This window comes from Pseudomonas frederiksbergensis (assembly GCF_000802155.2).
GTDB lineage: Bacteria > Pseudomonadota > Gammaproteobacteria > Pseudomonadales > Pseudomonadaceae > Aquipseudomonas > Aquipseudomonas frederiksbergensis_A.
Map to the genome: position 1 here is coordinate 1 of NZ_JQGJ02000027.1, position 47,329 is coordinate 47,329.

At 53.9% G+C, this 47,329-nt stretch carries 44 protein-coding genes and 4 pseudogenes; 17 read left to right on the plus strand and 31 right to left on the minus strand.

The annotated features are described in order from the left end of the window. The 3 genes from JZ00_RS27235 to doeB form a co-directional block, all read right to left on the minus strand. On the minus strand, window positions 1-1,342 hold a 1,342-nt coding region (locus tag JZ00_RS27235; RefSeq protein ID WP_039594328.1), incomplete at its 3' end, for an aspartate aminotransferase family protein. 21 nt (window positions 1,343-1,363) lie between these two features. Next, complete coding sequence (locus JZ00_RS27240) at window positions 1,364-2,836, minus strand: NAD-dependent succinate-semialdehyde dehydrogenase (RefSeq protein WP_039594329.1); 1,473 nt, start codon at window positions 2,834-2,836, stop codon at window positions 1,364-1,366. 259 nt (window positions 2,837-3,095) lie between these two features. Next, window positions 3,096-4,091, minus strand: coding sequence for a N(2)-acetyl-L-2,4-diaminobutanoate deacetylase DoeB (doeB, locus tag JZ00_RS27245; protein WP_039594330.1), 996 nt, complete (start codon window positions 4,089-4,091; stop codon window positions 3,096-3,098). Window positions 4,092-4,293: 202 nt separating this feature from the next. Here doeB and JZ00_RS27250 point away from each other — a divergent pair, with 202 nt between their 5' ends. From JZ00_RS27250 to JZ00_RS27265, 4 genes and pseudogenes are all read left to right on the plus strand, one after another. Next, on the plus strand, window positions 4,294-4,494 hold the full coding sequence (locus JZ00_RS27250) for an Lrp/AsnC family transcriptional regulator (protein ID WP_235433120.1): 201 nt from the start codon (window positions 4,294-4,296) through the stop codon (window positions 4,492-4,494). Between the two features lie 40 nt (window positions 4,495-4,534). Next, window positions 4,535-5,056: pseudogene (locus JZ00_RS27255) on the plus strand (IS5 family transposase); the annotation flags it as partial. Window positions 5,057-5,660: 604 nt separating this feature from the next. Further along, complete coding sequence (gene ltrA, locus JZ00_RS27260) at window positions 5,661-7,166, plus strand: group II intron reverse transcriptase/maturase (protein ID WP_017246414.1); 1,506 nt, start codon at window positions 5,661-5,663, stop codon at window positions 7,164-7,166. 72 nt (window positions 7,167-7,238) lie between these two features. Continuing rightward, window positions 7,239-7,697 (plus strand): annotated as a pseudogene (locus JZ00_RS27265) (IS5 family transposase); the annotation flags it as partial. Window positions 7,698-8,507: 810 nt separating this feature from the next. Here JZ00_RS27265 and JZ00_RS27275 read toward each other — a convergent pair. The 10 genes from JZ00_RS27275 to JZ00_RS27315 form a co-directional block, all read right to left on the minus strand. Further along, entirely contained in the window at window positions 8,508-9,185 is a 678-nt protein-coding gene (locus JZ00_RS27275; protein WP_039594332.1) for an alkylmercury lyase family protein, read from the minus strand. A 176-nt stretch (window positions 9,186-9,361) separates the two neighbouring features. Continuing rightward, window positions 9,362-9,904, minus strand: a complete 543-nt coding sequence (locus JZ00_RS30570) for a flavin reductase family protein (RefSeq protein ID WP_082112136.1) — start codon at window positions 9,902-9,904, stop codon at window positions 9,362-9,364. Beyond that, window positions 9,897-10,823: a DMT family transporter gene (locus JZ00_RS27280; RefSeq protein WP_039594333.1), complete on the minus strand. Its 927-nt coding sequence runs from the start codon at window positions 10,821-10,823 to the stop codon at window positions 9,897-9,899. The genes JZ00_RS30570 and JZ00_RS27280 overlap by 8 nt, the downstream gene beginning before the upstream one ends. 24 nt (window positions 10,824-10,847) lie before the next feature. Beyond that, a complete protein-coding gene (locus tag JZ00_RS27285; RefSeq protein ID WP_046510196.1) occupies window positions 10,848-11,264 on the minus strand; it encodes a RidA family protein in 417 nt (138 codons plus the stop codon). A 40-nt stretch (window positions 11,265-11,304) separates the two neighbouring features. Continuing rightward, window positions 11,305-12,597 (minus strand): LLM class flavin-dependent oxidoreductase, encoded by a 1,293-nt coding sequence (locus JZ00_RS27290; protein WP_039594334.1) that lies wholly within the window; start codon window positions 12,595-12,597, stop codon window positions 11,305-11,307. Between the two features lie 872 nt (window positions 12,598-13,469). Further along, window positions 13,470-14,192, minus strand: coding sequence for an ABC transporter ATP-binding protein (locus JZ00_RS32125; protein ID WP_039594335.1), 723 nt, complete (start codon window positions 14,190-14,192; stop codon window positions 13,470-13,472). After that, window positions 14,185-14,943, minus strand: coding sequence for an ABC transporter ATP-binding protein (locus JZ00_RS27300; protein WP_039594336.1), 759 nt, complete (start codon window positions 14,941-14,943; stop codon window positions 14,185-14,187). The genes JZ00_RS32125 and JZ00_RS27300 overlap by 8 nt, the downstream gene beginning before the upstream one ends. Further along, window positions 14,936-15,829: a branched-chain amino acid ABC transporter permease gene (locus JZ00_RS27305; RefSeq protein ID WP_039594337.1), complete on the minus strand. Its 894-nt coding sequence runs from the start codon at window positions 15,827-15,829 to the stop codon at window positions 14,936-14,938. Before JZ00_RS27305 ends, JZ00_RS27300 begins: the two co-directional genes overlap by 8 nt. Then, window positions 15,822-16,715, minus strand: coding sequence for a branched-chain amino acid ABC transporter permease (locus JZ00_RS27310; protein WP_039594338.1), 894 nt, complete (start codon window positions 16,713-16,715; stop codon window positions 15,822-15,824). The genes JZ00_RS27305 and JZ00_RS27310 overlap by 8 nt, the downstream gene beginning before the upstream one ends. Before the next feature lie 86 nt (window positions 16,716-16,801). Then, the gene (locus tag JZ00_RS27315) at window positions 16,802-17,893 is read right to left on the minus strand and encodes an ABC transporter substrate-binding protein (protein WP_039594339.1); all 1,092 of its coding nucleotides are present in this window, start codon (window positions 17,891-17,893) and stop codon (window positions 16,802-16,804) included. A 640-nt stretch (window positions 17,894-18,533) separates the two neighbouring features. Between JZ00_RS27315 and JZ00_RS27320 the strand changes: the two genes are divergently transcribed. The 3 genes and pseudogenes from JZ00_RS27320 to panB all read left to right on the plus strand — a co-directional run bounded on the left by JZ00_RS27320 (window position 18,534) and on the right by panB (window position 19,677). Continuing rightward, on the plus strand, window positions 18,534-18,731 hold the full coding sequence (locus JZ00_RS27320) for a hypothetical protein (protein ID WP_039594340.1): 198 nt from the start codon (window positions 18,534-18,536) through the stop codon (window positions 18,729-18,731). Then, window positions 18,665-18,829, plus strand: a pseudogene (locus JZ00_RS31670) (LysE family translocator); the annotation flags it as partial. The gene JZ00_RS27320 and the pseudogene JZ00_RS31670, both read left to right, overlap by 67 nt. Window positions 18,830-18,843: 14 nt before the next feature. Next, window positions 18,844-19,677 carry a 3-methyl-2-oxobutanoate hydroxymethyltransferase gene (gene panB, locus JZ00_RS27325; RefSeq protein WP_039594341.1) on the plus strand — a complete coding sequence of 278 codons (834 nt, stop codon included), beginning with the start codon at window positions 18,844-18,846 and terminating at the stop codon, window positions 19,675-19,677. Window positions 19,678-20,171: 494 nt separating this feature from the next. Here panB and JZ00_RS27330 read toward each other — a convergent pair whose 3' ends face one another. The 10 genes from JZ00_RS27330 to JZ00_RS27375 all read right to left on the minus strand — a co-directional run bounded on the left by JZ00_RS27330 (window position 20,172) and on the right by JZ00_RS27375 (window position 32,593). Then, window positions 20,172-21,434 (minus strand): OprD family porin, encoded by a 1,263-nt coding sequence (locus tag JZ00_RS27330; RefSeq protein ID WP_039594342.1) that lies wholly within the window; start codon window positions 21,432-21,434, stop codon window positions 20,172-20,174. 327 nt (window positions 21,435-21,761) lie between these two features. After that, window positions 21,762-23,072, minus strand: coding sequence for an MFS transporter (locus JZ00_RS27335; protein ID WP_046510199.1), 1,311 nt, complete (start codon window positions 23,070-23,072; stop codon window positions 21,762-21,764). Window positions 23,073-23,587: 515 nt separating this feature from the next. Continuing rightward, a complete protein-coding gene (gene accC / locus JZ00_RS27340) occupies window positions 23,588-24,982 on the minus strand; it encodes an acetyl-CoA carboxylase biotin carboxylase subunit (protein WP_082112137.1) in 1,395 nt (464 codons plus the stop codon). A 10-nt stretch (window positions 24,983-24,992) separates the two neighbouring features. Beyond that, the gene (gene accB / locus JZ00_RS27345) at window positions 24,993-25,445 is read right to left on the minus strand and encodes an acetyl-CoA carboxylase biotin carboxyl carrier protein (RefSeq protein WP_039594343.1); all 453 of its coding nucleotides are present in this window, start codon (window positions 25,443-25,445) and stop codon (window positions 24,993-24,995) included. A 33-nt stretch (window positions 25,446-25,478) separates the two neighbouring features. Beyond that, complete coding sequence (locus tag JZ00_RS27350; RefSeq protein ID WP_039594344.1) at window positions 25,479-26,243, minus strand: LamB/YcsF family protein; 765 nt, start codon at window positions 26,241-26,243, stop codon at window positions 25,479-25,481. Next, window positions 26,236-27,159 (minus strand): 5-oxoprolinase subunit C family protein, encoded by a 924-nt coding sequence (locus JZ00_RS27355; protein WP_039594345.1) that lies wholly within the window; start codon window positions 27,157-27,159, stop codon window positions 26,236-26,238. The genes JZ00_RS27350 and JZ00_RS27355 overlap by 8 nt, the downstream gene beginning before the upstream one ends. 9 nt (window positions 27,160-27,168) lie before the next feature. Next, window positions 27,169-28,452 carry a tyrosine-type recombinase/integrase gene (locus JZ00_RS27360; RefSeq protein ID WP_039594346.1) on the minus strand — a complete coding sequence of 428 codons (1,284 nt, stop codon included), beginning with the start codon at window positions 28,450-28,452 and terminating at the stop codon, window positions 27,169-27,171. Next, on the minus strand, window positions 28,449-28,988 hold the full coding sequence (locus JZ00_RS29785; protein WP_052742384.1) for a hypothetical protein: 540 nt from the start codon (window positions 28,986-28,988) through the stop codon (window positions 28,449-28,451). The genes JZ00_RS27360 and JZ00_RS29785 overlap by 4 nt, the downstream gene beginning before the upstream one ends. A gap of 1 nt (window position 28,989) precedes the next feature. Further along, window positions 28,990-30,852 carry a hypothetical protein gene (locus tag JZ00_RS27370; RefSeq protein WP_152668480.1) on the minus strand — a complete coding sequence of 621 codons (1,863 nt, stop codon included), beginning with the start codon at window positions 30,850-30,852 and terminating at the stop codon, window positions 28,990-28,992. Beyond that, on the minus strand, window positions 30,845-32,593 hold the full coding sequence (locus tag JZ00_RS27375) for a hypothetical protein (protein ID WP_039594348.1): 1,749 nt from the start codon (window positions 32,591-32,593) through the stop codon (window positions 30,845-30,847). The genes JZ00_RS27370 and JZ00_RS27375 overlap by 8 nt, the downstream gene beginning before the upstream one ends. A 146-nt stretch (window positions 32,594-32,739) precedes the next feature. Here JZ00_RS27375 and JZ00_RS27380 point away from each other — a divergent pair. Continuing rightward, window positions 32,740-33,300: pseudogene (locus JZ00_RS27380) on the plus strand (recombinase RecA family protein); the annotation flags it as partial. Between the two features lie 8 nt (window positions 33,301-33,308). Continuing rightward, window positions 33,309-33,776, plus strand: coding sequence for a recombination regulator RecX (gene recX, locus JZ00_RS27385; RefSeq protein WP_039594349.1), 468 nt, complete (start codon window positions 33,309-33,311; stop codon window positions 33,774-33,776). 45 nt (window positions 33,777-33,821) lie between these two features. On the opposite strand, the gene JZ00_RS27390 is transcribed toward recX, so the two are convergent. Next, the gene (locus JZ00_RS27390) at window positions 33,822-34,940 is read right to left on the minus strand and encodes an LOG family protein (protein WP_039594350.1); all 1,119 of its coding nucleotides are present in this window, start codon (window positions 34,938-34,940) and stop codon (window positions 33,822-33,824) included. Window positions 34,941-35,444: 504 nt separating this feature from the next. Between JZ00_RS27390 and JZ00_RS27395 the strand changes: the two genes are divergently transcribed. After that, a complete protein-coding gene (locus JZ00_RS27395; protein ID WP_039594351.1) occupies window positions 35,445-35,639 on the plus strand; it encodes a hypothetical protein in 195 nt (64 codons plus the stop codon). Here the strand turns inward: JZ00_RS27395 and JZ00_RS27400 are convergent, their stop codons facing one another. Beyond that, a complete protein-coding gene (locus JZ00_RS27400) occupies window positions 35,640-36,062 on the minus strand; it encodes a quorum-sensing-regulated virulence factor family protein (RefSeq protein ID WP_039594352.1) in 423 nt (140 codons plus the stop codon). 183 nt (window positions 36,063-36,245) lie between these two features. Between JZ00_RS27400 and JZ00_RS27405 the strand changes: the two genes are divergently transcribed. The 3 genes from JZ00_RS27405 to JZ00_RS27415 all read left to right on the plus strand — a co-directional run bounded on the left by JZ00_RS27405 (window position 36,246) and on the right by JZ00_RS27415 (window position 38,292). Next, window positions 36,246-36,989, plus strand: a complete 744-nt coding sequence (locus JZ00_RS27405; RefSeq protein WP_039594353.1) for a tRNA-uridine aminocarboxypropyltransferase — start codon at window positions 36,246-36,248, stop codon at window positions 36,987-36,989. Between the two features lie 215 nt (window positions 36,990-37,204). Next, the gene (erdR, locus tag JZ00_RS27410; RefSeq protein ID WP_039594354.1) at window positions 37,205-37,858 is read left to right on the plus strand and encodes a response regulator transcription factor ErdR; all 654 of its coding nucleotides are present in this window, start codon (window positions 37,205-37,207) and stop codon (window positions 37,856-37,858) included. Between the two features lie 71 nt (window positions 37,859-37,929). Beyond that, window positions 37,930-38,292: a diacylglycerol kinase gene (locus JZ00_RS27415; RefSeq protein WP_039594355.1), complete on the plus strand. Its 363-nt coding sequence runs from the start codon at window positions 37,930-37,932 to the stop codon at window positions 38,290-38,292. A gap of 3 nt (window positions 38,293-38,295) precedes the next feature. On the opposite strand, the gene JZ00_RS27420 is transcribed toward JZ00_RS27415, so the two are convergent. Next, window positions 38,296-39,222 carry a LysR family transcriptional regulator gene (locus JZ00_RS27420; RefSeq protein WP_039594356.1) on the minus strand — a complete coding sequence of 309 codons (927 nt, stop codon included), beginning with the start codon at window positions 39,220-39,222 and terminating at the stop codon, window positions 38,296-38,298. Between the two features lie 122 nt (window positions 39,223-39,344). Between JZ00_RS27420 and fpr the strand changes: the two genes are divergently transcribed. Continuing rightward, a complete protein-coding gene (gene fpr / locus JZ00_RS27425; protein ID WP_003198368.1) occupies window positions 39,345-40,124 on the plus strand; it encodes a ferredoxin-NADP reductase in 780 nt (259 codons plus the stop codon). Window positions 40,125-40,212: 88 nt separating this feature from the next. Here the strand turns inward: fpr and tsaA are convergent, their stop codons facing one another. The 5 genes from tsaA to rimO form a co-directional block, all read right to left on the minus strand. Next, complete coding sequence (gene tsaA / locus JZ00_RS27430; RefSeq protein WP_039594357.1) at window positions 40,213-40,911, minus strand: tRNA (N6-threonylcarbamoyladenosine(37)-N6)-methyltransferase TrmO; 699 nt, start codon at window positions 40,909-40,911, stop codon at window positions 40,213-40,215. Window positions 40,912-41,075: 164 nt separating this feature from the next. Then, the gene (locus JZ00_RS27435) at window positions 41,076-41,537 is read right to left on the minus strand and encodes a YehS family protein (RefSeq protein WP_039594358.1); all 462 of its coding nucleotides are present in this window, start codon (window positions 41,535-41,537) and stop codon (window positions 41,076-41,078) included. A gap of 57 nt (window positions 41,538-41,594) precedes the next feature. Further along, window positions 41,595-42,305, minus strand: a complete 711-nt coding sequence (locus JZ00_RS27440; protein WP_039594359.1) for an rRNA pseudouridine synthase — start codon at window positions 42,303-42,305, stop codon at window positions 41,595-41,597. 81 nt (window positions 42,306-42,386) lie between these two features. Beyond that, window positions 42,387-42,860 carry a GNAT family N-acetyltransferase gene (locus JZ00_RS27445; RefSeq protein WP_039594360.1) on the minus strand — a complete coding sequence of 158 codons (474 nt, stop codon included), beginning with the start codon at window positions 42,858-42,860 and terminating at the stop codon, window positions 42,387-42,389. Window positions 42,861-42,997: 137 nt separating this feature from the next. Continuing rightward, window positions 42,998-44,338 (minus strand): 30S ribosomal protein S12 methylthiotransferase RimO, encoded by a 1,341-nt coding sequence (gene rimO, locus JZ00_RS27450; RefSeq protein WP_039594361.1) that lies wholly within the window; start codon window positions 44,336-44,338, stop codon window positions 42,998-43,000. A 334-nt stretch (window positions 44,339-44,672) separates the two neighbouring features. On the opposite strand from rimO, the gene JZ00_RS27455 reads away from it, so the two are divergent. The 3 genes from JZ00_RS27455 (at window position 44,673) to JZ00_RS27465 (ending at window position 47,282) form a co-directional block, all read left to right on the plus strand. Further along, window positions 44,673-46,514, plus strand: a complete 1,842-nt coding sequence (locus JZ00_RS27455) for a potassium transporter Kup (protein WP_411829984.1) — start codon at window positions 44,673-44,675, stop codon at window positions 46,512-46,514. A gap of 178 nt (window positions 46,515-46,692) precedes the next feature. Next, a complete protein-coding gene (locus JZ00_RS27460) occupies window positions 46,693-46,983 on the plus strand; it encodes a Phd-YefM (protein ID WP_039594363.1) in 291 nt (96 codons plus the stop codon). A gap of 11 nt (window positions 46,984-46,994) precedes the next feature. Continuing rightward, window positions 46,995-47,282, plus strand: coding sequence for a type II toxin-antitoxin system RelE family toxin (locus tag JZ00_RS27465; RefSeq protein WP_039594364.1), 288 nt, complete (start codon window positions 46,995-46,997; stop codon window positions 47,280-47,282). Window positions 47,283-47,329 lie beyond the last annotated feature (47 nt).

Genomic DNA, 47,329 nt, shown 5'->3' on the forward strand with positions numbered 1-47,329 from the left:
CGATGATGCGATCCACTTCCTGTTCGGTCGTGACCAGAGGAGGAGCAAAGCCCAGGATTTCACCGTGAGGCATAGCACGAGCGATCAAGTTGCGATCACGGGCTGCTTTCGAGATCCGTGCACCAACCTTGAGGGCTGGGTCAAAACGCTTCTTGGTGGCCGGATCCGCTACGAACTCAATGGCGGCCATCATGCCCACACCACGCACTTCGCCGACGATTGGCAGCGAGGAGAAGGTCTCCTGCATCGACTTTTGGAAATACTGACCAACCTTGTCGACGTGCGCTGGAATGTTCTCACCCTCGACGATGTCGAGCACAGCGTTTGCTGCCGCGACACCGATAGGGTGGCCCGAGTAGGTGTAGCCGTGGGAGAAGGCACCAACGCGATCAGCGCCTTCCTCCATCACCTTGTACACCTTCTCACCAACAATCGAAGCCGACAGCGGTGCGTAGGCAGAAGTCAGGCCTTTAGCTACGGTGATCAGATCAGGCTCGATACCGTACTTGTCGCAGCCGAACATGGCACCAGTACGGCCAAAGCCGGTGATCACTTCGTCAGCGATCAGCAGGATGTCGTACTTTTTCAATACAGGCTGAACAGCAGCCCAGTAGCCTTCTGGCGGAGGGGTAATACCACCGGTTCCGAGCACAGGCTCAGCAATGAATGCGCCGATGGTGTCTGGGCCTTCACGCAGGATGAGCTCTTCGAGTTCACGTGCACGGCGGGCAGAGAATTCCAGCTCAGTCTCACCTGGCTCGGCGCCCCAGTAGTAGTGAGGAGCACCAGTACGCAGGATGCCTGCAATCGGCAGATCCATGTGGTCATGGTAGAACGACATGCCGGTCATGGAACCAGAAACTACGGAGCAACCGTGGTAGCCGCGCTCACGAGCAATGATCTTCTTCTTGTTCGGCTTACCGCGCAGGTTGTTGTAGTACCAGACCAGTTTGGCTTGGGTCTCGTTGGCATCCGAACCGGACATGCCGTAGAAGACCTTGCTCATTTTGCCCGGAGCCATCTTCACCAGGCGGTCAGACAGGCGAGCGAGCTCTTCCGTGGTGTGCGCAGCATAGGTGTGGTAGTACGCCAGCTTGTGGGCTTGCTTGGAGATCGCCTCGGCGACTTCGGTACGGCCATAGCCGACGTTCATGCAGTACAGGCCAGCGAAGCCATCGATGTACTCACGCCCAGTCGCGTCAGTGATAGTGATCCCTTTCGCGGTTTCGATGATTGTTGGATCACCTGCCTTGCCAGAGGCAAAGTCTTTCAGCTGGGTGAACGGGTGGAGCACTGCACCGCGATCTTGTTGGGAGATCAAATCTTGCTTTTGCTTATCCATTTTTCAATCCTCTTGTGATTTTTACAGGCCGCCGATGCAGACGTATTTCAGTTCCATGTACTCAGCCAAACCGTGCTTCGAGCCTTCACGGCCCAAGCCCGATTGCTTCCAGCCGCCAAACGGGATTGGTGCGCCGGTGAACTTCGGAGTGTTGAGTGCGACCATGCCGTACTCGAGTCGGTCAGATACTCGGCAGGCACGACGAAGGTCGTTGGTGTACACGTAGGCAGCGAGGCCGAACTCGGTGTTGTTGGCCCTGGTCACTACTTCATCTTCGGAATCGAAGGGCAGGATTGCCGCCACGGGGCCGAAGGTCTCTTCGAAAGCGATGTCCATTTTGTCCGTGACGTCAGCCAGAACAGTCGGAAGGACGAAGCTGCTACCCAAGTGATTGTCGATACCGCCGCAGGTGAGTTTTGCACCCAGCGAGAGAGCATTCGAAATCTGCTCTCGGCACTTGTTGGCAACCGTTACCCTAGTCATTGGGCCGATATCGACGCCCTCTTCAAGGCCATGGCCAACGCGTAACTTCTCGGTGGCCTTGGTGAATTCCTCTACGAATTGACCGTAGATGTTGCGATGCACATAGATGCGATTCGCGCCCAGGCAATCTTGACCTGAGGTTGCGAACTTGGCGCCAATGCAGCCTTCGACAGCCTCAGCAATCGAGGCATCATCGAAGACAATGAACGGAGCATGGCCACCCAGTTCAAGGGATACTTTCTTGACCGTATCCGCAGACTGACGCAGCAGAATCCGACCAACCTCTGTGGAACCGGTGAAACTGAACGCACGGACTGCGGAGGCGGCCAAGAGACGAGCCGATATCTTCGGTGCATCCCCGGTCAGCACCTGGAACACACCACCAGGAATACCAGCTTCTTCAGCCAACCGGGCGAGAGCCAGGGCAGACAGCGGAGTTTCAGGCGCCGGCTTGACGATCATCGGGCATCCAGCCGCCAGTGCAGCAGCAGCCTTGCGGGTGATCATGGCGCTGGGGAAGTTCCAGGGCGTGATGGCCACGGTTACACCAATCGGCTGCAGCTTAGTGACCAACTGGCTGTTCGGGAGATGACTTGGAATTGTCTCGCCGTAGCAACGCTCACCTTCTGCCGCAAACCACTCGACAAAGTTCGCGCCGTAATTGATCTCTCCGCGTGATTCGCTGAGCGGCTTACCTTGCTCGCAGGTCATGATGACCGCCAAATCTTCTTGGTTCTCACGCATCAGTGCTGCCCATTTACGAAGGACTGCACCACGCTGTGTCGGCAAGGTGTTCCGCCAACCATCGAAGGCACGCGAAGCGGCTTCGACGGCCAGATCTACCCAGGACTCGTCGCAATGGGCTACCTGCGCGATCACCTGGTCATTAGCTGGATCAGTGACGTCGAGCGAGCCCTCGCCAGTAACCCAGCGCCCATCAATGTAAGCCCGAGTTTCAAGCAGGTCATTTCGACGAAGCTTATTGAGGGCGGAGGGCGCAAGATCTTTCATTTTTATATGCCTCGAAGAGATAAAGCTGATGTTCGATGAGGATCATTCTATGTCTGGCTTGACGCTGGAAATATGAGTAATCCAGCCCGTGTGCGCAGTAATACTGTGATTTTTTCACAGTTGCGCAGCTTTCCTGCGTCATTTATCAGAGATGCGATTTCAGGTCTGTAGGTGCATAAGAAATGATTGGAACAAAACCAATTAGGTGTAGAAAAACAAAAAAGGCTGCACTTGGCAGCCTTGTTGAAGGGGCAGATGTTTAAGAGGTTTTCTCAGCCAGAACTGCGATTGTGTCACCGCACTGCACAAGCCCCGGGAAGTGACGGCAGGCAAGAAGGCCGTCACGTTGGGCCTTGTATTCGGTAGGTGCCACACCTGTTCTTGTGACGTCGTACACTCGAGCAATCACATCGCCTTTGGAGACCTGATCGCCCAGATTGAAGCAGTATTCAATGAGCCCGGCATGCTCGCTTGCAATGAAGCAATTGTCGTCAGGCATATCCAAGAAGATGCTGTCCTGTGCAATATCAAGATCACCCATGACCGCCCCTGCATGAACCAGGAAATTTCGTACCCCGCGCTCTGCAATTTTAATAGTGGTGGAGCTGGCTGTACCCCCACCACCAAGCTCGGTAGTCACAAAGATTTTACCGGCTTCTTCGACAGCCGTATCAAACATGCCCACGCTATCGATTTCCAGCATTTTCATGCTGTAGGGAGCCGCGAAAGCATCCATTGCCCGTTCGCCTTTCTGCTGTTGCAGCTTGTCCGGCAGAATATGAACAGCGGCAAATGGAATGAAGTCCAGAGTCTTGCCGCCAGAGTGGATATCAAGGACGTAATCCGCCAATGGCAACAAGTGTCGCTGGATATAATCAGCAATTTTTTCCGTAACTGTCCCGTCAGCCTTACCTGGGAAGGTACGATTCAGATTCCCGCGATCAATCGGAGAGGTTCTGGAGGCGTTTTTAAAAGCAGGATAGTTCATGAAGGGCAAAATAATGATTCGCCCTCTGACTGTTTCGATGTCCAGTTGATTGGCCAGCTTGGTGAGTGCAATCGGGCCTTCATACTCGTCGCCATGATTGCCGCCAGTGAGGAGCACAGTCGGGCCGATCCCGTTTTTCATGACGGTGATAGGAATCATGATCGCACCCCACGCAGAGTCATCACGTGAGTAAGGCAGCTTCAAGAACCCGTGCGACACCCCTTGTTGGTCGAAATCGATAGTTGGCTTGATGGGACTAGGTTTCATTGCATATTCCTTATTTGTTTGTCGTTCAAGTAGGCTAAGGCTCAGCGCAGCGGCTATGACTCGACCCAACAGGTGTAACCAGTGCGTAGGGGTGGTGCACTACTAGCATTGGCATTTAGCTTTGTTGGCTGACGTATCTGATGTACACTCAGCTAACGCAACTGACACATTTTCATCAAGTATTAGTAGGGGTGAGAAACTCATGGAGCTTGATAGGATTGACTTACGAATTTTAAGTGCCTTGCAAGTCAACAATAGGCTCACCTCTGAAGAGCTTGGTGATTTGGTCGGTTTATCTTCCACGGCCTGCCAGCGCAGGCTTAAGCGCCTGCGCAGTGAAGGGGTCATCGAGAGCGACGTCTCCATCATCAACCCTAAGGAAATCCTGAAAAAGACTTCCTGATTTTGGCAAAATACCCGGACTCCACCCGCCGAGTTTTCCGATGAAGCAAATGACCTTCGCCGACGCCGAGTACGCCGGCAAGCGCAAGCAGACCCGCAAAGAGCTGTTCCTGATCGAGATGGATCAGGTGGTGCCGTGGAAGGGGTTGATTGCCCTGATCGAGCCGCACTACCCGAAGGGTGAAGGCGGTCGTCCGGCGTATCCGTTGATGGCGATGCTGCGCATACATCTGATGCAGAATTGGTTTGGCTACAGCGATCCGGCGATGGAGGAAGCGCTGTACGAGACCACCATCCTGCGCCAGTTCGCCGGGTTGAGCCTGGAACGCATTCCTGATGAAACCACCATCCTCAACTTCCGTCGCCTGCTGGAAAAACATGAGCTGGCGGCCGGCATCTTCGGTGTGATCAACGGTTACCTGGGTGATCGTGGTCTGTCGCTGCGCCAGGGCACCATCGTCGATGCCACACTGATCCATGCGCCGAGTTCGACCAAGAACAAGGACGGCAAGCGCGACCCGGAAATGCACCAGACCAAGAAAGGCCAACAGTTCTACTTCGGCAGTGCGACCTGAAAGTCGCATGGGTTTCTGTTCCGCAGGTTAACGCCCGACGGAACCGACTGTTCCACCACTCGTTCCCTACCCAGACAGGCGTGGCCGGTAACAGCCGGGTCTGAAGCTCTGGGGACAATGTAACCGCCGATATTTCGGTAGGTCGAACCGCGAGGCCAGACTGAATCTGCCAGCATCAAGGCGGAGAGGCGCTAGGGATGAACAGGTACGGCTAACACAAGTGAACCTCATATAAACGTCGTCATAGTAGCCAAGCCAAAGATGCTGACAGGCTTGTACCAAAAGGTGCGCGGCCAGGCAGGGGCTCTTACCGATAGCCCCTCGTGGATGTGGTGCCGCCGGCGAAATCGAGGAGCCCGACCCGTTCGGAAATCCATGCGGAACAGGGTAAGCCCGTAGCGTTGCCGACTTCGGCAGGTGAGCTGTAAAGCAAGCTGTTGATGCTGCGGGTAAAGGAATGTGGAAAAAGCGAAGGTCACCCTGTAATGGGGTGAATACAGATTGAAACATCATCTGGCGCGAAAGCGAGCAGACTTCCACACGGTCTTCCATGGCGAGAAAACCTGATCAATCGTTGCACGGAGGAAAGCAGATGGCAGTGCTCGCACCCAATGCGCAAGCAACGGCGAGCACTGGTGCGCCTTCGAACTTCATATCGGCCTGGCCCCAACACTGGAACCAGATCGAGTCGCAAGTGAAACGACTCCAGGTCCGTATCGCCAAGGCAACACGAGAAGGCAGGTGGGGCAAGGTGCAAGCCTTGCAGCGACTGCTGACTCGCTCGTTCAGCGGCAAAATGTTGGCCGTGAAGCGAGTGACGGAAAACAGAGGCAAGAGAACACCGGGCGTTGATGGCAAGATCTGGTCGACTCCGGTGGCAAAATCGACGGGAGCACAAGCGTTACAGCATCGGGGCTATCGGCCTCAACCGCTGAGACGCATCTACATACCCAAAAGCAATGGCAAGAAGCGTCCGCTGGGGATTCCAACGATGCGGGATCGTGCGATGCAGGCGCTGTGGAAACTGGCACTTGAGCCGGTTGCCGAAACGCGTGCAGATCCCAACTCCTATGGATTTCGGCCGCAGCGATCCACTGCCGATGCAATCGCACACTGCTTCAATGCACTAGCGAAACGTGGTTCGGCGCATTGGGTGCTTGAAGGTGACATTCGAGGCTGCTTCGACAATATCAGTCACGATTGGCTGCTCACCAACGTACCCATGGATAAGGTGGTTCTGCGCAAATGGCTTCGAGCGGGGTATGTCGATCAGGGAGCCTTGTTCGCAACGGAGGCAGGAACCCCGCAAGGGGGGATCATCTCTCCGGTACTTGCGAATTGGACGCTGGATGGCCTGGAAGATGTCGTCTATGCAAGCGTGGCTTCGACAGCGCGCAAGCGTAAGCCATTCAAGATACACGTCGTACGATATGCCGATGACTTCATCATCACAGGGGCCACGAAAGCTGTTTTGCAACATCAGGTTCGTCCTGCAATTGAGGCGTTCCTGAAAGAGCGAGGCTTGGAACTCTCTGATGAAAAGACTCAGATAACGCATATCTCGCAAGGCTTCGATTTTCTGGGCCAGAACGTACGCAAGTACGCCGGCAAGCTACTCATCACTCCGGCTCGCAAGAGTGTGAAGGCATTGCTGGATAAGGTGCGGGAAATCGCGAACGCAAACAAGACGGCGACTCAAGCTAACTTGATCTTGACCCTGAACCCGGTGATCCGAGGATGGGCCATGTATCATCGCCATGTTGTCGCCGCCAAGCGTTTCGCATGGATCGACCATCAGATTTGGCAAGTGTTATGGCGCTGGGCAGTTCGCCGGCACGCCATGAAAAGTGCCCATTGGGTAAAACAACGCTACTTTCGTGTCGTGGGTCAACGGCACTGGGTTTTCGCCACCCAGGAGAAAGCGCGCGGCATGAGTCAACCCGCTTGGCTGTATGCCGCCGCCAGTGTTTCGATCGTGCGGCATATCAAAATATGCAGTGCAGCGAACCCGTTCGATCCGGCATGGACGTTTTACCTTGAGCGCCGAAGAGCGCATCGTCAGGTTACCCAGTCTCACTCAGGCTGCTGGAAGGCTTGAGCCGTATGAGGGGTGACTCTCAAGTACGGTTCTTAGGGGAGGCAGGAGTGGTAACACTCCTGCTTTACCCGACTGAAGGCGCACATCGGCGTGGATGACGAGTCGGGCCTGGTGCACAGCGTGGTGGGTACGGCGGCCAACGTTGCGGACGTTACTCAGGTCGACAAGTTGCTGCATGGCGACGAGAACGTGGTTTGTACGGACGCGGGCTACACCGGCGTTGAGAAACGTCCAGAGCATGTCGATCGTAAGGTTATCTGGCAGGTGGCGGCACGCCGCAGCACCTACAAGAAACTCGATAAGCGCAGCGCGCTGTACAAGGCCAAGCGCAAGATCGAGAAGGCCAAGGCCCAGGTACGCGCCAAGGTCGAGCATCCATTTCGCGTGATCAAGCGGCAGTTTGGCTACACCAAGGTGCGTTTCCGGGGGCTGGTGAAGAACACCGCGCAACTGGTGACGCTGTTCGCCCTGTCGAACCTATGGATGGCACGCCGACATTTACTGACGAATGCAGGAGAGGTGCGCTTGTAATGCAGAAAATGGCGCGGCGAGGTGCTCGCTGGGGCCAGAAACACCGAAATGAGCGGGCGATTTGATCGTTTTTTGATCGGTTTACCGCTTTCAAAATCAGCGTAGGCTGAAGTCAGTCAGAAATACAGGGCTATTTCAGACCATCCCTAAATTGGATGCTCTGAGGCTGACCTCACCTAATCCGAAACGAAACGCAGCCTTCAAAACAGCGTACAGAAGGACTATGCCAGCTAAGGTTCGAGTCTACTGGCTGCCTGCATCAAGTTGCAACAGGCCTATCCAGACCTTCTGTATACAGAATATTTAAATAATGTGTACTATCAGCCTTCCTGAGCTTTAACCCGTGCAGCAACTCTAAGGATGCAAGTTCATCGTTGATATCGTTCGGCGTTCACCGTACTACTGGAGAGAAATCAATACAGAGCAGCCCTTCGCATTCGCGAACGCTGGTTGGCAAACGAAAGGTTCACTTAGCTGGCGGCAGACTGGATTGGCTACCACAATGAGCGCCGCAAATTGTGGCCCAATCTTCTCGCTGGCAAGTTGATACTCAAACAATTGGCATGCATGGTGAGCGGTGGGCAGCACTACTTTAGTTTACATTCACTTGGCCGTATGAGCGAAAGGATGTGGCGCTATGTGGGGAACTTAGGCTTGGCGAAGGACGCTCTCGACTTGGTGATGCCCTGCTATCAGTACGACCACATGATGCGCAGCCACTGTCACTCAAGTTTAATTTAGCCAAGTGCATGGCATGTCACCTGCACCCTTTGCAGAGCGCCCTACATATTCACGCCCCTAGGTTTAAATTTAGAAGCGTGTTGCCTCTTCACTAAGCTTCCAAATGGGGCCTGTCAAATGATGGCGAGCAAATATTTCAATCGCCTGGTGAACAGTCCACTTAGTCCAGTCTGCGTCGGCATGGCGGGCGTACCATTCTGCCGCAAAGTCCCAAACTTGTTTGATTGGGCGAACGTCGCCTTTCTGAATCCCTCTAATGGAGCACCACTCATCCACTTGGTCTTCGTCACGGAACAATAACTGAACAGAGCAGGTGTAGATGACATTATCCCAAGCTTGTTTCATTGGGATTGGGAAATGGACAACGTAATCGGTATCCAGCAGTTCACCGTTCTCAATCTCTATTGTTACCTGATCATCAATTGCACCCAACCTGGTCTCAATGATGGCCGAGCCACCTGCGAGGTGAACTACCCCTAATGAGCACCAAGCGCAGTTCCCCCACCATTTGCGATCACCTGAAGTCACGACGCATGTAGTGGGTGCAGCCGAGAAAGGGTGGGCAATCCAAATTTCATCGGAGTTTGGGTGGAGTACCACACCATGGTTGTCGGCGAGAGTACGTAGAGCGATCCGCGCTTCTTCTTCTTTACAATTAAAGCGTTTGGCGAGTTCCAGAACTTTCGGGGGACGCTGATGCTGAAGAAAACTGGAGATAATGGCTTCGTGTAGATTGGCGTCGTTCATGATGATTTTCCTTTCTGTAACAGGAGTACAAATGTCGAACCTTGAGCTGCGCCCCAGGATTGATTGTAGCTAATCTAGGCGTTGATAGCCTCTGGAGGCCTATGTGCAGAGGTGCACCGCTTCATTGAAGGGGAGAACGCAGTACTCGCGCACCGATGCCTGTTGGGTGACTACACCTAGATCGAACTCAGCGCGACCAGGTTTCGATACGACTTATCGACATAAAGAAGTGGATCAACCTCAGTCACGGCTATATTCACGCTGCATACCTCGGCGATGAAAATCGTGTGAGTGCCATGCGGTATCTTTTTGACAACTTTACAATTGAATGCAGCCAATGCGTCACCTAGAACGGGAGCCCCGGTACTGCCGACAGACCATGTTCCGCGCTTAAATCTGAGGTCGCGTGATTTTGAGCTGCTAAAATGCCCAGCGATCTCTTTGTGAGAAGTAGAGAGCACATTGACGCAAAGAATTTCTGACTCATAGATAGGGTCGTGCGCTGAGGTTGAGGTGTTCGCGCATACCAATAACGTTGGAGGCTCGGCGCAGACCGAAGTAACAGCTGTTGCAATGAACCCATGATCAACTCCTCGCGAGGCCGTTGTAATCAGTGAGACTCCGGCAGCGAGCCGTCCCATACCACCTTTGAATGCGTCAATGATATTTGAGTTACCACATGATGCTTCTGCTGGAAGCTGGATATTTGAATCAAGCATTTTTTTGATCTCCGAGAGAACGCTGAGTGGAGTTTTTTACCAGTGTAAAGGCGACACTCGACAACACAACGACCATGCCGAAAATTGCGATCGCGGGCGGTTGTTCATCCATAAATAGCCAGCCAAGAAAAATACCGACCACCGGGTTTATGTATGCAAAGCAGGAGACTATCGATTTCGAGAAAATCGCTGTTGCTCTAACATATGAAAAGAAAGTCGCAGCTGAGATCACGGTACCAAGGTACAGCAACGACAGCAAAGTGTTGGTTGATGGTGCTGAGGGCCAGGTTTCCTTTGCAAACCATGAGTATAACAATGCCCACCCTCCCCCAAATACCAACTGCAGACCTGTGGCGTAAACAGCATTCAGGGTAAGCATCAGTCTATTCTGCAATTGAGTTGCAACAACCCAAGCAATCGGGGCATAGAATAATGCCAAGGTGGCCGACAGCGAGGCATGTAAGCCATGGGTGTCGGCAGAGAACGCCGGATATAGAATAAGCCCTAAACCTATAAAGCCAAGAAGCAGGCTTATCCCGCTTGTCGAATCAGACTTTCTAAATATGAACTCGTACGCAGCAGACCAAAGCGGTATTGTCCCCATGGCCATAACAACGAAGCTGGACGGATACTCCGCTACTGCAATGAATGCCCCTCCATTCCCAAACACCCAGAACAGTGCACCTGCTACCGCACATATAAATAGGTCGCCTGGACTTACTGGCTTTAAGCACTTACTGAGGAGGGCCACAAATAACAAAATCCCCCCACCCAACAAAAGCCTCAAGGATTGCAGTTGAAAAATGCCGAAAGCCCCGGCCCCTTCAATGCCGGCTTTCATGACTAAATAACTGGTTGCCCAAATTACATAGATCATAAAGAGATGAAAGTAATCTGTCTTTCGGCGAAAATTGTTCATGCCTATGCCTTGAACTTTGCGTAGTTAAACCGCGTTCGCCCGTAGGCGGGAGGATTTCGAAGCGACAATTTCAATCTCAATACGCCCCGCCACCAGCGGTGCGCCGACGGTTGTCCGGCAAGGGTAGGGTTGATTGAAACGCGCCTTGAAGACTTCGTTCCACGCTGGAAAGTCATTAACTGGATCCGCAAGGAAACAGTTGACTTTTACGACGTTATCCAGAGACAAACCCGCTTCTTCAAGAATTAGCTCATATGCATCCAAGGCACTTTTAGCATGCTCCTCAATGTCCCCCCCTTCGAGCAAAACGCCACTTTCAAGATCTACACCAGCCCAACCGCTGAAGTAAACAAGCTCACCTGTATCGATGGCCAGAGAGTTTTTGATGCTCAGCCCGTTAGCAACTTTGTTCAACGCCGGTACGTTGTTGAAGATTTTCATAACTGTTCTTAGTTCCGTAAGGTTGTCGGGTTATTCATTCTCACGCACGCAAGGTTTCCCTAAGCGTGGTGCCTGGGTACTCCTTACGGAAAACTCCTCGTTCCTGCAGAATAGGGACTACTGCCCGAGTGAAGTCTTCAAAAGAGCCTGGCATAGTGGTCGGGGTTAAGATAAAACCGTCGCAGCCTTTACCTTCGAAATAGGCTTGCAGTTGATCAGCAACGCTTTCGGGAGTGCCGACAACTTGAGGGCAAGACTCACTGGTGGCGAAGCGCCGCGCTGCATCACGCAGGCTCAGATTTTCTGATCGTGCGCCTTGTAGAATTACCTCTAGAGAGCCACGGGATCCTTCCTCAACAACAATGTCGTTGACCGGCGCATCTAGGTCAAACTCATTGAGATCGACACCTACGTGACCCGAAGCTAACGCAATTGCAACTTCAGCATCTACCAGGCTATTGATATATTGTTGCTTCTCTCTCGCAATGGCTTCCGTTTCCCCGATGATTGGGTCAACAGATGTTAGAATTGCACACTCGTCAGGAGATCGACCAAACTTGGCCATACGCTCCTTAATGTCTTTGTAGAACTCTTGCATATCTGGAAGCGAGTGCTGAAGCGTGAAAATCACTTCCGCATACTGTGCTGCGAAGTCACGCCCCCGAGGAGAAGAGCCAGCTTGCATGATGACAGGACGTCCTTGATCGCTAGGCGGCACTGAAAATACTCCATCTGTGCCTACATATTTACCGCTCATCACGGTGCGACGGACTTTTGTTTTGTCGATAAACTCACCAGAAGTCTTGTCTACAACAAGAGCATCCGGACTCCAGCTGTCCCAGAGATTAATACATGTATTCAGTACTTCTTCGGCCCGATCATAGCGCTCGTTCCGAGGAGGAAGCTTATCGATACCAAATACTTTTGCTTCACGGTCACTAACGGAAGTTACTACGTTCCAGGCTACCCTCCCCCCACTCAACAAATTGAGCGTCCCGAGCTGGCGGGCGATACCATAAGGGGGAACGAAGCTGGTGGAGAAAGTAACGCCAACTCCAATGTGCTTGGTGGCCCGAGCCATCGCCGAAGCGACAGGAACAGGGTCTAGCAACGAGATTTGCCCCCCGCGAGCCATTAACGTCGGATGAAGGAAGGATACCGAGTCTGCAAAAAAGAAGGCATCGAACTTACCTTGTTCCAAGGTTTGCGCCAGGGACTCCCACCAGGACAACTCCAAAAAACGATTCTCGGTTTCAGGATGACGCCACATACCATGGTGGTGCGAGGTAGGGCCCGTCATCAGATAGGCCACTAAGTGCATTTGTTTAGACATTTTATATCCTCAGTGTAGACGTTACGAGCCAAGTCTAGCACTGAGCGTGCCAAGATGAATTATTACTGTATGTATACGATTTATATGTATATTTTTTTTGCCTTTCCCTTACCCTTGGAACAGCGAGATGTACGCGCGCACCATCTGAGCACACACCGTTCCATATCAGTGCATTCACATGTGTATACACATGTATCAAGGATCAGTTCATGCATTAGCTTTTTCGTCCATTGCCCTGATCAGTTGTGTATCGGCACAGCGGTGAAAACCGGTTGGAAGTATAGAAACTGGGACTGGTTAGGGGATCTCGATGCGTGGTGCTCAACTGCGTACCTAGCCGGTTTAAGCAGATGGCTAATAATCATTGGGCGAATGTACATGGTGAAATACAATTTGGAGGCTAGGGTTGTTGAGGGTAATCGAGGTGGGCAGTGGCGCTCTTTCTGTTTTCCAGTAGTCAACAGTATTGAGGGATAGATGATTAAGGCATGAGTGGTTTACTTAAAACAGACTAAAAGTACTGCCGTGCTGTTGCCAGCAGACTTGAACGATAGAAAATACGGAATAGAAGAATAAAACCCATATGAACTTTCCAGGGTCGCTCTCAAGAGCAGAAGAGTGATAACTGGGACGTCTGGGATTTGCCGTGCTCAAAGAATGAATTGACAGGTATCGCTGCAGTACCAATCTCGAAAAGATTTGGCTGTAAAACACCTTCAGCGGGTATAGTATTGACGCCTGCAGCGTACAGTAATTTACTATTTTGTAACCCTGAAGTAGCACCACCACGTTTAGCCTAATCGCTGAGATACAATAACTCATCACAAGCTCAGACTTTCATAGGGTAAAGCGATGGTGCGTAATCTATGCCCTCAATGAGTTGCTTCGCCCCCAAGGTACAGCGAACGCATGTCAGGATCTGCCAACAGATCAGCCGCCTTCCCGTGCATGGCGACCGTTCCTAGTGAAAGAATGTACGCTGTATCGGATACATGTAGTGCCTCAAACGCGTTTTGCTCAACCATTAGTATGCATATGCCATCCCGATCTCGGATTATACTAATAGCTTCGAAAACCTCGTGCATCATGCGTGGTGATAACCCCGCCGATGGCTCATCCAGTAATAGAATGCTAGGCTCTGAAATTAGAGCGCGTGCCAAGGATAGTAGTTGGCGCTCTCCTCCAGATAGCGCAGACGCTCTCCGATTCAATTTTGCGGCCAGGCTAGGATACTGTGCCATCAACTCGTCGAATCGACGCTCGGAGTCAATTTTTCTCATTAGACGCCCTCCGAGTGCGATGTTTTCACGCACAGACATGGTCGAAAATACATTGTCTGTTTGCGGAACAAAGCCAACACGGTGATTACATACTTTCTCTGATGTTCGAATATGAGTGACGTCTTCGCCAGACATTCTAACTATGCCGCTACGCGGCCTAACAAAACCTGCGATACACTTCAACAGTGTTGATTTTCCACAGCCATTTGGCCCTAAAATGGTCACAATTCGTGCTGGGTTTGCAGTAAGGCTTATACCGTTTAAAATATCGGGCCCATCGCCGTAACCTGCGCGTACGCTTTCAACATTAATCAACTGGCACCCCCTTGTCCCTTGCTTTTCCCAAATATGCTTCGACGACTTTAGTGTTAGACGTCAGTTCGCTTGGTTTGCAGTCAGCAATGACTTCGCCTCGATCAAGCACGATGCAGCGATTGCAGATTTCACGGATAAAGTGCATGTCGTGCTCAATGATTAACATGGATACTCCGTGTGCATTTACGCTGCGCAGCAGTCGAACCATGTCGTGTCGTAAGTTTGGATGTACGCCAGCAGTGGGCTCGTCTAGGCAGATCAACTTCGGCTTGTTTCGAAGCGCCAGGGCGATTGATAAAAGTTTCTTCTGACCGCCAGACAAGGAAGCTGCTCTAATATTTCGCACATTCATGAGCCCTAAGTTCTTAAGTAGCTCATGCACTTCCCTGACCTCCTCTACTGAGGTACGGATGATGTCTCTTATGTTTTTGGGCGGAGCTCCGCCCATTAACACTTCTTCGACCGTCATGCGCGTGGGCATCGACGGTAACTGAAACGTCCTGAGCAGTCCTTGTTGCACAATGTGTTCAACTGACGCCGCTGAAATATCTCGGTTGTCAAACCCCACCTTTCCACTATCAGCACTGGTAAACCCGGAAATCAGGTTGATCAGGCTGCTTTTACCACATCCGTTGGGCCCTAACAGCCCGACAATCTCACCCTGGGCTATTGAAAAGTTTACGCCGCGAAGAACGTGGTTCTCGCCGTAAGATTTTTGTACGTCATGTAGTTCAAGAAGTATTTTATGCAAGGCGAGCACCTCCTACTTTTTCTGGCACGATCCCTGACTTTTTCCAAAGAATAAAGCAGATTAGTCCAATTCCAGTAACCGCCAATCTAATTGCCGCCACAAATTCGGTCGGTAAACCGAGGGCATCTTTGACAAAAGGTATCAGCGCAAAAAGTAATTGAAGTAAGAACGCGCCAACTAACGCACCAAGATGATTACCTTGGCCTCCGATGATCACCATTGCCCATATAATGAAAGTATCGGCGCTCAGCAATTGGTCAGGACTGACGAAAGACGTATATTTAGCGTAGATAATACCTGCTGCCGCTGCGAACAGTGCCGAGATCACCATGCACTGCCGCTTGAGTCGCAAAGTATTGTATCCGAGGGATTGTGCCAATTGAGGCTCTTCACGCATGATCTTCAAGCCTAATCCATATCGCCCAGTGGTAAACCATCTAAATGATAGGTAGCTGATGAAAAGTAGCGCCAAGCATGTTACCGCCACCAGGATCTGTTGCACTGATTGATCAGCATGCGGATACAGAGAGGGGATTCCGCTGATACCTTGGGCTCCACCAGTGAGCCATTCCTCATTCGTAAGCACAATCCGGATTGTTTCGGCAAGAGCCAATGTTACGATTCCCCAGTAATCTGCCTGCAGATTTTTCCCAATACTGGCGAATGCATATGCGATAGCGATGGCCGATCCGATGGCAATGCCGAAACCGGCAATCAGTCCTAAGTCATACTTTACCGCTAAGGCAACAGCATAAGTACCGCAGCCAAAAAAGGCCACCTGCCCGAAGTTCATCAGCCCGGCGAATCCGGCCTGGAGGTTGAGGCTGAGTGCTAGGACTCCATATATGGAGGAGATTATTAACACATGCACAATAAATTCAGACACGTTTCACCTCATTTACGAAAATGCCACGCGGGCGCCAGAGCAACGTGGCAACAAGAAGCAAGAAAGAGGCAGCTGAGGCATAGGCTGCTGGAAGGAAGTACAACGACTGACCGGTCAACGGCCCAAAGTTTATATTTGTGATCAATGTTTCGGCTGTCGCGATTACGAGAGCTCCTACAATTGCGCCCAGAGGGTTTCCAAGTCCGCCGAGGATAGCAGCTGAGAAAACAGGCAATAACATTTCTGTCCCAGTTTGCATGCTTACCTCCCCTTTCAGGGCAAGTGTAATTCCACCGAGCGAAGCTAGTAGAGCACTCAGGGCAACGACAACGCTCTTCGACTTTCTTGTATCAATACCAGTAGCATCAGCAAGTAATGCGTTAGTAGACGTGGCCCTGACACAACGTCCAAGATCGGTTTTATAGAGTAGCAAGGCAAACATAATTAATGCTGTAACGGTTATACCCACTGAATAGAGCTGCAGCTCGGTAACTCTAACGCCGAATAACTTCAGGGGCTTTAGAACTGCAGTATTAAAGCGCGCCGGGTTAGGCCCTACCATGACTAAAAATACTGCAGAGAGTAACATACTGACGGCCAAGGAACCGATCATCGCTGTCGAGGAGCTAATCTTCAACATGGGGTTGAATATGTACTCATTGAGGAATGTCGCCAATATGATTGTAGCGCCACAGGCAACCACGACGCTGGCTGAAATGGGCACTCCGGACTTCTGGAGGGCGATACTAAGCAGCGCACCCGCCACAGCATATTGGGTCAATGCAATGTTTGGAAACTTCATTAGTGAGTAGATTGCACTCATTCCTACGGCAATCAATATAAGATCACACGACCGTAGAATTACATCAATTATGAACTGGATCACGAGGCACCTCGCACGTGCACAAACTCAGTACGGCGATCGTAGAAGATATCGCCATACCGTTATTTTAATCTTGGTGACGTTAGGCTTTAGTCTGCTACTGGCTTTCCATTAACCATACGCATTCTTAAGTAAGGTTGTACCGTGCGTTGGCCGCTTGAGTCGAATGTAATGTCACCAGTTGCACCATTGAATCCATTGCCTACTTTAAACATCGCCTCGGTGACTTTAACGGGATCCGTTGATTTGGCTTCATTTATTGCTGCTGCCGCGATCATGACAGCATCATAGGCAAAGCCGTTATAAGTTGAGGCGAAATCCATCTTGAATTTTTCTTTGTAGGCTTTCTCGTACTCAGCTCCATTGGGCCCTGTGTAGTTCAGATCTACACCTGTTTGGCCCTCAGTGAAATTTGGATCGCTGTCGGCAGTGCACATTGTCAGATAGATGCCATACCATGGCGTATCACTTAATCCCAGCTCAAATGACTCTCGATTTATTGTGGAGGACTCTTTTCCGTAGGCTGAATAAACGTAAAGATCTGGTTTACTCTGCTCAAGTTGTTGCAACTCTCTTCGGTATGAAGTTTGGCCCTCGGCATAGAGTATGGTTGCAACAACTTCGCCGCCAAGCGCTTTGTATTTCGTGGATAGTACTTCAGAAATACCTTGACCATAAGCATTGTTTGGTACGAATACCGCTATCTTTCGTTTACCTGAGGCATAGATATCCTCGGCTGCATAGCTTCCCAGGATATCATCCAAGCCTAATACGCTAAAAACCCCGCGACCCAGTGATCGCATTTGTGTGCTAGAGCCTGCGATATTGATATGCACTTTTCCCTGTTGCTGTACATATTCAGCCACTGGAATAGTAACGCCCGATCCAAATTCCCCGATAATAACTGGAGTTTTATTGATGGCGATTAGCTTCTTGGCGGCGTCAATTGCTGTCGGAGTGCGTCCACCAGAGTCCTCTACAATAACTTTCAGTGGACTGCCAAGCACCCCACCGTTTGCATTGATCTTCTCTACTGCTAGATCCACTCCTCGGCGCTCATCTTCACCGCCGGTCGCGCTCGAACCGGACATCGGCAATATCGCACCCATCACAACCTCTTCGGCAAAAGCCGGGCCACTCAAAGCAAAAGATATCAATGTAATCGGAATCAGCTTGTTCATACTATTTATCTCTTTCCAGGATGAGACTGGAATCGTTAAAGCAAGCTGTGTGCCATAGAATTCCTGGCGCTCTATGCTTATGATTTATAAGTTTTTTTTGAGCCAATAACTCTGTTTATTTCCAGAGAGCACGCTGCCTGCACAGACAGTGAGCACACATGGCTCCAACATGGTGCGCACAGATGTGTATACACTTTGCTCTTGCCACTCCTCTACGCGTTTTTTGAAACGGAAGGCTGGGCCATCAGGTCGTGCTGGGGCGCGCGATAATCTGGTATTCGTTTGGCTAGGCCCGCCCCGGTCACCAGAAGGCGGCCCTCCTCTACAAAGGCCTGTTCGATAGCCGCCCCAGTTACAGGCTCGGATTTGGCGTTGCCAGCAACCATGGCAGCTCCCGATTGCTGCGCAATGCCGAGACAGCAAACGAGAAAAGCGGCACCACCTTCGATGATCCCAGGTACGTCCCTGAGCAGCACACCATGTATGTGGCCGAACTCAATCTCTATTCTGACAACACTGAAATAGCGCCTTTTATAGGATCAGTGAATGAACTGAGGAGAAGCACTCTTATCGTTGGGCACCATTGCCGCTTCTCTAGCGGTGTAAGACCAAGAGGACTGGCCACGGACTTCATGCTTCAGTGGTTGAGGAGCATGACCTGAAAGAGTTCGTGAGCGGGATAGATGAGAGTCAGATCATCATTGAAGAAGATCAACGTTCCCGCCTGCTCAAGGCCGTCAAACCTCAGGACAGTATTGCTATGATGCTCCCCTCATCCATGCTTTCAGTTGCGGAGTCGTTTATCTGGCGGTGGGATATGGCGCCCGCGCAGTACTGACTTCTCGACCTGGTGCAGCGCTCAATGTCAGCCGCATCTCAGGGGCCGCAATGATTGTCATCGCTGTCGTCCTCGCGGCTGAACGTCTGACCATTTAATAGAAGGTACACCAATGCTTGAACAGACCACCGCCCCCTACGCTAGCCAAAATCGTGGGAGGGTAAGAATCCCTCATCTACAACAGATGAAGGCGCGGGGCCAAAAATGGGCCATGTTGACCGCTTATGACATGTACACCGCAGCCATATTTGAAGATGCAGGAATTCCTGTGCTTCTGGTCGGTGATTCAGCCGGTAACAACGTCTTCGGCTATGACTCGACCCTGGCAGTAACTGTTGACGAAATGCTGCCCTTAGTCAGCGCTGTCTCGCGGGCGACTAAGCGCGCATTGATCATTGCCGATCTGCCTTTTGGTTCGTACCAGGGGTCACCTGAGCAATGCTTCCATACAGCCGTGCGCTTTATGAAAGAAGGTGGTGCGCACGCCGTTAAGCTCGAAGGCGGGATTGAGATGCTCCCCCAGGTCGAGAAGCTGGTGGCCGCAGGGATTCCAGTGATGGCCCACATCGGATTCACCCCGCAGGCAGAGCATCAACTGGGCGGTTACCGTATCCAGGGCAAGGGCTTAGACGCGCAACGGTTGATTGATTTAGGGATGGCTTTTGAGCGCGCAGGGGCGTTTGGCCTGCTCATTGAGATGGTGCCAGGTCAGGTTGCAAGCCGGATCACCGAGGCAGTTGGCATTCCCACCGTTGGAATTGGGGCGGGGAACGGCTGTGACGCTCAAGTACTGGTATGGCAGGACATGGCAGGTCTCCGGCAAGGTCAGTTGCCTCGATTCGTCAAGCAATACGCTGATATGCGAAAGGTTTTGAATGACGCTGCTCAAGCCTTTGCTGAGGATGTCCAGTCAGGATCATTCCCAGGATCTGAGCACACTTTTTGACGCGGCAGGAGAATTCAATTTACGCGATACGCCAGAAGGCGATTGAAGGGCTTGAAGAGGGCGACACATTCGAGGTCAAGCGCACCTTCGGATAAGAGCTTCGTTGGCGCATGGAAATCCTGGCGACAAGGGTGGTCGCGTCCGCTTAAAAATACGCGGACACCATCGCCCTTAAAGCTGGAGTTCGGAAGGTGAGTTCACCGGACGCTTACAATTGTTAAGGGTAAGCGTCCGGCCAACTCACCTTGCGTGAGTTAGCCGGCACATACTAATGCGACAACCACTTCTGATTTCACTGGCAGTCGGAGCAATCTACCGTTTAATAAAATGTTAAACATAGGCACGCTCCCATCGTTCAGAGCAGCTCGTGACCAGCGGCAAGCGCAGTAAAATCAGCAGATTTCCTCTATGGTACTCCATACATATGCAGCAATCAGAGGTAACACGAAGACTTGCAAAGCGAAGCGATAGCCTGAACAGCCCTTATGCCGGCGTCACCAAAGCAGCAGGGTATAACTTACGATGAGACGGTTCTCGTCCAGGTCGTTGCCGAAGTTGGTCGAGCGAAGTGTCGCATTGCGCCATTTCACACCCAGGTTTTTCAGTGGCCCGCTCTGAATCACGTAGGCGATATCCGTATCGCGCTCCCATTCTTCACCGTTTCCCCGCCCGGCTCCAAGCTCGACACCGTCACCGGTCACATATCGAGTCATGAAAGTCAGGCCGGGTACACCTATCACAGCGAAGTTGTAATCGTAACGAGCCTGCCAGGAGCGCTCTTCGCGGTTGCCGAAGTCGCTGATCTGCACAAAGTTTAACAGGTAGGCATCGCTGCCATTCACATAGGCAAATCCAGTTTCACCGCTCATACGCTGGTAACCCAAGCCCAAAGCGTGACCGTCGTTGGTGTAGGTGACCATGCCGCTGAAGGACTTGTTGTCGATGTTACTGCCACCCTCGTTCGAGGAACGTGCGAAGCGCAGGTCGCTCTTTAGGCTCTGACCCGCCCCCAGTGGAAGCAGGTAGTTCAGGTTCAACTGATGCTGCCGGTAGAAGTTCTCCAAACGACCATAGCCGTAACCAGTGGTGAGGTTGTCGCTCCACTTGTAACTGAGGTTGGCGAAGTCGAAGGCGTCACTGGTGGTGCTGGGTGCGCGGATGTTCTTCATGCCAACCGTGGTAATACCCATGTCCTGATAGTCGGAGGAGTCGCGCTGGTTAACCTGGCGCAGGTGGCCCGCGTCGAATGTCAGACCATCGAGCTCCAACGAAGTGAGCTGGCCGCCTTCGAAGGTCTGCGGCAGCAGTCGCGAATCGCTTGACAGCAAAACTGGCAGCTTCGGGATCAGAGTGCCAACCTTGAGGGTGCTCTTCGAAGCGCGAAGCTTAGCGGTAAGGCCATATTCACCGTATTCGTCTTGGGCGCGGTTAGGGGCTTCCCGGTCGCGCTTCAGAAGGCCGGTACCGGCACGGTCTGGGCTGGAGTCTAGCTTGACGCCGAGGATACCGATGGCATCCAAGCCTACCCCGACTGTGCCTTCGGTGAACCCGGATTCGTAGCGCAGCATGAATCCTTGAGCCCACTCTTCAGCCTTGGCCTGGGCCGCGTTGTCCTGGCGGAAGTCACGGTTAAAGTAAAAGTTTCGCAGCTCCAGGCTGGCCTTGCTGTCCTGCAAGAACTCTGCGCTAGCCGGGGCGGTGAAAAACACTGCACTACTACCCAGCAGCAGACCAGAAGTGATAGGGGTGAGCTTCATTCTTGCCTCTTTTTTGTTTTGATAGTTAGAAGCTGTGCCGGCACCAAGTGACCGGCCAATTTAAACTTTCATGATTTTCGGATAGGACATCAGCATTAAGGACTGGCCCAATTCGCTGATTACATAAATTTAAAATTAATCCTGTAGAAAGCAACTCCTGCACCTTGTGTGAGGCGCTGCATCTTAAGGCACTATTCAATATATCTTTTAGAACAGCTTTAGATATGAAGGTAGAACCAGTCGATAAACTACCCACACCTCAACAGATGCGCTACCGAGATGTGAGGTAGAGGTCAAACACGGTTCTCAACCACCTGTAAACTGGGGTTACCGTTCAAGCTGTTTACCCGCAGTCTCATTCAGAAAGAGCAGAGACAGGAGGCTCAACAACGCAGCGCCTGCGAGGAAGTACCCCGGCATAAGCAAGTTGCCGGTCGAGCCGATCAAGGCTGACGAGATAAACGGCCCCAGACCACCGCCCATAATAGCTCCCAAGTTGATAGCAATTGCCATGCCGGTGTAGCGAACACGAGTAGGGAATTGTTCAGCATAGGTTGGATAACCAACAGACTGAATAATTGGCATAGGCAATGTGGCAATCAGCAGTGCCAGGCCGGCAACCCAAATCGAGGCACCATCCATCAATGCCATCATAGGAACGACGAGAAGCACATAACCGCCAAAGCCGATGGCGAGCGTGCGACGGCGTCCCAAACGGTCTGATACAGCACCCCAGAACGGCATCATCGCCGCGACGATGAAACTGATGCTCGCGATTGCCCAATAGACATGCGACTTTTCAAACTTCAGATAGGTAGTCAGATAGATGTTCATGAAGACGATACCGATGAAGTAACCGACGTTCTGTCCAAAAGCCAGGATGAACACACGAACAACCTTGCCCAAATGCTTGGTCATTACCTCGCGCACGGGCGCCGCAGGTGGCTTGTCCTTCTTCAAGAACTCCTGGTATTCAGGGGTCTCTTCAACGTTATGACGCAGCTTGCAGGAGAGCAGCACCAATGGCACACACAGTAAGAACGGGATCCTCCAACCCCACTCCTGAAGAGCCTCAGGGGACAACACGAGCGTGACAACACCACATACGCAGGCTGCAGTACCGCCACCAATGGCCACCCCGACGGGCGTGAAAGAGCCGAAGAAACCTCGTCGGTGAGCAGGAGCTGATTCGGCAACGAAAGCGGCCGCACCAACCACTTCTGCGCCTGCAAAGAAGCCCTGTGCCAGACGGATCAGTACGAGGAGAATAGGTGCGATGATCCCTGCCTGAGCTGTGGTTGGTAGGAAGCCAATCAGAGTCGTGGAAAGGCCCATGCCTATAACAGTGGTGAGTAGTACACCACGACGACCGATCCGGTCACCTAATCGTCCAAGGATGATTCCCCCCAACGGTCTAGTGAGAAATGCACTACCGAACACAGCAAGCGATGCGAGCAGAGCAGCTGCTGGATTGTCACCTGGGAAGAACAACGGCGCGATAACTGCGGCCATGTAGCCATAAACGCCGAACTCGTAATATTCGACTGCCGTTCCGGTGGAGGCCGCGATTGCAGCTCGTCGGCTGACAGATTTACTGTCAGACACAACGGAAGTAGAAAGAGAATCGGCAGCGGGCACGGAGTCCACTCCCTCTGGAGCCACTGTAGGAGACATAAACCACCATTCACGAAACCAACGGATTGTTAGTTAGACGGACAGAGCCGCCTGTTTATGTGTTTGCCGTTAGCAAACTGGTTGTGATTGGCAGTAATTGAGACGCCGACAGGCGAGCTCTCTGACTGTCTTATTCTTGTTATTCAGCGACATTTGGCTACGAGCTCCAACGCCGCGCAGTCCATTACTTGGCAAACAGCTGCCTTAATCCTATGAAATCTATAAGCGCAGGAATCAATAGGCACAGCATCGCCATCCACCGCACCGCTGCGAAAAGATTTATAGCTAACAGTCTCTTGATGCTCTCTTCTCACCAGTATTTACTGGAGAACTGGAAGCCTACCCAAAGGGTGCTCAACCACCCTTGGACAGAACAAGCGCCTGACCGCACAAGAAATAGTCAGATAAAAAGTCGTAAACAAGGAGTGCAACGTGAAACTGAGAAATGGTCATCATAGGCTCCAGTCTTGTCTTTTTTATCAAGCACCGAAAGCTATCACTCTCGGTTCGCTGCCTTGCGCCTGGAAATCATCATAAAGCGAGCTCACGACCAAAAAAACAATATATATTTTTGATTTGAACAAAAATTTTTTGTTGATTAGCCATGAACCCAAGTCCCAGATAAGGGCGGCCCGCCACGAATGCAGGGCGTTACGCATACGAGCCATCGCACCATCCCGGGTTGGGGCATAGCTAATCACTTTACCGATCAACGAGTCGTAGTTCGGAGGAACGGAGTAGCCACTGTAGAGATGAGAATCAACGCGAATGCCGTGGCCACCAGGCGCATGGAACTGCTTCACCTTGCCAGGGCTTGGCATGAACGTGTCTGGATCTTCAGCATTGATCCGGCACTCGAAAGCATGACCCAGGATCTTCACATCGCTCTGCTTGATGGTCAGCGGATTGCCCGCTGCAATGCTGAGCATTTCCCTGACGATGTCGACGCCGGTAATCATCTCGGTAACCGGGTGCTCAACCTGTACCCGGGTGTTCATCTCGATGAAATAGAAGCGGCCATTTTCATAGAGGAACTCGAAGGTGCCAGCACCCCGGTAACCGATCTCAATGCATGCATCAACACAACGCTGAAGCACCTCAGCCCGTGCCTTCTCATCGATCTGAGGAGCCGGCGCCTCCTCCAGAACTTTCTGATGGCGCCGCTGCAGAGAGCAATCTCGGTCGTAAAGATGGATCGCGTTGCCCTGGCCATCCGAGAGCACCTGCACTTCAACGTGCCGAGGGTTTCCTAAGAACTTTTCCAGGTAAACAATCGGGTTACCGAAGGCAGCACCTGCCTCAGTACGCGTTAGCTTGGCCGACTTGATAAGGTCTTCCTCGCGATGAACGACACGCATCCCTCGACCGCCACCACCACCTGCTGCTTTGATGATGACCGGATACCCCACCTCGCGAGCGATTGACAAGGCAGTTTCTTCATCCTCAGGCAGGGCACCATCTGAGCCTGGCACTGTTGGAACACCAGCACGCTTCATCGCATCTTTCGCCGAGACCTTGTCACCCATGAGGCGAATCGTCTCTGCCTTCGGGCCGATGAACGCGAAGCCTGATTGCTCAACCTGATCTGCAAAATCAGCGTTCTCAGCGAGGAAGCCATAACCTGGATGGATAGCAGTAGCGCCGGTCACCTCTGCTGCCGCGATGATCGCTGGCACGCTAAGGTAGGACTTGACCGACGGAGCAGGGCCGATACATACCGTCTCGTCCGCCAAGCTCAGATGCATCAACTCACTGTCAGCAGTGGAGTAAACAGCCACGGTCTTGATATCCATCTCCTTACACGCACGAACGATGCGCAAGGCGATCTCACCACGATTGGCAATAAGGACTTTGTGAAGTTTTTTACTGGACATCCCTCACACCTCACACGATGGAGAACAGTGGCTGGTTGAACTCCACTGGCTGACCATCTTCAACCAGGATCGACTCGATGGTGCCGCTGAATTGGGCCTCAACGTGGTTCATCATTTTCATCGCTTCGATGATGCAGAGAGTGTCCCCCTTCTTCACTACCTGACCTACCTCGGCAAACAGTGGAGCCTCGGGCGAACTCTTGCGATAGAAGGTACCCACCATCGGCGCGAGCTGAACATTGCCCTTCAGTTTCGGGTGAACCGACTCAGGCTCCCCTGCTGCAACTGCGGGAGCCACAGCAGGAGCAGCACCAGGCGCGGACGAGTTGTTGTGATAATGCTGTACAGGCGCTTTGTTGTGGCGGCTGACGCGGATCGAGCTGTCGCCTTCTTTGATCTCGACCTCGTCGACATCAGACTTCTCGAGGATAGAAATCAGGGTGTTGAGCTTTTGGATATCCATGGGCTTTTATTCTTGGTAATAGGTAAAAAGAATTCAGGCAAATTGCGGAGCGCGGACGGTCACGCCTTCTCGGATCAGCGCTTCCCGGATCGCTCGTGCGAAAGCGGCAGCACCTGGCTGATCCCCATGAATGCAGAGAGTGTCAGGGCGTACAGGCACCTTTGTGCCGTCGACAGCAACCACATGGCCCTCTCGTAACATGCAAAGCACCTGAGCCACGGCTTGGTCGGCATCCGTAATCATTGCGTTGGCCTGACCACGAGGGGTCAATGAACCGTCCGCCTGATAGGTACGATCACCGAAGACTTCATGTCGGACAGCCAAGCCAACCGCTTCTGCGGCTTTGATCAGCTCGCTATTTGCCAATCCGTAAAGATAGAGACTCGGATTGAAATCCCGCACCGCTTCGCAAATAGCCTTGGCCAGGACAGGGTCAGCCGCCGCTTGGTTGTACAAGGCGCCATGTGGCTTAACGTGCTGCAGCGTTGTGCCTTGGGCCGCGACGAAGGCGTTCAAGGCCCCCACTTGGTAAAGGACACACTCGTATGCTTCATCTGGACTCAATGCCATCTTGCGGCGACCAAACCCTTGCAGATCCGGGAAGCTCGGATGGGCACCAACCGCGACACCGCTGTTCACAGCAGCCGCTACCGTGCGGCGCATAATTCGGGGATCACCAGCATGGAAGCCACACGCGATATTTGCCGAGGTGATCTGGGCCAGCACAGCCTCATCATCACCCATGCGATAGAGGCCAAATCCCTCGCCTAGGTCACTGTTGAAATCGATCTCAGGCATAATCTCGCTCCAGTTGCGTCAGCATTTGAGCGCGCTTCACGGCGATACGCTGAGCTTCCTCCAACGTGGTGAGTTCGAAACGAACTACTTCGCCTGGGAGCCGCTGAGCCAGCAAAGGAAGGTCAGCGCTGATTACGTTGGCAATACGCGGATAGCCCCCAGTGGTCTGACGATCCGCCATGAGTACGATGGGCTGTCCGCTCGGCGGCACTTGCACTGTCCCAAACGTCACCGCTTCCGAGAGCAGTTCCAGTGGTTCAACCAGCGTCAGTGCAGCACCCTGCAGGCGGTATCCCATACGCTCCGAATCATTGCTGATGCTGTAATCGCTATTCAGCAGGTTCTGCCGAGCCCCTTCAGTGAAGGCCTCCCACTCGCCACCAGGAACCACGCGGATGGCTACGCCTGCTTCCCGCTCGATGGAGCGCGTCAACGCGGCAGGAAGCACAATTCGAGGTGCATTTCGGAAACTGGACGCAAACCCGAGGCGATCACCAGCCACCAGAGCTCTCCCCAGCACGCCGTTGTAGGCTCCGCGCCGGTATGTGCTCACGCTCCCAAGCACTTTCTCTACGGTGAAACCACCCGCAACCGCGAGGTAGGAACGGGCGCCAAATTTACGTTGACCAAACTCCAGGACTGAGCCTGGCTTTGCCCTCACAGCCTGATTAGGTTGCAGCGACTCACCATTGAGCTTTGCACCCAGGTCAGCACCGGTGATTGCTATCAATGCTCCAGCATCGAAGCGCACTGTTGGCCCCTGAAGAGTTATTTCCAAGGTGCCACGATCCAGTGTGTTTCCAACTAGAAGGTTTGCCAGCTGCTGGGCCAAAGCATCCATAGGGCCGTTCACCGGCACGCCAATATGCTGATATCCGGCTCGACCAGTATCCTGAAACGTAGTGCAGAGAGCCACCTTAGCATCTCAAGGAGACTTGGCTTTCATCAAAGCCTTTATCGCTGCGAGCTTCTCCTCGGAGGATCTACCGTCCACTGCATCGACAATGCTCTGGATCGACTGAAGGGTTGTGGACGCATTAGGTTCAGCTTTCAAAATCGCCTGAATTTCTGGGTCTTGTGTAAGGTGAATGTAGGTTGAAAGGGTGTCCTTAGAGGCGTGGTACGAATCCTTGCGCACAATAGCCATTGCCACATCCAAGATGTTGGCTTTGGACATTTTCGAAAGCTTACTGATGTTTTGTGCAACCAGTATTGTGAAGTAGCGGTGTCGAAAGTTGTGATATGAAATTCCTTGAAGTATGTCCTTGTGTTTGGATGCGTTTGCAACCACCCGGTAATAAGAATTGAATGTCTTGCGTGACATTGGAAGGCCGCTGCCCTCGCTAACAAAAATTTTGTCATGAAGCACGCTGTGTGGATGCAACTCGTGAGTGAGTTTGACGAATTTGTATAATTCTAATAACTCAGCGTCAGGGATCAATACTTGCCGTAAGCACCCCTTATACTTGCCTTTGAGGACTGGGATATTTTTAACGGGATCTTTGTTTTTGAATGCGTCGATGATTGAGCTCGCGGGTATATTAATCGCTTCTTCGATCCGGCACCCTGTGAATTCCAATAGAGTGGCAAGCGTGTACCATCTATCTATGACATACTGATTTGATGTGTAGTCATGAATAGCTTCGTGCCAAGCGTTTAGCTCGTTATTTCGAATAAAGCTTACCGGTTCGGCTGGTTTGTCTCTAAGCTCGTCTATGCAGGGGTGAGACAAGAAGCGTACTCTGCGTTTCTGAAAGTTATAGTGTTCTTCAGTGGCGTTAATTTGAAAGTTGTGCTCGCTCGGGTCTGTCGTAATAAGTTTTGTAAACTTGTTTTCTTTTTGAGTGTGCTCTAGTAGAAATAATATTTGTCTTATAATTCTTTTGATGGTTGTTGGATTGCTATTTCCTGATTTTTTCTTGAAAGTAACAAAGTCGTATAGGTCTTCGTCGGTTACATCAAAAATTCTTAGTTTGTGCGAGTCTAAGTATTCCTGGAAGGTGTTAAGTGTTTCGGCTCGGCTAAATATTGTTTTTGGTAGAGGGCGTGCTCCGTAGCTATGGGGGCCACCGCCATATTGCGTTAGATAGCTATTCATCTCCCAGCAGAAATTCCCATTTGAGTCAAATAGCAGGGGGAGCGGTGGGGGAGTCGTATGGCCATGGTTGAAAAGGAAATCAAGTCGCGGAGCCTTTGCTGTGTGGATCATGGCTTCACCAAAGTTAAATGCGCTCTGTCGAGTGTCTGTGTATGGCTTTTCAGGACTTGCTGATATCGTTGGTCTTGGCGAGTTTGCTCATCCACTCTGTCAGCTAGCTGCATATAAGCTCGGTAAATCTCGGCAACTGTATTTGTTAAATAGTTGATCTGATTCTTCAAAGTCGTCACTTCTTCTTGTTGGGAGCGCTTGGTTGTTCGGGGCTTGGGTAAAGGTGTATCCGGAAGGGTGATCATTGCATTATAAATCTCAAGTGCTTCCGCTAATTGCCCTGAATACTCTATGTTGTACGGCTCCTGTGAGGTGTTATATGAGCATGATGAAACCTCTAGAGCAGCGTCTTCCCACGCTAGCGCAGCCTTGAAGGGGATGCCTCTCTTGCTTTTCAGTGCGTCGAGAGTAGGTAGCCTTTGGTGTTCTTGTGAGGCCCTCCTGATAAGGACGATTTTGTTGAGCAGGCTTTGAGTTTTGGCCTGCTTCTCCATTAGCTTAGCTTGCGAAGTCTCGCCTTTAGAATAACGACTCATGTTATTTGCTCGCGTATACAAAGATTTTTTCGTTGTTCATGATTTTAAGTTTGATGTCGCGGTGGTTGGCCAGTTCGTTAAGGTGCTCGGACAAAAGTGCATGGTCACCGAGTTTTACATCTGGCTCGCACATAGCCAGTTCTTCCAGTAAATCTTCGTCAACCAAAACATCCTTGCCCACATTTCCCTCCAGGAAGTCGGTTAGAAATTCGAGAGTATCTCGCTCCCAGTCAGGTTGGTTTGAGATGTCAGCATAGTAGAGCGTGACACTCGGTTCAACGTGGCCCATCATCCAACGCAATGGTTCAATCTCAGTGTTTCCGCTCAGGTAGAAGAAAAAAGCAGCAAAGAACCGCCTAAACTGATGGGGGCGCGCATACCATCGCGTTTCACCTGTTGTTGGTACTTGAATCCAATCTGAGTATTGATCGAGTATTTTACGAAAGGTTGTCTCGTTTCGGTCTTTTCCTTTTTGTGCGCCAGAGGGCCAAATTGTGTTCATGCCTGGGTGCCGACTCTCCATGAACTCAATATAATCGTAAATGAAGTCCCATATGACTTTAGGGATTGGGCGCTTTATGATTTCCAGTTCATGGCTATTGCTGGCTTTGGGGGTTTTTAGTTTTAAGTCCCATAGGCCATCCAGTTTAGATATAGTGAGGCAGTCTGCATCCAGTAGAGCGGCGCTTAATACACGGCATGCGGAGAATGTATGAATCAAGATGCGGGTTGTAATAGCGTAGAAATCGATCAGTTCGTCGGTGGAGATGTGTTCTCTGAGAATCGAGTTGCGGGTGATGCCGCCTCTGGAGCTGCCGCATTTTCCATATGTTTTGATGTTTAGGTGCCGCAGTGCCTTAGGCATAGGCACAGCCTCAAATGTTTGTGTCTTGAAGATATCCACATTTGACCTGATTGTGCTCGCGGCATACCTTCCAATAATTTCCCTGGCGTAGTAGTCGTCAAGCTTCTTAATGTACTCTCGAATGTGTGGCCAAAGGTCGCGGTGAAAAACAATCGCGTTACTAATGTAGTGAAATGCTATGTTTGCGGGCATTAAAGGAGTCTGGGTTTTCTCCAGAAACCTTCCAGAGACGCTGTTGAATGCGTCGGAGATTTCATGGGTTCCAACCTCAAAGCGTTGACTTTGTTGTTCTTTGGTGGCGTGCAAATAGGTTAGGTTCGTGCACTTGTTTTGTATTGTAGAGATGCTAAGGCTGTCTGCTTCTTCATCTTCATCGGCAGTGTAGGTGCAGATGAATTCGCGGCAGATGTCTATATTGCTGCTCTTGAGTTTTTGGATTAGGATCTTTTTGGTAATCGGGGGGATATTCATTTCTGAAATTAGCGGCACTATATTTTTCAGCCCTCTCGATGCTGAGCCTAGCTGTGAGTCAAGCTCAGCGATATTAATGCCCATGAGTGTTAAGTCGTGAGCTTCAAGGAATGTTTTGATGTCGTCTAGTTTGATGTCAGCCAATGTGAGGATCTTGGGGGCCTGGCTTGAGCGATGCCGAGCCTCATACACATGATCGGCAATCTCAAAGGCTGTCCTTACAAAGGGAACGAGTGCATTTGGTCGTTTTGACTTCGAACTTTCAATTAGGGCAATAGCTGATGACTGTAAGTCTTTAATAAAGAGATTCCACACCAGGTCTGTTGTAGATGAGCCGTCAAATAGCTGGTAATCGAAGCTGATCTTTACATAGTGCCTGGTATTAGGGTCTTCTGAAGCAGATACTCTTGTGCCGGTTTTCGGGACATACCATTCCATTTTAGTGGAGGCTGGGTGAAGCCAGTTAGGAAGAGTGACTTGAGAGGGTGTTACCGATGGATTGATCGTCGTGGCTTTTTGGTTAGTCATCAACTGATACCTCAAGGAGATCAAAGTTAAGATGCTTAGGCTTGGCGTCAGCAAGCAGCTTGATCATTTTTCGGCTGCCCTCATCCTGGATCTTTGTAATAATCGTCTTGCATGTCGAAATGAGGCTTTCATCTTTGCCGTATGTCGCATATGAAACGATTAGTTCAACCGTTTGGGGCGAGCATAGAAAATACAGCATCTGGCTTGAATTGCTCGCTGCGGTTCCGGGTCTATCAGCCCTGAGCCTCTTTACACCGTCAATGAGTTGGGCCATTGCGATTGAGCAACCTTCTCCTTGGTGATTGGTTTCAGTGGGAACGTTCCCTTCCGCGATAAGTAGCTGAATATTTTGATGGTCGCGTACTCTCTTGCGGTATACGAACTCTTGTATTGACGGGGGGACGTAGTTTCGCAAGGCGGTAAGTAACGAATTCCCAAGATATAGGCTCGTTTCCAAAGTGTCCCCACCGCTTTCGATCCACTTCAGGAGGCCGCGTGATACCCTGATTTTGGGCATTGTGGGTTCAGCGTCACCTACCCAGGAGGGCAGTGAATCAATAATTGCTTTGAAAGTGTTCTTCCGTCTCGTGTCTAGGATGCGGTAGAGTTGCTCATCCCCTTGACGAGTGGGGCTAGAACCATCCATGACAAAAAGATAATTAGAGTTCAAAGCTTTTGAATGTTGAGCTCTCATTTGTAGAAGCATCCATAACGCAGTGTTAGCGTCGATATTTTTCGCTTCGATCTCAATTTCATCTGTAGTCTTGGGTGCGTGGCGAGTAATCAGCTTGTTCGCCCTGGGTTTTAGGGTGGTGACAGTGATCCCGCCGTCCTCTCGAATCGTGACAAATTGCCCGTCTTTCGTTTTCTTGACCTGAGCGTTTGCCAAGTCTGAAACATTGATTCCGAGTTCATCGATAATGATGCACATGGCGGCTACAGCAAAATCTTCGGTAATGCCTAAATAAGACTTAACTTCCATCGAAGACCAAGAGTATATATGGTGTGCGCCAGGAAAAGACTTGCGGGTAAATAAACCATCTTGTTCTTGGGCTAGGTACGCAACGGAATTAATGAAGCCGTTTGGGTGTGATGGAGAGAAAAAGCTTATGTGTTGGCCTGATCCAAATGCTCGGAGGTTGGGATCCAGGTTGTCCGTTGTGAGTCGAATGGCAGCCAAATCGCTTTTACAAATCATGTCTGGAGCTTTCAAAAACCGAGCATAGCCCTCTGCTACCATGCGTTTGCATTTGGATAGGATAATGATTCTATGTTTTTCGATTTGTTGAGCAATCTCATTCAGAGCCATTTCCATGGATGGTGCATTTACGGCATCTTCCAAGGTCAGATAACCTAGAATGTTACATTCTTTTTCTGAGAACACATCTGATGAATCAGGGTTCGGTAAGATCAGCGCATTGCTAGGCAGCTTTTTAGCTTTTTGAAGCCTGTTCAAGTAATGACGAACAGTCGAGTAGTCAGAAATAACGGTTACTTCTTTGACGGGCTTGCCGGTAGTTTCTGATACTGCATTACGTCTATCAGAGAGAAATATACGGCATGCATTGGTTATTACTACGGGATTCTGATGCCACTCTGGGTCGAGCTGATGAGCGATGAGGAAGAAATCGCGGATGAAGGGTGCCCGCCTCTTCGGGGGATGCTTTTCCACCCAGGCAAGGATGTCTTTTGGGCAGCAGGTTCTGATACCATCAATGAAATTTTCTGGCTTCCTGCTCATCGCTTTCCTACCTGAAATGGGTTCGGATAGGAAGTGTAGATTGGGATTAGGCTTCCGCAAGGGTGAAAAGCATGAACAGTATGGCTTTGCAGCGCATTGGTTTCGTAGGCACCAGCCTATATGAACCCCTGCCCGTACTGCTTCCTCTGCAGGCTCGCCTGATGTCCCAGGCCCTGCGCAAGATCACCGGTAACATCAAGAACGCCAACTGCCTGGTGATCTTCATCAACCAGATCCGCATGAAGATCGGCGTGATGTTCGGCAGCCCTGAAACCACCACCGGTGGCAACGCGTTGAAGTTCTACGCCTCGGTTCGCCTCGACATCCGCCGCACTGGCGCGGTGAAAGAAGGTGATGAGGTTGTCGGCAGCGAAACCCGCGTCAAGGTCGTGAAGAACAAGGTTGCATCACCGTTCCGTCAGGCTGAATTCCAGATTCTGTACGGCAAGGGCATCTACCTCAACGGCGAGATGATCGACCTGGGTGTGCTGCACGGTTTCGTAGAGAAGTCTGGCGCCTGGTATGCCTACAACGGTACCAAGATCGGTCAGGGCAAGGCCAACTCGGCCAAGTTCCTGGCGGACAATCCGGAAGTCGCGGCGGCCCTCGAGAAGCAGCTGCGCGACAAGCTGTTGAGCCCGGTCGCAGACGTCAAGTCCGTGGCTAATCGCGAGACCGCCGATGACATGGCTGACGCCGATATCTGACCGATCCGATGACCGCCGTACTCGATACCCTCGTCGCGGTGCGGCGAACCGCGATGGACTTGCTCGCTAGGCGCGAGCACGGACGAGTCGAGCTGACGCGTAAGCTGCGTCAGCGCGGCGCTCCTGATGAGTTGATCGACACCGCCCTTGACCGTTTGACGGAAGAGGGGCTTTTGTCGGAAGCGCGGTATCTTGAGAGCTTTGTCTCTTATCGCGCCCGCTCCGGCTATGGTCCGATGCGGATCCGCGAGGAACTTGGCCAGCGTGGCTTGCAAAGAGCGGATGTCGAACTTGCGTTGCGCGAAAGCGGTATCGATTGGCAGGAACAGTTAACCGACACGTGGCGCCGCAAGTTTTCTGGGCATCTGCCTGTCGACGCGCGGGAGCGAGCCAAGCAAGGCCGTTTCCTGGCGTATCGAGGCTACTCCATGGAAATGATCAATCGCTTGTTCAGCGGTCGCAGCACGGATGACTAAACAAAAACGGCCCGCTATTTCGATAGCGGGCCGTTTTTTATGGGCTCACGTCACCTTGATCGGCTCCCAGGTGAGGGGATGAGCCTTGGTGGCGGGTTGCGCCCAGTTTTCCGGGAGGTTGATGTAATCCACCAACTCCCTTAGGCGGCCATGGTCTCGGGCATTGAACGTAAATGCCAGTCGCGTCAGATGGCTGAAAGGCGCTTCCTCGGGTTCTTCGCCGCTATAGGCATGCTGATGGAAGCAATCGTTCAAGCACAGGTCGGCGAATTCGACCTGCATTTGTTGCAACGCCTGTTCATTCAGCTTGTGATTCATGCGAATCACGAACTGATGCTTGAGCCAGCGGCTGGAATGGAAGTTGCGGTAGAACTGGTTGATTTCCTCCACGGCGTCTTCGGCGCTAGACACCAGGCGCATCAATTTCATGTCGGTCGGCAGGATGTAGCGGTTTTCCTCCAGTTGTTCTCGGATGAAATGCAGCGCGCCTTGCCAGAACTTGCCTCCGGGCGCGTCCAATAGCACCACCGGCACCAATGGGCTTTTGCCCGTCTGCACCAGCGTCAGGACCTCCAATGCTTCGTCAAGGGTGCCGAAACCACCCGGGCAGAGCACCAAGGCATCGGCTTCCTTGACGAAGAAAAGCTTGCGAGTGAAGAAAAAGTGGAACGGCAGCAGGTTCTGCGTGCCCTCGACGGTCGGGTTCGCATGCTGTTCGAAGGGCAGGGTGATGTTGAATCCCAGGCTATGTTCCCGGCCTGCGCCTTCATGGGCCGCAGCCATGATGCCGCCGCCCGCGCCAGTGATCACCATCATGTCCGAACGAGCCAGCGCCGCGCCCAGTTCGCGTGCCAGCCCATACAACGGATGCTCGATGGGCGTTCGGGCCGAGCCAAAGACCGTGACCTTGCGGCGACCCTTGAATTGTTCCAGCGTGCGAAATGCGTGTTCCAGTTCCCGCAGGGCCTGGAGCGTGATCTTGGCATTCCAGCGATTGTGATCTTCCTGGGCCATGCGCAGCACGGTCAGGATCATGTCGCGGTAGATGGGGAGGTTGGGACTGTTGGGTGACACCAGGTTGAGTTGCTCTTCGACCTTGCGGGTGAGGTCGTGGCCATGGTTCTCAAAATGACGGCTGAGCAGGTCATTCGGTTTGTACGGCATTCAGCTTCTCCTTCTGAACAGAACCCCCGGCTCCAACGAGAGATTCGTCAGGGCCACGACACCTCCTGTGCCGTTGTCAGTCCGGGCGCGTGCCCGGGCGTTAACCTGGCTCGACGCAATGTGCAGCAAGGCGGCCAAGCCATCCAACGGGTCCTGCTGTTTCCCTTGGATGAAAAACGGTTACACGTCGCGTATCAGCGAGGGCAGCCTCTTTCTGCCCGGTAGGAAAACGATACCTTGAATCTAGCCTTTAGCGTTGATATTAGCTGTCCAGATCATGGCGCTCGAATGTGAAGGTTTGCAACTTTCACTGTAGTCCTGCCGTTATCGGTCGCTCGCGATGGGGTCAGCGCTGGCGTCGGATAACGTACCGCTCGTCAGGTCGCCGACGGGGTGCGTACCGCTCTGATTTACTCAATAACAGGCGTGCCAAGGCAATTCGGCGTCCAGGGCTGGGCGTCCGCGCGATGAAATGAAGCATTGATGGGCAGGGAGGCGGGAGAGATGACCAGAGTAACTCTGGAGCTCGACGGGCAGTTGTACCTGATGCTGTTGGAAGCGGCTCAAGCCAATCGGGTCAGCCTGGAAGAGGAATGTTGCCGTCGGCTGGAAGGCCGGGAATGGCGCTCACGCTATTTGCAGGCGCTGGTGGCGGAACTGCGCGCCGACGAAGAGCAGCGGCGCGCGCGCACGGGGTGATTATTTCTTGGTCTTGGCCGGTTTCGGGCAATCCGATTCCTGGAAGCGTTCGGTGGCAACCGGGCGGTTGGTCTTCACTTCGGTGAACTCGTAGCGCATGGTCGCGCCTTTGGCCATCAGCTTGCGGAAACCCGGGTTGGTGCACACCGTGGAGCCCAGTTGGAAATAGACCGCCTTGGGATCCGCGCGCATTTTCTGGGCATGACTGCTTTGCACGCTGAGATGGTTGATCAGTTCGGTACCTTCGACGGTGTAGCCCTGATCGAGAATATCTTCGTTGATCGCCCGCGGCGTGCCTACGCTGCTTTCCTTGGCAACGTTCTGCAGCATCTTGTTCAGCTCGAGTTCTTTCAGCGACGCGGCCTGAGCGCTGATGGACGTCGCCAGCAGAACGGCAACGGTTGGAACGATAAGGCGCAGCATGAAACTCTCCTGGTTCAGTAACTGGTGGTTCGACCGGTCACGTGACTGTGCGTTCAGTGGCGGCGATTATAGGGAAGCCGGGTTGGAGGGTACAGGTTTACCCGCTCTGGTAGACTGCCGGCCTTCTTTGCCCTACCGAGTGTTGTTCGTGTCGAGTTTTCCTGTCTGTGGGCAGTGCCCGCGATGAGCCTTGTTTCCAACGCCGTAGCCCGTTTGCGCGACCAGCGCGTCGATGAAGGCATCAAGCCGCTCCAGGCCCGAGGGTGGCGCGCGCCCCGTTGCGGCGCGTGTCGGGTAATCGAAAGTCATTGCCTGTGCGCCTGGCGTCCAAGTGTCGAGACCCGCTCCGGCGTTTGCCTGATCATGACCAATAAAGAAGTCTTCAAGCCGAGCAACACGGGTTGGCTGATTGCCGATGTGGTGCGCGATAACCATGCCTTCATCTGGTCGCGTACCGACGTCGATGAGCAACTGCTGGCGTTGTTGAACGACCCGCAATGGCAACCGTACCTGGTGTTCCCGGGGGAATATGTCGAGCCGTCGCGGGTTACGCACACGGTTGACCTCGCCCAGGGCAAGCGTCCCTTGTTCATCCTGCTGGATGCCACTTGGACCGAAGCGCGGAAGATGTTCCGCAAGAGTCCCTATTTTGATCGGCTGCCCATCTTGAGCCTGCTACCCGACAAGCTGTCGCGCTACCGCTTGCGGCGCTCGACCCGCAGTGAGCATCTGTGCACCGCCGAGGTCGCGGCGCTGTGCCTGGAATTGGCGGGGGATAGCGACGCGGCATCGGCCCTGGACGCCTATTTCGATGTCTTCAGCCAGCATTACCTGGGCGCCAAGCGCCAGCAGGAAGTGGATGTGTCGACGCCAGCCCATGCCGAATTACTGCCCTTTGTCCGCTCGGCTCAAGAACTGTTGGCCTAATAGTGGCCCATACTGGAGACAGCGGTGGCCGTGCTGCTTGACCACCCCGGCTTCGCTGGGCATGCTTGGCGCCGACCAGGGTGCGGGCTGGAGTTTAAGATGCTGTGATTGGCGTCGAACGTGCCCCTGTAGATAGCGCCGAATGGCGGTATCTTGAGTTATATGGCGAGGCGCGAATGCATCGGGCCTGCCTTAAAAACAGGATCATTTGAAAAATGGCCACATACGAAATCCTGATTGCCGATGACCATCCGCTTTTTCGCAGTGCATTGCATCAGGCGGTGACCCTGGGCCTTGGTTCAGATGTCCGGTTGACGGAGGTGGCCAGCATCGCGGAATTGGAAGCCCGGCTGGCGGAAAAGGCCGATTGGGACTTGGTTCTGCTCGACCTGAACATGCCCGGCGCGTATGGTTTTTCAGGCCTGGTGCTATTGCGTGGACAGTACCCGCAGATTCCGGTGGTGATGGTCTCGGCCCAGGAAGAGGCCTCGGTGATGGTCAAGGCTCGCGAATTCGGTGCCAGCGGGTTCATCCCCAAATCCAGCTCCCTGGAAATGATTCAACGGGCAGTGAAGGCCGTGCTCGATGGCGATGTTTCCTGGCCGCCGCAGGCGTTCGAAGCGGTGAGTGTGTCCGAGGAAGCCAAGGCCGCCAGCGAAGGCCTGGCCAGCCTGACGCCGCAGCAGTTCAGGGTGCTGACCATGGTGTGCGAGGGACTGTTGAACAAGCAGATCGCATATGAGCTGAATGTGTCGGAGGCCACCATCAAGGCTCACGTTACGGCGATCTTTCGTAAATTGAACGTGCGCACCCGGACCCAGGCCGCCTTGTTATTGCAACAACTTGAGTCAATATCGCCCCAATCGTAGCGCCTGAATTCACGCTTTTTTGACTGCGTTTACAGTAGCTTCTTCACTCTTTTCGATCAGTTGCCCACCCTATGTCACCTTTCAAGGGCCAAACCGGCCTGAAACGCATCCTCAATGCCTCCGGCTATTCCCTGGACGGGCTGCGTGCAGCTTTTGTAGGCGAAGCGGCGTTCCGTCAATTGGTCCTGCTCAACGTTATCCTGATCCCTTTGTCGTTTTTCCTGGATGTCAGTCGCGTCGAGCAGGCACTGTTGATCGCGGTGTGCCTGCTGGCCTTGATCGTGGAGTTGCTCAACTCGGCGGTGGAGGCGGCCATCGACCGCATTTCCCTCGAGCGGCACCCGTTGTCGAAGAACGCCAAGGACATGGGCAGCGCCGCCCAGTTCGTCGCCCTGACGATGATTGCCTTGGTCTGGGGTTTGGTACTGCTCTGACTGTCAGGCGATGGCAGGCAGGACGATCTCGTCGCTGCGCTGGACCCCTGCGGTGAATGCCCGGCAGAGATCGAGGAATTCACGCATGGCCGAGGTCTGGTATTTCTGCTTGTGCCAGATGAAGTAGAACTGCCGCGCCAAGTCCATGTCCGGGGTTTCCACGGCGACGAGACTGCCGCGGCGGAAAGCGTCACGCAGGGCCAGGCGCGAGATGCAGCCAATCCCCAGGCCTGATTCCACGGCGCGCTTGATCGCTTCGGTGTGTTCCAGCTCCAAGCGAATATTCAGTGCGCTGCGGTGATGGCGCATGGCCTGGTCGAAGGTCAGTCGCGTTCCGGAACCCTGTTCACGGAGGATCCAGGCCTCGTGGGTCAACTCTTCCATGGTCGCCTGTCCACGCTTGGCCAATGGATGCTGGGGCGCGCAGAACACCACCAATTCGTCTTCGACCCAGCTCTGTACCTCGATGTCTGGATGGCTGCAGTCGCCTTCGATTAGACCCAGATCAATTTCATAATGGGCAACCTGGTGCACGATATTGGCAGTATTTTGCACGTGCAGCTTCACCTGGCTTTCCGGATGACGCTGCATGAAACCACCGATCAGCAGGGTCGCCAGGTAATTGCCAATGGTCAGCGTGGCGCCGACCGCCAGTGAGCCGAAACCGGATTTGCCGTTGAGCAAGTCTTCGATCTCCTTGGCCTGGTCCAGGAGCGCCACGGCTTGGGGCAGCAACTGCTTGCCCAAGGCGTTGAGGCTCAGGCGCTTGCCGGCCCGATCGAACAGTTGGCAGCTGGATTGGCGCTCCAATTCAGTGATGGAGGTGCTGGCGGCCGATTGCGACAGATTGAGCAGGCCCGCGGCACGGGACACGCTTTCCTGCTGGGCGACGGCGACGAAGACTTGAAGTTGACGTAGAGTAAATCGCATATCGATATAACCGATAACCCTTATCTTAATAATCCATTTAACAGATATTGTCGCCGCCATTAGAATGCGATGCAATTGCGCAGATTATCGGCGCAGGCATCATTTCCAGGAGTCCCCCGTACATGAGCAACATGAACCACGAGCGTGTCCTCAGTGTTCATCACTGGAACGACACTCTGTTCAGCTTCAAGTGCACCCGCGATCCGGGCCTGCGCTTCGAGAACGGTCAGTTCGTGATGATCGGCCTGCAGCAGCCCAACGGCCGCCCGCTTATGCGCGCTTACTCGATTGCCAGCCCGAACTGGGAAGAGCATCTCGAATTCTTCAGCATCAAGGTTCCCGACGGTCCGTTGACTTCCCAGTTGCAGCACCTGAAGGAAGGCGACGAGATCATCATCAGCAAGAAGCCTACCGGCACGCTGGTACTGGACGACCTCAAGCCTGGCAAGCATTTGTACCTGCTCAGCACCGGTACCGGCCTGGCGCCTTTCATGAGCGTCATCCAGGATCCAGAAACCTATGAGCGCTTCGAAAAGGTGATCCTGTGCCACGGCGTGCGTTACGTCAATGAAGTCGCCTATCGCGAATTCATCACCGAACACTTGCCACAGAACGAGTTCTTCGGCGAAGCGCTGCGTGAAAAGCTGATCTACTACCCGACCGTGACCCGCGAGCCGTTCGAGAACGAAGGCCGACTCACCGACCTGATGCGCAGCGGCAAGCTGTTCCGCGACATTGGCCTGCCACCGATCAACCCGCAGGATGACCGCGCGATGCTGTGCGGCAGCCCAAGCATGCTCGACGAGACCAGCGAAGTGCTCAACAGCTTCGGCCTGACCGTTTCGCCGCGTATGCGCGAGCCGGGTGACTACCTGATCGAGCGGGCGTTTGTAGAGAAGTAAGCTGTATTTGTAGTGACTGACACCAGTTGCGCCATAAAAAGCCCGCGCCGCCTGTTGAAGGCTGCGCGGGCTTTTTCGTTTTCGGGTTTTATTTAACCGCAGGAACGACTTCCAACACCCGGATCATTCCCGGCTCCGGATAATGCCAACGCACATCCAGGTCCCAGAACTGCGCACCGTATTCCCTTTCAGCTGTAGGAACCTGATACGCCGGGCGTGGGTCTTGGGCCAGGCATTGTTCGATCAGCTCCACCAAGGGCTCTTCGAGGCGCACGGCGTGGTCGCGCGCTTGAAGCAGGGCAGTGTCCGCCCATTGCACCGCAATCAAGTCAGGCGCGGCGCTGGCGATGCTGTTGGTGGCAGAGCCGATGATGTCGGCGTAGGGCACGTAGGGCTTGATATCGAGCACGGGCGTGCCGTCCAGCAGGTCGATTCCCGATAGCCACAAGCGACCGGCTTCGACCCGTTCCAGCTTCACCACCGATTGGCCGATGCCGTTGGGGCGGTGGGTGGCGCGAGTGGCGAATACGCCCATGGATTTGTTGCCGCCCAGGCGCGGCGGTCGCACTTTCAAGCGCGGCTTGTCTTCCAGGGCCTGGTGGAACAGGAACAGCAACCAGACATGGCTGACCTGCTCCAGGCCCTGCACCGCATCCCCTTGATCGAACGGCGCCACCAGTTCCAGCACCCCGCGCGCGGCCGGGGCCAGTTGCGGTTGGCGCGGAATGGCGAACTTCTCCTTGAAGCAGGAGCGGACGAAGCCGATGGGGGAGACGTTGTAAGTCATGGGTTGGGTTCGGGGCAGGATGGAGTGGGCATCATAGCGCGGGGCAAGGATTGACACCGTCCGCTTTGGCGAGAGCATATTTTTTGTGGCGAGGGGATAAACCCCCTCGCCACAAGAGCTCTGCCGACATCAGTAGCGCGTCAAGAATCGACAGCCCTTCGGCATTAGCCGCGCACGCGCAGCGTCAGGCCCTTGAGGAAATTGCGCAGCAACTGATCGCCGCACGGGCGGTAGTTGGTGTGGCCGAACTTGCGAAACAGCGCGCTCAGTTCCGGCTTGGACACCGGGAACTCGGCGGCCTTGAGGATGGCGTGCATGTCGTCTTCCTTCAGCTCGAAGGCCACGCGCAGTTTCTTCAGGATGATGTTGTTAGTGACCGGTACTTCGATCGGCTGTGGCGGACGGCTTTCATCCTTGCCGCGCTTGAAAATCACCAGGCCATCAAGAAAATGAGCCATGACCAGGTCGGGGCAGAACACAAAGCCTTCTTCCTCATCTTTCTTGAGGTAGCCGGCCAGGTCCGCCAGGGTGACGTCCAGGCCGCCCAGCTTGATGATCTCGATGACTTTCTTGTCGCTGATGTCGAGCATGTAGCGCACGCTGCGCAGTACGTCGTTGTGAATCATGTGTGCAATCCTGATGAATCGGCAGTGGGCGCCCGGTTCGGTGCGGCGCCGGGGAAGTTAGAATTTCTCTTTGGCAGACAGGTAGCGCCACTGGCCCAGGGGCACCTTGCCGATGGACACGCCGCCGATGCGGATGCGGCGGATGGCGACGACCTTCAGGCCGACGGCCTGGCAAAACAGCGCGATCACGCCCGGTTGCGGGTTTTTCATGGCGAAGCGCAGGCGGTTTTCGTTTTGCCAACTGGCCTTGACCGCCGGCAACTCCTTGCCTTTGTAGGTCAGCCCGTGGTTCAAGCGATTGAGGCCGTGGGCGACCATCTCACCCTCGACCTCCACTACGTATTCCTGCTCGATCTTGGCCGCGTCGGCCGTCAGCTTGCGCAGGATTTTCCAGTCCTGGGTAAACACCAGGAGCCCACTGGCGCCGGCCTGCAAATCGGCGCTGGCGGTCAGGCGCAGGAAGTGGCCCTTGAGCGGCCGCTTGCCGAAGCGATGTTCTTCGCTCAAGGTCTGCGGTCCCAGGGTCGCCATGGCCGTGTCGACGTCCATGCCCGCCGGGACGTTCATCAGGATGGTCACAGGCTCCGGCGCGGTGGCCTTGGCTTCGGGGTCGAGTTCGACCTTTTGGGTGGTGACCTTGAACTGCGGTTCATCGATGACTTCGCCGTCCACGGTGACCCAGCCGCCCTCGATGAACAGCTCAGCCTCCCGACGGGAGCAGCCGACGAGTTCGATGAGACGCTTGGAGAGACGAATCGGGTCAGTCATGACGGGGCCGTAACAAAAAGGGGTGGGCATTGTACCTGTCTGGCGCCGGTTAATCGCGGGTCCATTTGCCTCATGCCGTTTTTAGCCGCGCCCAGCCTTCAGGTCGGGCTGCTTGTAACGCATGTGCAGCAGCGGGTAGGGCTGGTCCATGCCATCCTTGGCCGAACGACCGACGACCTCGAACCCTTGCTTGAGGTAGAAACCGAGGGCCTGAGGGTTCTGTTCATTGACGTCCAGTTCATCGGCGTTCAAGTGTTCGATGGCATAGCGAAGCAATTGTTTGCCCAGGCCTTGGCCGCGATGCTCGGGGTCGATGAACAGCATTTCGATCTTGCCGGCCGCGACCCCGGCGAAGCCCGTGATGCGCTGTCGTGAATCCCGGGTGCAGATGAGCATCACCGCGTCCAGGTAACGCGTGAGCACGAGGTTTTTCAGCAGCTCGATATAGCTGTCGGGCAGGAAATCGTGGGTGGCCCGTACCGATGCCTCCCAGACGCGGGTCAATTCCTGGTAATCGCTCGGTTTCGGTGTGCAGATGACCGAATGCTGGCGCATGTCCGCCTGTTCCTTGTGGTGGAGTTTTCATGTCTGCATACGATAGCCGTAAAAAAGCCCCGCATCTTGTTGCAAGAGCGGGGCTTTCAATTTTTTGGTTGTTGGAACAACCCGTCGTGAATCTGCGAGGCTGCAGATCAGCCGATCTGCTCAGCCCACAAATCATACTCGTCGGCGTCGGTAACCTTGCACCAGACCTTGTCGCCCGGCTTGAGGTTGTTGCCGTTGTCGATGAAGACGTTGCCGTCGATTTCCGGAGCGTCGAAGAAGCAACGGCCCACGGCGCCTTGTTCGTCGACTTCGTCCACCAGCACTTCGATTTCGCGGCCGATGCGCATCTGCAGGCGCGCCGAGCTGATGGCCTGCTGGTGCGCCATGAAGCGCTCCCAACGGTCCTGCTTGACGTCGTCCGGCACCACATCCAGGTTCAGGTCATTGGCCGGTGCGCCTTCGACGGGCGAGTACTGGAAGCAGCCGACGCGGTCGAGCTGGGCTTCGGTCAGCCAGTCCAGCAGGTACTGGAAGTCTTCTTCGGTTTCGCCGGGGAAGCCGACGATGAAAGTGGAGCGGATGATCAGGTCCGGGCAGATTTCACGCCAGTTCTTGATGCGCGCCAGGGTCTTGTCTTCGAAGGCCGGGCGTTTCATGGCCTTGAGGACTTTCGGGCTGGCATGCTGGAACGGAATGTCCAGGTACGGCAGGATCTTGCCGGCTGCCATCAGCGGGATCAACTCGTCGACGTGCGGGTACGGGTAGACGTAATGCAGGCGGACCCAGACGCCGAGGGTGCTGAGGGCTTCGCACAGCTCGGTCATGCGGGTTTTCACCGGCGCGCCGTTCCAGAAGCCAGTGCGGTATTTCACGTCTACACCGTAGGCGCTGGTGTCCTGGGAAATCACCAGCAGTTCCTTGACCCCGGCCTTGACCAGGCGCTGGGCCTCGTCGAGCACGTCGCCCACCGGGCGGCTTACCAGTTTGCCGCGCATCGACGGGATGATGCAGAAGCTGCAGCTATGGTTGCAGCCTTCGGAAATCTTCAAGTAGGCATAGTGGCGCGGGGTCAGCTTGATGCCTTGCGGCGGCACCAGGTCGATCAGCGGGTTGTGGTCCTGGCGCGGCGGCACGACTTCGTGCACGGCGTTGACCACTTGCTCGTACTGCTGCGGCCCGGTCACGGACAACACGCTCGGGTGCACGTCGCGGATATTGCCTTCTTCCACGCCCATGCAACCGGTCACGATGACCTTGCCGTTTTCCTTGATGGCTTCACCGATCACTTCAAGGGATTCGGCCTTGGCCGAATCGATGAAGCCACAGGTGTTGACCACCACCACGTCGGCGTCCTGGTAGGTGGACACAACGTCATAACCTTCCATGCGCAGCTGGGTCAGGATGCGCTCGGAGTCGACCAGCGCTTTCGGGCAACCCAGGGATACGAAGCCAACCTTGGGATTGGCTGGCGCGGTAGTGGTGGACATGTCTAACCTCGGTGTAAGGGGGATCGTCTCTTGTCGAGACAGGGCGCCTGGCGCGCCTCTGATCAAAAAGTGCGCAATTCTATCCGTGGTCGTCGCACTTGACCAGCTTTATACCGGGAAATGCGACGAGTGCTGCGCTATGCTTCGCGCCGTTGCCTTCTGGCGATTGTTGCAGTCAACAAAATGTCTGTAACAAAGCGTAAAACAGCCCATGCTGTTTCACAAAGCGTACGGCTTCTTTCAAGAAGGCAGGTCTGCAAATCAGGAGTGTTGGATGGGTCATGCAAGTAGTCAGGCGGCGGGCGCCGAGCATTCGGCAGCCAAGCCGCTGAGCATGCTGGTCGCTGCGGTCGGGGTGGTTTATGGCGACATCGGTACGAGCCCGCTGTATACCCTTAAAGAAGTGTTTTCCGGTGGTTATGGCGTGCCCGTCAACCATGACGGGGTACTGGGGATCCTGTCACTGATTTTCTGGTCGCTGATCTGGGTCGTGTCGATCAAGTACATGATGTTCGTCCTGCGCGCCGATAACCAGGGCGAGGGCGGCATCATGGCGTTGACCGCCCTGGCACGGCGCGCGGCGGCTGGCAGGGCACGGTTGCGTACATTCCTGGTGGTCTGCGGCTTGATCGGTGCTGCGCTGTTCTATGGCGACAGCATGATCACCCCGGCGATCTCGGTACTTTCGGCAATTGAAGGCCTCGGCTTGGCGTTCGAGGGCATCGACCATTGGGTGGTGCCGCTGTCGTTGGTGGTGCTGGTGGCGTTGTTCCTGATCCAGCGCCACGGCACCGCGCGGATCGGCATCCTCTTCGGCCCGATCATGGTGACCTGGTTCCTGGTCCTGGGGGCCCTGGGTGTGTATGGCATCAGCCAGCATCCCGAAGTGTTGCAGGCCGTAAATCCGGCGTGGGCCGTGCGCTTTTTTGTCGTGCACCCGGGCATGGGCGTGGCGATCCTCGGCGCCGTGGTGCTCGCATTGACCGGCGCCGAAGCGCTGTATGCCGACATGGGCCACTTCGGCCGCAAACCGATCGCGCGCGCCTGGTTCCTCCTCGTGCTGCCAGGCCTGATGCTCAACTATTTCGGCCAGGGCGCCTTGCTGCTTGGCGATCCGGAAGCGGCACGCAACCCTTTTTATCTGTTGGCACCGAGTTGGGCATTGCTACCCTTGGTGGGCCTGGCGACGCTGGCCACGGTTATTGCCTCGCAAGCGGTAATTTCCGGCGCGTTTTCGCTGACACGCCAGGCGATCCAGCTCGGCTACATCCCGCGCATGTACATCCAGCACACTTCCAGTGCCGAGCAGGGCCAGATCTACATCGGTGCGGTGAACTGGTCGCTGATGGTCGGTGTGGTGCTGCTGGTGCTGGGCTTCGAGTCGTCCGGTGCGCTGGCTTCGGCCTACGGCGTGGCGGTGACGGGCACGATGCTGATGACTACGATCCTGGTCTCCGCCGTGATCCTGCTGCTGTGGAAATGGCCGCCGCTGCTGGCGGTACCGGTGCTGTTCGGTTTTCTGTTGGTGGACGGGCTGTATTTTGCCGCCAACGTGCCGAAGATCATCCAGGGCGGTGCGTTCCCGGTGGTTGCCGGCATCGCGTTGTTCGTGTTGATGACCACCTGGAAGCGTGGCAAGCAGCTGCTGGTGGAGCGCCTGGACGAAGGGGCGCTGCCGCTGCCGATCTTCATCAGCAGCATCCGCGTCCAGCCGCCTCATCGGGTGCAGGGCACGGCGGTGTTCCTGACCGCACGCTCGGACGCCGTGCCTCACGCGCTGCTGCACAACCTGTTGCACAACCAAGTGCTGCATGAGCAGGTGGTGTTGTTGACAGTGGTGTACGAAGACATCCCCCGCGTACCACCGCAGCGGCGCTTCGAGGTCGATGCTTACGGCGACGGATTCTTCCGCGTGATTCTGCACTTCGGCTTCACCGACGAGCCGGACGTGCCCGAGGCGCTCAAGCTCTGCCATCTGGATGATTTGGATTTCAGCCCGATGCGCACGACGTATTTCCTCAGCCGCGAGACGGTCATCGCCTCCAAGCTCGAAGGCATGGCTCGCTGGCGTGAGTCGTTGTTCGCCTTCATGTTGAAGAATGCCAACGGCAACCTGCGTTTCTTCAATCTGCCGTTGAATCGGGTGATTGAGCTCGGGACACAGGTGGAGATGTAGACACCGGGAAACAAAAAGCCCTCGTTGCCTTACGGCGGCGGGGGCTTTTTTGTGGGAGGCTCCTGGGCATTCGGTCGGTTGGTTTTTTCTTGACTTGATTTGTGTCTGATGTGACGTAATATTTCGCAGATAAAGATGTGTATTTAAATACGCATATTCAGGTGGAGGGAGGTGGGACATGGCAGCACTACTGGAGCGGGCTGATCAAGCGATATCCGTTACTGCAATGGTCAGGGGGTTCAGCGCGAAGCTCAAGGAAGTATCGAGTCGTGCAACCGAAAGGCTGGTGATCTTCAAGGACAATGAACCCGCAGCGGTGATCATCAACGTCGATGCATATCAGGAAATGCTCGATGAGCTGGAAAACCTTCGCGTCGAGGCGACGGCTCGCGAACGGCTGATCAGTTTCGATCAGACCAAGGCCGTCAGTCATGAGGATATGCGGGCGCGGTATGCCAAGAACGACTGAAGGGGCGGTGAATGGCTTGGGACGTTATTTACCATCCGGAGGTTCAAGACGATCTGGATCAGTTGGGTGCTGCGGCGGCGAACCGTATCCTTGATGTCATCGAAGAGCGGATCATCAATGGCGAGCCGGACAAAACCGGCAAGCCGCTCAGGGCCAGCCTGGCTGGATGCCGAAGGATCCGAACGGGTGATACTCGAATTGTTTACAGGGTCGACGGAAAAGCCATTCAGGTGCTGATAGTTGCCGTTGGCGCGCGGCGAGATAAAGAGGTGTATGACGCGGCAGAACGTCGCCGTTAACAAAAGCCCCCATTGCCTTGCGGCGGTGGGGGCTTTTTTCGGGTTTG

Bases quoted from the DNA above. Each gene is read 5' to 3' on its own strand.
- JZ00_RS27395 (WP_039594351.1), top strand. From the start codon at position 35,445: ATGACCAGAGTAACTCTGGAGCTCGACGGGCAGTTGTACCTGATGCTG.
- JZ00_RS27455 (WP_411829984.1), top strand. From the start codon at position 44,673: ATGCTGGTCGCTGCGGTCGGGGTGGTTTATGGCGACATCGGTACGAGC.
- JZ00_RS29785 (WP_052742384.1), bottom strand. From the start codon at position 28,988: ATGAGTCGTTATTCTAAAGGCGAGACTTCGCAAGCTAAGCTAATGGAG.
- JZ00_RS27350 (WP_039594344.1), bottom strand. From the start codon at position 26,243: ATGCCTGAGATCGATTTCAACAGTGACCTAGGCGAGGGATTTGGCCTC.
- rimO (WP_039594361.1), bottom strand. From the start codon at position 44,338: ATGTCCACCACTACCGCGCCAGCCAATCCCAAGGTTGGCTTCGTATCC.
- JZ00_RS30570 (WP_082112136.1), bottom strand. From the start codon at position 9,904: ATGCTTGATTCAAATATCCAGCTTCCAGCAGAAGCATCATGTGGTAAC.
- JZ00_RS27250 (WP_235433120.1), top strand. From the start codon at position 4,294: ATGGAGCTTGATAGGATTGACTTACGAATTTTAAGTGCCTTGCAAGTC.
- JZ00_RS27240 (WP_039594329.1), bottom strand. From the start codon at position 2,836: ATGAAAGATCTTGCGCCCTCCGCCCTCAATAAGCTTCGTCGAAATGAC.
- doeB (WP_039594330.1), bottom strand. From the start codon at position 4,091: ATGAAACCTAGTCCCATCAAGCCAACTATCGATTTCGACCAACAAGGG.
- JZ00_RS27390 (WP_039594350.1), bottom strand. From the start codon at position 34,940: ATGCCGTACAAACCGAATGACCTGCTCAGCCGTCATTTTGAGAACCAT.
- JZ00_RS27280 (WP_039594333.1), bottom strand. From the start codon at position 10,823: ATGAACAATTTTCGCCGAAAGACAGATTACTTTCATCTCTTTATGATC.
- JZ00_RS27445 (WP_039594360.1), bottom strand. From the start codon at position 42,860: ATGCGCCAGCATTCGGTCATCTGCACACCGAAACCGAGCGATTACCAG.
- JZ00_RS27415 (WP_039594355.1), top strand. From the start codon at position 37,930: ATGTCACCTTTCAAGGGCCAAACCGGCCTGAAACGCATCCTCAATGCC.
- JZ00_RS27290 (WP_039594334.1), bottom strand. From the start codon at position 12,597: ATGTCTAAACAAATGCACTTAGTGGCCTATCTGATGACGGGCCCTACC.
- recX (WP_039594349.1), top strand. From the start codon at position 33,309: ATGACCGCCGTACTCGATACCCTCGTCGCGGTGCGGCGAACCGCGATG.
- accB (WP_039594343.1), bottom strand. From the start codon at position 25,445: ATGGATATCCAAAAGCTCAACACCCTGATTTCTATCCTCGAGAAGTCT.
- JZ00_RS27275 (WP_039594332.1), bottom strand. From the start codon at position 9,185: ATGAACGACGCCAATCTACACGAAGCCATTATCTCCAGTTTTCTTCAG.
- JZ00_RS27460 (WP_039594363.1), top strand. From the start codon at position 46,693: ATGGCAGCACTACTGGAGCGGGCTGATCAAGCGATATCCGTTACTGCA.
- JZ00_RS27465 (WP_039594364.1), top strand. From the start codon at position 46,995: ATGGCTTGGGACGTTATTTACCATCCGGAGGTTCAAGACGATCTGGAT.
- JZ00_RS27330 (WP_039594342.1), bottom strand. From the start codon at position 21,434: ATGAAGCTCACCCCTATCACTTCTGGTCTGCTGCTGGGTAGTAGTGCA.
- JZ00_RS27375 (WP_039594348.1), bottom strand. From the start codon at position 32,593: ATGAGCAGGAAGCCAGAAAATTTCATTGATGGTATCAGAACCTGCTGC.
- panB (WP_039594341.1), top strand. From the start codon at position 18,844: ATGCTTGAACAGACCACCGCCCCCTACGCTAGCCAAAATCGTGGGAGG.
- ltrA (WP_017246414.1), top strand. From the start codon at position 5,661: ATGGCAGTGCTCGCACCCAATGCGCAAGCAACGGCGAGCACTGGTGCG.
- JZ00_RS27315 (WP_039594339.1), bottom strand. From the start codon at position 17,893: ATGAACAAGCTGATTCCGATTACATTGATATCTTTTGCTTTGAGTGGC.
- JZ00_RS27420 (WP_039594356.1), bottom strand. From the start codon at position 39,222: ATGCGATTTACTCTACGTCAACTTCAAGTCTTCGTCGCCGTCGCCCAG.
- tsaA (WP_039594357.1), bottom strand. From the start codon at position 40,911: ATGACTTACAACGTCTCCCCCATCGGCTTCGTCCGCTCCTGCTTCAAG.
- JZ00_RS27370 (WP_152668480.1), bottom strand. From the start codon at position 30,852: ATGACTAACCAAAAAGCCACGACGATCAATCCATCGGTAACACCCTCT.
- erdR (WP_039594354.1), top strand. From the start codon at position 37,205: ATGGCCACATACGAAATCCTGATTGCCGATGACCATCCGCTTTTTCGC.
- JZ00_RS27440 (WP_039594359.1), bottom strand. From the start codon at position 42,305: ATGACTGACCCGATTCGTCTCTCCAAGCGTCTCATCGAACTCGTCGGC.
- JZ00_RS27285 (WP_046510196.1), bottom strand. From the start codon at position 11,264: ATGAAAATCTTCAACAACGTACCGGCGTTGAACAAAGTTGCTAACGGG.
- fpr (WP_003198368.1), top strand. From the start codon at position 39,345: ATGAGCAACATGAACCACGAGCGTGTCCTCAGTGTTCATCACTGGAAC.
- accC (WP_082112137.1), bottom strand. From the start codon at position 24,982: ATGTCCAGTAAAAAACTTCACAAAGTCCTTATTGCCAATCGTGGTGAG.
- JZ00_RS27400 (WP_039594352.1), bottom strand. From the start codon at position 36,062: ATGCTGCGCCTTATCGTTCCAACCGTTGCCGTTCTGCTGGCGACGTCC.
- JZ00_RS27405 (WP_039594353.1), top strand. From the start codon at position 36,246: ATGAGCCTTGTTTCCAACGCCGTAGCCCGTTTGCGCGACCAGCGCGTC.
- JZ00_RS27435 (WP_039594358.1), bottom strand. From the start codon at position 41,537: ATGATTCACAACGACGTACTGCGCAGCGTGCGCTACATGCTCGACATC.
- JZ00_RS27360 (WP_039594346.1), bottom strand. From the start codon at position 28,452: ATGATCCACACAGCAAAGGCTCCGCGACTTGATTTCCTTTTCAACCAT.